Here is a 56,428-nt window from a genome sequence, read left to right on the forward strand (position 1 = left end):
AATACGCTAAAGACAGTGATCAAAGGAGGGAAATAGGCTGTGTCCGTGTTTCAAAGCTTAAACATCTCAGCGTCGGCGCTCACTGCCCAACGGCTGCGCATGGACGTCATTTCGTCCAACATCGCCAACGTTGATACGACAAGAGCCCGTTTTGTCAACGGGGAATGGGAGCCGTACCGCCGCAAAGTCGTCATCATCGAGCCGCGCGGTGAACAGTTTTCGAGTTATTTGCAGGCTGCCCTCGGCCGCGCTGAAGCTGTCGGCAGCGGCGTTCGGGTGCGTGAAATTGCTGACGATCCGGCTCCGTTTAAACTCGTCTATGACCCGGACCATCCGGATGCGGGCGCCGACGGCTACGTCCGTCTGCCGAATGTCGACCCGCTCAAAGAAATGGTCGACTTGATCGGTGCGACACGTTCCTATGAGGCGAACGTCACTGCGCTGAACGCCTCAAAAGGGATGTTGATGAAGGCGCTCGAAATTGGAAAATAGCCCATAAGGAGGATGTGTCATGATCGACGGAGCAAGCCGCGTTGGGCTGACACCGGCGGCCGCCGCCCCGGGCCCGGCGAAGCCGGCTGTAGTGCAAAAACAGTTTGCCGCTTTTTTAAAAGAGGCGCTCAACAACGTAAACGACGCGCAAATTCAGGCGGATGCGCTGACAGAAAAACTCGTCCGCGGGGAGAACGTTCAGTTGCATGACGTGATGATCGCAGCGCAAAAGGCAAGCATTGCGCTGCAGCTGACGCTTGAGATCCGCAACAAGGCGATTGAGGCGTATCAGGAAATGATGCGTATGCCGTTGTAGCGGCCATAAGCTGAAATACATATGGAGGCTGCTGCCGATGCGAGGCGATGGCAGCAAATGGCTGTATGGCTGGATGATCGGGGGAATTGTATGAACAGCAAATGGAAAGAGTGGTGGGGCCGCGCTCGTTTGTTTTGGCAAGAGCGGACAAAAAACCAAAAGCGGATGGCTATAGGCGGAACAGCGGTGGTGCTTTTTGCCGTCGGTATTGGAATTTTTTTCGCCACGAGGACGGAAATGGTGCCTTTATACAGCAATTTAACGCCGCAAGAAGCCGGGCAAATCAAGGCGACGCTGGATCAGCGCGGCGTTCCCGCCGAGGTGACGGATGGCGGCACGACAATTAAAGTGCCGAAAGAGCAAGTCGATGCGCTGAAGGTCGAGCTGGCCGCCGAGGGCATTCCGAACAGCGGGGTCATCGACTATTCATTTTTTGGCCAAAACGCGAGCTTCGGCATGACCGATAACGAATTTAATATGGTGAAACTGAAGGCGATGCAAACCGAGCTCGCCAACTTAATGAAAACGATCGACGGCGTCGAGGATGCGAAAGTGATGATCAACCTCCCGCAGCCGAGCGTATTTGTTTCGGATGAAAAAGGGGAAGCCTCGGCTTCGATTGTGCTGAGGACGAAGCCGGGCTATCAGTTCAGCGACGAGCAAATCCGGGCGCTGTATCATCTCGTCGCCAAAAGTGTTCCGAATCTCTCTACAGATAATATCGTCATTATGAATCAGTTTTTTGAGTATTTCGATTTAAAAAATGACGGCGAAAATTCGACAGGGACGACATTCGCCTCGCAGCAACAAATCAAAAAACAAATTGAACGCGATATTCAACGCGAAGTGCAGCGAATGCTCGGCACGATGATGGGGCAAGACAAAGTCGTCGTCTCCGTGACGGCTGACGTCGACTTTACGCAGGAAAGGCGGGAAGAAAACTTAGTCGTTCCTGTTGACGAAAAGGACAACGAAGGAATCGCCGTTAGCGTCCAACGCATTAAAGAAACGTATTCGGGAAGCGGAGCGCCGCCGGGCGGCACAGCCGGAACGGGAACGAACGAAGTGCCGGGCTACCAAGGAGCCAACGGCGGAACAACCGGGGACTATGAGCGGACCGAAGAAACGATCAACAATGAAGTCAACAAAATTAAAAAGCAAATTGTGGAAAGCCCATATAAAATTCGCGACTTAGGCATTCAAGTGGTGGTCGAGCCGCCGGATCCGGACGACCCGAACTCGCTGCCGCCAGAGGCGGTCAATGATATTCAAAAACTATTAGGAACGATCGTCCGGACGTCGATTGACAAAGGCGAATCACAACCATTGACTGACGAAGACGTCAACAGCCGCATCGTCGTCTCGGTGCAAAAGTTTAACGGCAAGCCGACATTCACTGAACCGGCGCCGGTTCGGCCGGCATGGTGGTGGTATGCGGCTGGAGCAGGGGCGTTGTTGCTGATCGCGCTTCTGTTATTCCTTTGGTTGCGCCGCCGTCGCGAAGATGAAGGAGAGGACGAAGAGTTCGTATTTACGCCGCCGCTCCCGGCAGAATCGGAGCTGCCGGAGCCGCCGGAGACGGAGGCGACGTTGCGCCGCCGGCAGCTTGAGCGGTTGGCAAAAGAAAAGCCGGATGAGTTTGCCAAACTATTAAAAACGTGGCTATCAGAAGAGTAGGGGGAACGACGTATGGCAAAGCGCGAACGGAAAGGCGGGTTGTCGGGCAGGCAAAAAGCGGCCATCCTGCTCATTTCCCTCGGCCCGGATGTGTCGGCCTCCGTCTACAAACATTTATCGGAAGAAGAAATAGAAAAGCTGACGCTTGAAATTTCCAACGTCCGCCAAGTAACGGTTGAACAAAAAGAAGAAGTGCTCGAAGAGTTTCGCCAGCTCGCTTTAGCACAAGACTACATCGCCCAAGGTGGTATCGCCTACGCAAAAGAAGTGCTTGAAAAGGCGCTCGGCCCGGACAAGGCAATGAACATTATTAACCGCTTGACATCGGCGCTCATGGTGAGACCGTTTGATTTCGCCCGCAAAGCGGATCCGATGCAGCTGCTAAACTTTATTCAAAACGAACATCCGCAAACGATCGCTCTTATTTTGTCATATTTGGAGCCGGCGCAAGCAGGGCAGATTTTATCGGCGCTGCCGCAGGAGATGCAGGCCGACGTCGCCCGGCGCATTGCGCTCATGGACAGCACGTCGCCGGAAATTATTAACGAAGTCGAGCAAATTCTCGAGCGGCGGCTATCGGCGACTGTGGTGCAAGATTACACGCAAGCCGGCGGCGTTGAGGCGGTCGTTGAAGTATTAAACCAAGTCGACCGCAGCACGGAGCGAACGATTTTAGACGCTTTGGAACTGCAAGACCCGGAACTGGCCGAAGAAATTAAAAAGCGGATGTTTGTCTTCGAGGATATCGTAACGCTTGATAACCGCGCGATTCAGCGGGTCATCCGCGAAGTGGACAACAGCGATCTCATGCTGGCGCTGAAAGTGGCGAGCGACGAAGTGAAAGACATCGTCTTCCGCAATATGTCAACGAGAATGGCGGAGACGTTCAAAGAAGAGATGGAATATATGGGCCCGGTCCGGCTGCGTGATGTGGAAGAGGCGCAATCGCGCATTGTAGCGGTGATCCGCCGTCTCGAGGAGACCGGGGAAATTGTCATCGCCCGCGGGGGAGGAGATGATATTATTGTCTAATGTCATTAAAGCGCCGATAGTGACGGCCCGCACCGGCAAAAAGACGATTGCTGTGCAGCGTTATGTTTTGGATGACCCGTCATGTGCAGACGACCGCCAACGGGAAATGGAAGCGATCGCCGCTGCCAAAGAGGAGGCAGCTGAGCTTCGCCGCCAAGCTGAGCAATATTACGAGACGGTGCGCGAACAGCTAGTCCGTGAACAAGAGCAATGGCGGCACGAGAAAGAACGGCTCATGCAGGAAGCGCGCACCCAAGGGTATGAAGATGGCTATGCCGCCGGGCGCGATGAGGCGCTAAGCGAGCGCCGCGAATGGATCGAACAAGCCCGCCGCCTAGCGGAACGGGCAAATGATGAGTTTTATGCCCAGCTTGAATCGGCGGCTGAAACGATGCTCGAAGTGGCGCTGAAAGCAGCCGAACGCATTATTGGCACCACACTTGAAAGCGACCGGACCGCGTTTTTGCCGCTCGTGCGCCAAGTGTTGCACGAGGTGCGCCGGCAAACAGAAGTGTCCGTTTACGTGCATCCGGATTGTTACGAAACGGTAGCCGGACAGCGGGAATTGCTAAAGTCCGTTTTCCCGCACCACGTCGAGTTGTTTATTTATCCGGACGATACATTGCCGGAATACGGTTGCCTCGTGGAAACGCCGTTCGGGCGCATCGATGCCGGCGTCGATATGCAGCTCGAGCGGTTGCGCGAGGCGCTTTCCAGGCGGTTGAAGGAGGGAATGTCCCCTGAATTGGCAGGCGCTTCTTGACGAAATCGCTGCCGCTGATTTATATAAACGATTCGGCAAAATATCGCGTGTCATCGGATTAATGACCGAGTCGAAAGGGCCGGAAAGCTCGATCGGCGACCTTTGCTACATTCATGAAACGGGCGGCGGCCGAAAAATTCCCGCCGAAGTTGTCGGCTTTCACGAGCAGTGCGTTTTGCTGATGCCCTTCTCTTCGATGGCCCATATCGCCCCTGGCTGCCTTGTTGAAGCGACTGGCAAGCCGCTTGAAGTATACGTTGGCGATGCGCTCATCGGCTCTGTTCTCGACCCGCTCGGCCGGCCGCTTGACGGAAGTGCGCCGCCGCCTGGGCTGAAGCCGGTGTCGGTTGACCGCGATCCGCCGAACCCGCTCACCCGGCCGCCGATTGTCGAACCGATCGAAGTCGGCGTGCGCGTCATCGACAGCTTGCTGGCGGTCGGCAAAGGCCAGCGCGTCGGCATTTTTGCCGGCTCCGGCGTCGGCAAGAGCACGCTCATGGGGATGATCGCCCGCCGCACATCGGCTGATGTGAACGTCATCGCTTTGATCGGCGAGCGCGGCCGCGAAGTGCGTGAATTTTTGGAGCGCGATCTCGGTCCGGAAGGTTTGGCCCGCTCTGTTGTCGTCGTCGCCACCTCGGATCAGCCGGCGCTCATGCGCGTCAAAGGGGCATACACCGCGACGGCGATTGCCGAATATTTCCGCGATCAAGGAGCGAATGTCATGCTGATGATGGATTCGGTCACCCGCGTCGCGATGGCGCAGCGGGAAATTGGATTGGCCGTCGGTGAACCGCCGACCACAAAGGGCTATACGCCGTCGGTGTTTGCCTTGCTGCCGAAGTTGCTTGAGCGGGCCGGGACGAGCGATTTGGGCACGATTACCGCTTTTTACACGGTGCTTGTGGACGGTGACGATATGAATGAGCCGATTGCCGATGCGGTGCGCGGCATTTTGGACGGCCATTTTGTGCTCGAGCGTCAGTTAGCCAATAAAGGCCAGTACCCAGCGATCAACGTGCTCAAAAGCGTCAGCCGCGTCATGCCCCATATTATTAGCGCGGAGCATCGCGAAGCGGCGAGCCGGCTCCGCCGCCTCCTTTCTACTTATATAGATTCGGAGGACTTAATTCAAATAGGGGCGTACAAGCGCGGATCTTCCTTAGAAATTGATGAGGCGATTCAATTTTATCCGCAAATTATGGCGTTTTGCCGTCAAGAGATCGACGAAAAAACGACGCGCGCCGAAAGCATTGATGCCCTTCTCCGCCTAATGTCATCGGGATGACGACATCGCAGGGCGGCTTTCGGGCGCTAAGGGAGGGGAGAAAGCGTGGCGCCAACGTTTCGACTGCAAAAAGTATTAACGATGAAAGAGAAAGAAAAGGAGAAGGCGCTTGGCGAGTACGAAGAGGCGGTTCGCCGGTTTGAACAAGCAGCCGAGGCGCTGTATAACCTCCTTAAGGAAAAAGAAAAATGCGATGCGGCAAGGGATGAACAGTTGCGGGCCGGACTGTCTGTCGGTGCGGTTCGCCATATGTTGCAATATATCGGGAACTTGCAGCGGACCATTGACCATTATCAGCTCATCGTCATGCAAGCGCGCGAACAAATGCAACACCGGCAGCAACGCCTCATTGAGCTCAATATTGAAGTGAAAAAGTATGAGAAAATGCAAGAGCGCGTGCGGCGGTGGATAGAGCAGCGCGAGAAAGAAGTGGAAAACCGCCTGCTTGATGAAATAGCTGTCCAGCGCTTTGCACGGCAAGGAGAGTTATAGATGGCAAGCAGCAAACTTCAGCAAGAAGAAACGACAAGCCGATGGCAATGGATTTTGTTCGTTGTTGTCATCCCGAGTCTTTTTGCGGCTTTCTTCCTCTTGCTGATTGCAAAGGCGGCCGGCATTGATATGGCGGCGAAGACGAAACAATGGGTGGACAGCGTCCCGTTCGTCGCCGATTGGCTTGACTGGAAGAAGAAAGAGAAGACGCTGACCAACACGATCGAGACGCAACAGCGGGCGATCAGGCAGCAAAAGCAAACGATCGCCAAACAGAAAAAACAAATCGAGCAGTTAAAAAGCGAACTGGCGGCAAAAGACGAGGAAATCGCCCGGCTGTCGACGCGTGAAGCGCAACGGATCGAACAGGAAAAGGGCGGCGAGCAGGCAGCTATGGCGGCAGATGTCGTCGGCATGTACGATGCCATGTCAGACAAACAGGCTGCGGCTATTTTAGCCAAGCTGCCGGACGCCGAGGCGCTCGATGTGCTGAGCCGGCTCGATGGCGACAAAGCGGCCGCCATTTTGGAACAAATGCCGGCCGAACAGGCGGCAAACTTGCTTTCGTCATTGCATAAATGGGCGATGAGAGAGGGGGCGGCTGAATGAAAGTGACGATCGCAGCGGCTGCGCCGCAGCCAACGGGCACGGAGGCAGAGCCGGCAGTGAAAAAAGAGACAGCGGTGCCTAGTGCATTTGCGGCATTATTGGCGCAAATGCAAACTGGAAAGCTGCCGGTTGAGGAGGGGATTGAGCAGCCATCCGAGCCGGAAGACAAGAAGCCGCGAAGGGCAGACGAACGGACAGAGCTGTTATGGACGGCTGTTTCAACTATGCACGTTGGCGCTACCGACCTTCTAAACGGTCCCCCGGCGGCTGTACACAACAGCGGTGAAGCTTTGGCGTTTGCCGGGGGAAACGAGGGGATGAGCGAAGGAGACGCAAAGGTCAAGACGTTGCCGGCCGTCCAGCATGTTTTTCAACAGATGGATGAACATAGCGGGGAAGCCGGTGCGGGTTGGCCAAGTAAACAAGCAGAAGGAGCCGGAAAAGGAATCTTTGGGCGTTCAAACGGTGAAAACCAATGGTTTGCGTCACACTCGCCGTCTCCGTTCGGGGACGCCGGACGAGAATCCGCCCGCCCTATACCGTTTTCCGCCGCCGGCCGCTCGCCTTTCGCTTCCACCGCTTATGGGTCAAGCGCTTTGCCGCACCGGGAAGACGCCCGCCAGCTGCTGCATGGCCATGCGCTTGTTTCGGCAAACCATGCCCCTTTTTCATTGACTTCATTCGTTCCCGTCGGCCATGAGATGGGTGGGATGGAAGCAAGGAATGAAAGTTCGTTTGTCGAGCAAGTGGCCCGTGCGCTGCAACTTGGCCGATGGATGAAGCTGCCAAGCGGTGCCATGCAGCTTGTCATTCGCCTTCACCCGGAACATCTTGGGACGGTGACGGTGAAAATGGCGCAAGAAAGCGGAAAATTGACTGCCAAGCTGCTTGTGGCGACCGATGCGGCGGAACAGCTAATCCGCACCCACTTGCCGCAGCTTGTTCAGCTGCTTGATGCCAGTCAAGTTACAGTGGAGAAATGGACGATTTGGTCCGATTATGACGGCGCAGCGCCGCCGTACTCCGAGCACCGCCGCGACGGGCGGCAGCAAAGCGGATCAAAGCAAGAACAAAAACGAGAACAATCGCCTCCCTCTTCCCCATTTGGACTTGACGGGGTAGAGGTGGATGGATAAGGGGGGACGATGATGGCAACGAACACGATCGATGCCAGTTTATGGCTGGCAAACGCGTCTCAGCCGGAACGCAAGACGGGCAACCAAATTCTTGGCAAAGACGATTTTTTGAAAATTTTGCTTGTCCAACTGCAAAACCAAGATCCGCTCAACCCGATGGAAGATAAAGAGTTCATTGCGCAAATGGCGAGTTTTTCATCGCTTGAGCAAATGATGAACATCGCTGGTCTCATGGAACAATGGGTGCAAACAAACGGGCGCGATGCGCTGTTGCGCTACAGCGGCTGGATCGGCAAAACGGTGCATTGGCAAGAAGGCGACGCAGCGATGAGCGCGGTTGTAAAATCGGTGACGCAAAAAGACGGGAACATTGTTCTCGGGCTCGATAGCGGGACGACGATTGCCGCTGATGCGGTGATAACAGTCGAACAAAACGAATAGAGGGGAGAGGGGACGAATGCTTCGTTCGATGTATTCCGGCATTGGCGCCATGCGCAATTTCCAAACGAAACTCGATGTCATCGGCAACAACATTGCCAACGTTAACACGTATGGTTTTAAAAAAGGAAGAACGGTTTTTCAAGATTTGATGAGTCAAACGATTTCCGGTGCGAGCGGGCCGAACGCCGGCCGCGGCGGCACGAATCCGAAGCAAGTCGGGCTCGGTTCGCAGTTGGCCGCCATCGACACGATCCATACGCAAGGAAGCCTGCAAACGACCGGGCGCGTGCTCGATTTGGCGATTTCGGGGGATGGGTTTTTCATTCTTGGCGAGTTGAACAATAATAGACAACTTGTGAATCCGTTATTTACGAGGGCGGGGAATTTTTATTTGGATAAAGAGGGGCATATTGTCAATGCCGATGGTCTGTATTTAGTCGGTGAAGGATATAGTAATGGGACATTTACGGGATTTCGAGCGCGCATTCAAGTGCCAACGGATGCACAAAGCATGAGCATTGGCGCCGACGGAGTCGTCAACTATGTTGATAGTGAAGGAAGATTGCAAGTGGCAGGCAGAATTCGGCTTGCTAAGTTTCCGAATAGTGATGGCCTGGAAAAAGTTGGAGGGAATTTATTTAGGGAAACCGCTAACTCAGGAACGATTATTGGTGAAGATGACGAATGGATTGCTTTCCCTCCTCAAGAAAACGGCACCGGAACAATCGTCTCCGGCGCGCTTGAGATGTCGAATGTCGATCTTGCTGAAGAGTTTACGGAAATGATCGTCGCTCAGCGCGGCTTTCAGGCAAATACGCGGATTATTACGACATCGGATGAAATTTTGCAAGAGCTTGTCAACTTGAAAAAGTAGAATAGGAGGTAGGGCGTCAGCCGTTGTCGGGCGCTGATGCCCGCTTGCCGATGATTCCGTTAACGAAGCTCAACGGCAAACGGTTTATGCTCAACGCGCTTTACATTGAACAAATCGAGGCGTTTCCCGATACAACTGTGACGCTGACGAACGGGAAAAAATTCGTCGTTCGCGAAACGGTCGAACAAGTCGCAGCGCTCGCAGGCGAATTTTACCGGCAAGTCGGTGTGTTTCGCTTACCAGAAGCAGGGGGATTGGACCGTGAAAGGGAATAAAGTAATCAAAACGATGGTCATCGTGCTCGCAGTCATTGCCTTAGCCGGCACGGCGGCGCTTGTCGCCGTCATGAATATGACCGGCAAGGAAAAACAAGGGGCGCCAAGTGCTGATGAATTGGCCGAAAGTTCAGTTGACATTCCGGAAATGACAACGAATTTAGCGGACGGGCGTTATATTAAAATATCATTTAAAATTCAGACCGACAGCGATAAAGGGAAAGAAGAGGCAGAAAAACGCGATTTTCAGATTAAGGATGCAATCATTGAGCAGCTCTCGGAAATGAAAGCGGCCGACTTTAAAGGGAAGGAAGGAATGGCGGCATTGAAAGAGCGGCTCAAGCAAGACATTAACGCATTGATGCAGGAAGGGAAAGTGGAGAACGTCTACATTACCTCCTTTATCCTCCAGTAGCCTGCCGTCGAAAGGGGGGAAGGTGACATGACAGCCGGTGAGGTATTATCGCAAAGCGAAATTGACGCACTGCTTGCCGCGCTTTCAGCCGGGGAAATGAGCGCGGAAGAACTAAAAAAGGAAGAGGAAGGGCGGCGCATCAAAACGTATGATTTCCGGCGGGCGCTTCGGTTTTCCAAAGATCAAATCCGGAGTTTAACGCGCATTCACGAAAACTTTGCCCGCTTGTTGACGACGTTTTTTTCCGCCCAGCTGCGCACATATGTGCAAATCTCGGTCGCTTCGACTGATCAAATTCCGTACGAAGAGTTCGTTCGTTCCATTCCAAAGATGACGATCATTAACGTTTTCGAAGTGCCGCCGTTGGATGGGCATGTGCTGCTGGAAGTCAACCCGAACATCGCCTATGCCATGCTTGATCGGGTGATGGGCGGGCGCGGCGCCAGCATGGACAAAGTGGACCATCTAACCGAAATTGAAACGCGCATCATGTCCGGCCTGTTTGACAAGGCGTTCGCACATTGGCGCGATGCATGGGAGTCGGTGGCGGAGATCGATCCGCTGTTCGTTGATTTTGAGGTCAATCCGCAGTTTTTACGTATGATTGCACCGAACGACACGGTCGTCGTCATTTCGCTCAACACGCAAATCGGTGAAGCGCGCGGCATGATGAATGTTTGCATCCCTCACGTCGTTTTAGAGCCGATTATGCCGCGGTTGTCGGTGCACTATTGGATGCAGGCGCAAAAAAAGGAGCGTTCCCCCGAGGAAGCAGGACGAATTGAACAGCGCATCCGTACGGCCCGCTTGCCGATTGTCGCCGAGCTTGGCACAGCGGTTGTCACCGTCGGTGAGTTTCTTCAGCTCGAGGTGGGCGACGTCATTCAGCTCGAGCAGTCGATTCATGAGCCGCTTGTTGTTAAAATCGGCCATATTCCGAAATTTATCGGCCAGCCGGGGAAGCGGAACAAAAAGCTGGCGGTGCAAATTTTAGCGACGATCGAGGGGGGAGAAGAAGGACATGATGAATGATGGAATGTTATCGCAAGATGAAATCGATGCCCTGTTGCGCGGAATGGACAATCGGGATCACGTTCCGGCGCTTCACGACATTTTGGCCCCGCTCGAGCAGGATGCCCTTGGAGAAATTGGCAACATTTCATTTGGCAGTTCGGCGACGGCGCTGTCAATGTTATTAAACCAAAAAGTGGAAATTACCACACCGAGCGTGTCTGTCATCGAGCGGACAAGTGTGGCTGATGAGTTTCCGCAGCCGTATGTCGCCATCCAAGTCAACTACACCGAAGGGTTTTTAGGGACGAATTTGCTTGTCATCAAGCAGCAAGATGCGGCCATTATCGCTGATTTAATGTTGGGCGGCGACGGGACGGCCGCCGACAGTTCGCTTGGGGAGATTCAGTTGAGCGCGGTTCAGGAGGCCATGAACCAGATGATGGGATCGGCCGCGACATCCATGTCCACCGTTTTTGGCAAGCGGGTGGACATTTCTCCGCCGGCGCTCCATCTTCTCGATTTAGCCGAAGGAAAAGGATTGGAATATTTGCCGGACGAGGACATTTTCATTAAAGTGTCGTTCCGGCTCAAAATCGGCGCTTTAATAGACTCGAGCATTATGCAGCTGTTGCCTGTTGATTTTGCCAAAGAACTTGTCGCCCATCTGCTCGGTTCGCCGGCGGAGGCGGCCGGAGAAGCAGAAAAGGAGGAAAACACGCTCGAACCATCGCCCGCGGACGCGATGCCGCTTGAAAAGCCGCAGCCGGCGCCTGCTTACGCTCATGTCGGCGGCATGCCTCCCTCTCCGGCGGCGGGCCGCTTCACAAATGAACCGGTCGGACGTTCTAAGGAAGAAACAAGGATGGCTGAGCGGCATATTCAAGCGGCGGATTTTGCTGAGCTCGACGCCCCGCCGCTTGCCGCAGCGGAGGCGCGCAATTTAGAGCTGTTGTTTGATGTGCCGCTGCAAGTGACGGTCGAACTTGGGCGGACGAAACGCTCGGTGCAAGAGATTTTGCAGCTGTCGGCCGGATCGATCATTGAACTTGATAAACTAGCCGGCGAGCCGGTCGATATTTTTGTCAACAACAAGCTGATCGCGAAAGGCGAGGTCGTGGTGATCGATGAAAACTTTGGTGTGCGCATCACCGATATTGCCAGCCAAAGCGATCGGTTAAAACGGCTAAAATAATAGGTATTGCAGGAGGTAGGCGGACATGGCAAAAATACTTGTAGTCGATGACGCGGCGTTTATGCGGATGATGATTAAAGACATTTTGACAAAAAACGGGCATGAAGTCGTTGCTGAAGCGGCCGACGGGCGGCAGGCGATTGAGAAATATAAAGAGACGCGCCCCGATATTGTGACGATGGACATTACGATGCCGGAGATGGACGGGATTACGGCGCTCAAGGAAATTAAAAAAATCGACAGCAACGCCAAAGTCATTATGTGCTCGGCGATGGGACAACAGGCGATGGTCATTGACGCCATCCAAGCCGGGGCGAAAGATTTCGTTGTCAAGCCGTTTCAGGCGGATCGCGTCATTGAAGCGATTAACAAAACGATCGGATAAGCGATAAGAGGTGGATAGTATTGATGGCAATATGGCGATGGGCGGCGGCTTTGTTCGTGGCAGCCATTATGTGTAGCGCGTCGCCGGCATCGGCCGCCCCAAACCCGACGGTCGCCGACTGCCTGCAGCACCCGGATACGTGCGGGCCGTCAGCGCCGGGCGGGCAACAGACACAATCGCCCGACAAGACGGTCGATGCCGTTTCTGCTTCTGATGTGCTCCGGCTCATCGGGGCAACCGCCTTTGTTCTCCTTCTTCTTTATATGCTGTTGAAATGGCTTTCCCGCCGCCAGCCATTCGTTTCCGGCCAAAAAGGTGTCATCGAGCACCTCGGCGGGACGAGCGTCGGAACAAACCGCTCCGTTCAGCTCATTAAAATTGGCAACCGGCTGCTTGTCATCGGCGTCGGCGATTCGATTCAACTATTGCGGGAAATTAGCGACGAAAACGAAATAAATGAGCTGTTGGCGCAACATCACGAACGGCTTGAACGGATGGCTGATTTCAGCCGATTCGGCTTCCGGCTGCGCGGACATTGGGCAGCCAAAACAAAGACGGAAGGCAGTCCGTCGCCCTCATTTTCGGCGCTGTTTGCCGAGGAAATGAAACAAATGGCCGAGAGGCGGAACGAGTGGCTAGAGCGGCTGAAAAAGAAAGGAACGGCCGGCGATGAATGAATTTATCCATATGTTTAATTCCATGGCTCCCGAGCACGTGTCGACATCGGTGAAACTGCTGCTGTTGCTTACCGTTTTGTCGGTTGCTCCCGGCATTTTAATTATGATGACGTGTTTCACGCGCATCGTCATCGTGTTGTCGTTCGTGCGCACGTCGCTCGGCACGCAGCAAATGCCGCCGAACCAAGTGTTGATCGGGCTGGCGTTGTTTTTGACGTTTTTCATTATGGCGCCGACATGGAAAGACATCCATGATCAGGCACTCGAGCCGCTATTTGCCGAGAAAATTGATTTGGATGAAGCGTACGAACGCGCCGCTGTTCCGCTCAAGCAGTTTATGAGCCAACATACAAGACAGCAAGATTTGGCGCTGTTTTTATCATACAGCGGCGCCGAACCGCCGAAAACGGTCAACGACATCCCGCTCACTGCGCTCGTGCCGGCGTTCGCGATTAGCGAGCTGAAGACGGCGTTTCAAATGGGGTTTATGATTTTTGTTCCGTTTCTCGTCATCGATATGATCGTCGCCAGTGTTTTAATGTCGATGGGAATGATGATGCTGCCGCCGGTGATGATTTCGCTGCCGTTTAAAATTTTATTGTTTGTTCTTGTTGACGGCTGGCACTTAGTCGTCAAATCACTGTTGCAAAGCTTCCAATAAAGATAGGTGGCGTCCATGAGTGCCGATTTCATCATTCGCCTTGCTGAGCAAGGTGTCTATATTGTGTTGATTGTCTGCGGTCCGCTCTTGTTGTTGTCGCTTGTTGTCGGACTTGTCGTCAGCATTTTTCAAGCGGCGACGCAAATTCAGGAGCAGACGCTCGCCTTTGTGCCGAAAATTGTGGCCGTCTTGCTTGGGCTCGTGTTGTTTGGGCCGTGGATGCTTTCGAAAATGGTGTCATACGCCCATGATATTTTCAACAATTTAGCTTCTTTCATAGGCTGATCGGTCATGGAACAATTATGGACTCACTTTCCGGCATTTTTGCTTATCTTCGCCCGCACCGCTTCGTTTTTTGCCGCGATGCCGCTTTTTTCGTATCGGACGGTGCCGGCTTCGTACAAAATCGGGTTGGCGTTTTTTTTCAGCTGGCTTTTGTTTTTGGCCGTGCCTAAACCGGCGCTGCCCTTGAATGATATGTATATGTTGCTTGTTTTCAAAGAGGTGCTCGTCGGGCTGGCGCTTGGGCTGCTTGCGGCGATCGTTATGGCAGCGGTGCAAATTGCCGGTGGGTTGATCGACTTTCAAATCGGGTTTGCTATCGCCAATGTCATTGATCCGCAAACCGGGACGCAAAGCCCGTTGTTAGGCCAGTACTTTCATTCGCTGGCACTTTTGCTTTTGCTCGCTCTTGATGGGCATCATTTGTTGCTTGACGGCATGTTTTACAGCTATCAGTGGCTGCCGCTCGACCGGTGGCCGCATATTGCTGACGGGCAGGCCATCGAGTATGCCGTTCGCGCGTTTGCCGCAATGTTTGCTGTCGCCGTGCAAATGGCCGCCCCGCTTGTCGGATCGCTTTTTTTAGTCGATGTGGCGCTTGGCATTATCACCCGCGCGGTGCCGCAAATGAATATTTTTGTCGTCGGGTTTTCGCTTAAGACGGCAGCGGCCTTTTTGCTTCTGTTTGCCGCGATCGGGGGAATCTTACTTTCCGCGCGCGAACTGTTTCAACTTATGTTTGCGTCGTTGCGCGAGTTTATGCGGTTGTTAGGAGGAGGGTAAGATGGGCGGTTGGCGGCTTGATTTGCAGTTTTTCGCCGGGGAAAAGACGGAAAAGGCGACGCCGCGCAAACGGCAAGAAGTGCGGGAAAAGGGGCAGGTGGCCAAAAGCAGCGACGCGGTTGCCGCCGCCGTTTTGTTGGCTACGTTTCTCGTTTTGCTGTTGGCGGGGGCATACGAACGCGATGGCTTGTTGCGCTTGTTCACCCGTGCGCTGTCCGATTATGCGTCCGTCCCGTTGACAATGGATTCGCTCCACCTCCTGTTTCTTGACTGGCTCCGCCATGCGGCGCTCCTTTTGGCTCCGTTTTTTGCCGCCGCCGTGCTTGCGGCCGGGCTGGCCAACTTTTTGCAAGTCGGCGCTCTTTTTACCGCTGAACCGCTGAAAATGGACTGGAACCGGCTCAACCCGGTGCAAGGAATGAAGCGGCTCTTTTCGCTGCGCGCCATTGTCGAACTGTTGAAATCAGTGTTAAAAGCCGGAATCATCGGTGCAGTGGTCTTTGCGCTGTTGCTTTCCGGCCGGAGCGAACTAATGGCGCTTGTTTCCAAACCACCAAGCGCCATGCTCGCTGTCGTTGGTGGCTTGACGGTGAAAATGGGGCTGTATGCCGCCGCCGCGCTCTTGTTTTTAGCGCTGTTTGACTATTTGTACCAGCGGTTTGAATTTGAAAAAAACATTCGGATGTCGAAGCAAGACATTAAAGACGAGTATAAAAAGACGGAAGGCGATCCGCTCATTAAGTCGCGCATCAAACAGAAACAGCGGGAGATGGCCATGAAACGGATGATGCAAGAAGTGCCGAACGCGGACGTCGTCATTACGAACCCGACCCATTATGCTGTCGCACTTAAGTACGAAGACGGAAAAATGGAAGCACCGGTCGTGGTGGCGAAAGGAGCCGACTATGTGGCATTGAAAATCAAGGAAATTGCCCGGGCGAACGGCGTCGTTACCGTTGAAAATCGTCCGTTGGCGCAGGCGCTTTACCGACAGACGGACATCGGCGACATGATCCCGGAGGCGTTTTTCAAGGCAGTGGCGGAAATTTTGGCGTACGTCTATCGGCTCAAACGAAAAGGGTAACAGCAAGGAGAGAGAAATATGCAAGCGCAGCTCAAAGATTTATCGGTGTTGTTTATGGTCGTGCTTATCGTCGCCATGCTCGTCATTCCGCTGCCGACATGGCTGCTCAGCATTTTGATCATCGTCAATATTTCGCTCGCCTTGCTCGTTTTGCTGACGGCGATGAACACGAAAGAACCGCTCGAATTTTCCATTTTTCCGTCATTGCTTTTAGTGCTTACGTTGTTTCGTCTTGGATTGAACGTCTCGACAACCCGTGCGATTTTGAGCAAAGGAGAAGCGGGCGGTGTCGTTGAGACGTTTGGGACGTTCGTTGTCGGCGGTGATGTTGTCGTCGGATTTGTCGTGTTTTTAATTTTAATCATTATTCAGTTCATCGTCATCACGAAAGGGGCGGAGCGCGTCTCCGAAGTGGCGGCCCGCTTTACGCTCGATGCGATGCCGGGAAAACAGATGAGCATTGATGCCGATTTGAATGCCGGCATGATCTCCGAGCAGGAAGCGCGGCAACGGCGGGAAAAAATCGCGCAAGAGGCTGACTTTTACGGCGCGATGGACGGGGCGAGCAAGTTTGTGAAAGGCGACGCTATCGCCGGGATTATTATTGTTATCATCAATATGTTGTTTGGCATGGTGATCGGCGTTGTCGAGCAGGGGATGGAGATGGCCGAGGCTGCGAAACGTTATACGTTGCTGACGGTCGGTGACGGGATTGTCAGTCAAATTCCGGCGTTACTGATTTCGACCGCAACCGGCATCATTGTCACCCGGGCAGCGTCTGACAGCAACTTAAGCGGCGATATTATGCGCCAGTTATTTGCGTTTCCGAAAATGTTGTACGTCACCGCCGGAACGATTTTTTTGCTCGGCTTGTTTACGCCGATTAATGATGCATTGACAATGCCGATCGCCGGTCTGTTGGCGCTTGGCGGCTACCGGTTTGCCGGGGGACAGCAGCATGAGGAAGCGGCCGGGCCGGAAGAGGAAATAGCGGCGGCGGACGAATTGAAAAGTCCGGAAAGCGTAATTCAACTGTTGCATGTCGACCCGATCGAGTTTGAGTTCGGTTACGCGCTTATTCCGCTTGCGGATGCCGCCCAAGGCGGCGACTTGCTTGACCGGATCGTGATGATCCGCCGCCAGCTCGCGCTTGAGCTTGGCATCGTCGTTCCGGTTGTACGCATCCGGGACAACATCCAGCTTCAGCCGAACGAATACCGGGTGAAAATGAAAGGCGAAGAGGTGGCGCGCGGCGAGCTGCTGCTTGACCATTACTTGGCGATGAGCCCCGGGATTGATGACGGATCGGTCGAAGGGATTGACACGGTTGAACCGGCGTTTGGTCTGCCGGCGAAATGGATTTCCGAGGCGATGAAAGACCGGGCGGAAATGCTCGGCTATACGGTGGTCGATCCGCCGTCGGTTGTCTCGACGCATTTGACGGAAGTGCTCAAGTCCTATGCCCATGAATTGCTCGGCCGTCAAGAAACGAAGCAGCTGATCGACCATTTGAAAGAGTCGTACCCTGTGCTTGTTGATGATGTAACGCCGAATCCGCTGTCGGTTGGCGATATTCAAAAAGTGCTTGCCAAGCTGCTAAAAGAGAAAGTGTCGATTCGCAATTTGCCGCTCATCTTTGAGGCGCTTGCGGATTTTGCCCGCCTGACTAGCGACACCGATTTGTTGACGGAATATGTCCGCCAAGCGCTGGCGCGGCAAATTACGAAGCAGTACGCCGTGCCGGGTGAACCGTTGCGCGTCATCACGTTCTCTGGCAAGGCGGAAAAAACGATTGCCGATGCGGTGCAGCAAACGGAGCATGGCCGCTATTTGGCGCTTGATCCGGAGCGGGCGCAGGCGCTTGTCGAGGCGGTGGCCGCGGCGCTCGACCGTTATCCGTTCGCTGGCCAAACGCCGATTTTGCTCTGTTCTCCGGCGGTGCGTATGTACGTCCGCCAACTGACCGAGCGCCATTTTCCGACGATTCCGGTGCTGTCATATAACGAGCTTGAGGCTGACGTCGAAGTCCAAAGCGTAGGGATGGTGGAAATCGAATGAAAGTGAAAAAGTTTATAGCCCCGTCCATGAACGAAGCAATGAAAATGATCCGGACTGAACTTGGCCGCGATGCCGTCATTTTGCACTCGAAGGAAATTCATACCGGCGGATTGTTCGGTTTGTTTGCCAAAAAAAGGATTGAGGTGCTGGCCGGCATCGATCCTGATCCGTTGCCCCTGCGCGCGTCAGAGTCCGCAGCTCCTTCGTTGCCGGAAGGGCGGGAGGGGGGAGACGGTTTGTTGGCCGCCGAGCTTCGGGAAGTGAAAGCGCTCGTGCGCCAAATGGCCGGCCGGCCGTCTTCCCTGTTGTATCCGCCGCCGCTTATGAATGCGGAGCGGCGGCTGACGCAGCAAGGGGTGGAAGATGTTTACATCCGGCAAGTGATGGACCGGTTGCTTGAACGGTGGTACGCCGATAAGGGAGGGCGCTCGCCGGCAGCCGTCGCCGGCTGGGTGAAAGAGGCGGTGCGCGACATGTTGATGCCGCTTCCGTTTCTTCCCGCAGCCACAGGGCAAAAAAAATATGTGGTTTTGCTCGGTCCAACCGGGGTTGGAAAAACGACGACGCTCGCTAAAATGGCGGGGCGCGCGGTGCTTGAGCATGGAAAAAAAGTCGGGTTTATCACAACGGATACGTACCGGATCGCGGCGATCGACCAGTTGAAAACGTATGCGCACATTTTGCAAGCCCCGCTCGAAGTGTGCTACCACGCCGATGACTTTCGGGCGGCGAAGCGGCGCTTGGCCGATTGCGACCTCGTGTTTGTCGATACGGCCGGCCGCAATTTCCGCAACCCACAATATGTCACCGAGCTGCAGCAAACGATTGAGTTTGACAGCGAAACAGAAACGTTTCTCGTGTTCGCCGCCACCGGCAAGCATGACGACATGAAAGCCATCTATGCCCGCTTTTCCCGCTTGCCGCTCAGCCGCCTGATCATCACCAAGCTCGATGAGACCGACTCGTACGGGGCCGTATTTAACTTGCTGCTCGACAGCCGGCTTGGTGCCGCCTATTTTACGAACGGGCAAAACGTGCCGGACGACATGATTGAAGCGTCGGCTGACCGGCTCGTTCACCTGTTGGTTGGAGCGGGGCCATGGTGAAAGATCAAGCAGAACAGCTTCGCCTCGAGCTAAGCGGCCTCCGGCAGCGGCCGGCGCCGCGGACAATCGCAGTGACGAGCGGAAAAGGCGGAGTCGGCAAGTCGAACTTTTCTTTAAATTTTTCGCTGTCGCTCTCTAAGCGAGGGTTTCGTGTCTTGCTGCTTGATATGGACATCGGCATGGGCAACATCGATATTTTGCTCGGCCAGTCATCGCCGTTGACGTTAACCGATTGGCTTTCGACCCGGCTGCCGATGTCAGAACTGGTCAAAAGCGGGCCGGAGCGTCTATCGTACATTGCCGGGGGAACGGGGGCTGCACAATGGCGGACGCTAGATACGTCCGGTATCGACTACTTTTTGACTGAACTGCAGGCTGTGGCGTCACGGTATGATTACCTCATCTTTGACATGGGGGCGGGGGCATCGGGGGAACGATTGTATTTTTTAAAGTCGGTTGACGACGTGTTTGTTGTGACAACTCCGGAGCCGACCGCCATGACCGACGCGTATGCGATGATAAAGTATATACACGCTGCCGGCGGCGAAGCGCCGTTTTCCGTCATTGTCAACCGCGCCGGCAACGATCGGGAAGGGTATGAGGTTTTTGGACGGCTGAAGCATGTCGCCGGCCGGTTTTTAAACAAAGAGATTGCGCTGCTTGGCATCATTCCGGAAGACCGGACGGTCGCCCGCGCGGTTGTCAGCCAGACGCCGTTTGTCCTGCTCGATCCTGTGGCGAAAGCGAGCCGGGCAGTGCGCCAAATAGCCTTCCGTTATGCGCCGGGGCGGGACGAAGAGCCGGGGCGGGCGAGCCGCTTTTTTGCCAGGTTGCGCCAACTTTTGCTAGAAAGGTAGAGGACGGAAATGAAGACGATCAAGGTGCTTGTCGTCGATGACTCAGCGTTTATGCGCAAGTGGATCAGCGACCTTTTGTCCGAACACCCGCGCCTTGAAGTCATCGGGACGGCCCGCAACGGTCAAGAGGCGCTTGAGAAAATGGCGGTCCTTCGCCCCGATGTTGTGACGCTTGACGTCGAAATGCCCGTTATGGACGGGCTGGAAACATTGCGGCATATCATGCACAAACAGCCGTTGCCGGTCGTCATGGTATCAAGCACGACGAAAGAAGGGGCGGAAAATACGATAGCGGCCATGCAATATGGAGCGGTTGATTTTGTCACGAAACCGTCCGGTTCGATTTCGCTTGATTTATACAAGGTGAAGGATGAACTAATCCGAAAAGTGTTGCACGCAAGCGAAGCGAACATAGGGGCGCTCGCCGTCCGGCGGCCGCAAGCCGCGCTTTGGCGTCCGCCCGTCAAACCGGCGCGCGCCGAAAAAGCGATCGTCGCAATCGGCACCTCAACGGGCGGCCCGCGCGCCTTAGAAACGGTGCTGACGCAGCTGCCGTCCGGTTTGGCCGCCCCGGTCGTCATCGTCCAACATATGCCGAAAGGGTTTACGAAATCGCTTGCCGATCGGCTCGATGCCCTATCCGCTATAACCGTTAAAGAGGCGGAAGACGGGGAGGTGCTGCGAAATGGCACCGCTTATATCGCCCCAGGCGGTGTTCATCTTGCCGTCAGTGAAGAAAACGGCGTGCTCAAGGCCCGTTTCGATGCATCGCCGCCGCGCGCCGGCCATCGCCCAGCCGTTGACGTGCTGTTCGAATCGCTTGCCGCCATTCGCCGCTGTCGGAAAGTGGCGGTGATCATGACCGGAATGGGATCAGACGGGACGGCAGGGCTGAAAAAGCTGAAAGAAAGCGGGGACACGAAGGCGATCGCCGAGGCGCGCGAAACGGCCGTTGTCTTCGGCATGCCAAAGGCGGCGATCGAGGCGGGCGTGATTGATGCCATCGCACCGCTTGATGCCATCGCTGTCGCCATCGTCCAATCTATCGGGGAGTGAGGGGGAAAAACGGCATGGATATGAGCCAGTATTTAGACTTATTTATTGACGAAAGCAAAGAGCATTTGCAGGCTATTAACGAACGGCTGCTTGAACTCGAGCAAACTCCCGACGATATGACGCTTGTTAATGAAATTTTCCGCTCGGCCCACACATTAAAAGGGATGTCGGCCACAATGGGATTTGAAGATTTGGCCAACTTGACGCATCAACTTGAGAATGTGCTTGATGGCATCCGCAACCGTCAGCTGGCCGTCAGCCCAGAGCTGCTTGATGTTGTGTTCCACGCGGTTGACCATTTGGAAGCGATGATTATGTCAGTCGCCTCGGGCGGCGATGGAAAGCGCGATGTGAGCGAGACGGTCGAGCAGCTTAAGCGGATTGAGCAAGGAGAGACGCCGCGCAAACAGGAAACGGACGAAAAACCGCCCCTTGAGCATGCCTACGGGGAGTTTGAATACCATGTGCTGCAACAGGCAAAAGAACAAGGATTTTCTGTCTATGAAATTCGCGTCCGCCTTCGTGAAGATTGCTTGTTGAAAGCCGCACGCGTGTACATGGTATTTGAGTTGCTCAATGAAGCAGGGGAAATTGTGAAATCGACACCGCCGGCTGATATGCTCGAAGAAGAACAGTTTGACCAAGAGTTTCTTGTTACCGTCGTATCGAAAATGACGGCTGATGAACTGCAGGGGCGGCTGATGGGCATTTCTGAAGTCGACGAGGTCGTGGTGACGACAGTCAACGAGCCGTCTGCCAAAAGCGGCGAACAGGCCGGGCTTGAACCGCCTGTGTCGTCCTCCTTTGCACAAACCGCAGCGGCACAGGCTGAAGCGGAGACGGCGGAAAAACAAGCGGTGAAACAGGCAGGAAAGACGATCCGCGTCAATATCGAACGGCTTGATATGTTAATGAACTTGTTTGAAGAACTTGTTGTCGATCGCGGGCGGCTCGAACAAATTTCCCGCGATTTGAGCCATGCCGAATTGACCGAAACGGTTGAGCGGATGTCCCGTATTTCAAGCGACTTACAAACGATTATTTTAAACATGCGCATGGTGCCGGTCGAAACGGTGTTCAACCGCTTTCCACGCATGGTGCGCCAACTTGCCCGCGAACTCGGCAAAAAAGTGCGCCTTGAGATTATTGGGGCGGAAACGGAGCTTGACCGGACGGTTATTGATGAAATCGGCGACCCGCTCGTTCATTTGATCCGCAACGCGCTCGATCATGGCATTGAAGCGCCAGACGTCCGGACGGCGTGCGGAAAGCCGGAGGAAGGGACCGTCAAATTGCGCGCCTACCATAGCGGCAACCACGTTTTTATTGAAATTGAGGACGATGGCGCCGGCATTTCCCGGGAGAAAGTGCTGCAAAAGGCGATCAGCCGCGGCATCGTTTCGCCGCAGGCGGCGGCCCATCTGAGCGACCAGCAAGTATATGGGCTTATTTTCGCTCCGGGTTTTTCCACCGCCGACCACATTTCCGATATTTCCGGGCGCGGCGTCGGCTTGGATGTGGTCAAAAGCACGATTGAATCGCTCGGCGGCGCCGTGTCTGTCGACTCGCAGCCGGGAACAGGGTCACTCTTTTCCATCCAGCTTCCATTGACATTGTCGATCATTTCTGTGCTGCTCGTTCAAATTGCTGCCGAGACGTATGCGATCCCGCTGTCCTCGATTATGGAGACAGCGTTGGTAAGGAAAGAAGAGATTTTCTCCGCACATAACCAGCCGGTCATCGATTTCCGCGGCAAAGTTGTGCCGCTCGTCCGGTTGAAAGACGTGTTTTCCGTGCCGGACGCAGCGAGCGAGGAAGAGACGGTGGCCGCCGTCATCGTCCGGAAAGGGGAAAAACTGGCAGCGTTAGCGGTCGATTCGTTTATCGGGCAGCAGGAAGTTGTGCTCAAATCGCTCGGAAACTATTTATCTTCTGTTTTTGCCATTTCTGGGGCGACGATTTTAGGCGACGGTCGGGTCGCGTTGATTATCGATTGCAATGCGCTCGTGAAATAAGGGCGGACAGCATGCCGATGAGAAAGCAAGTTTACCGTCAATCCAAAAGCTTCGTTGGCGGTGCCTCCTTGACGGGAAATCGGCGCACCGCCATTGGCTGGCGGGAAAACAGGCACAAAGGCCGTGCGCTTAATGAAATGATAGTTTGTTCTGTTTCCATCCCAACTAAAAAGGGGGAATGACCGGTGAATGACAGCGTTCAGACAGACTGGAAAGTGATTGCCTTTCGCTTGAAAGAAGAAGAGTACGCCTTGCCGGTGCAGCACGTCCGCTCGATTGAAAAAATGCAGCCGATTACGCGCGTGCCGGGAACAGCCCGTTATGTCAAAGGGGTGATCAATTTACGCGGTGTCGTCACGCCGATTATCGATTTGCGCGAGCGGTTTGGGTTTGCGCCTGAACCATATGGAGAACAGACGCGGATGATTATTGTCACCCTCGGGGATGTCGAAGTCGGACTGATCGTCGATGCAGCGAACGACGTTCTCGATATTCCGGGAGCGAGCATCGAGCCGCCGCCCGAGGCAATCGGAAGCATTGAAGCGGGCTATATTTATGGAGTGGCGAAAGTTGAGAAGCGGCTCCTCATTTTGCTCGATTTAGCGAAAGTGCTTGATCAATAAAGCGCAGAGGGGGCGTTGGCGATTGGATGACATTTGCAATTTGACGGGGGCGCATATTGACATTTTACGCGAAATCGGAAACATCGGGGCCGGCAACGCGGCGACCGCCTTGTCGACGCTGTTAAACAAAAAAATCGAAATGGCCGTCCCGCGCGTCCAAATCGCGACATTTGCCGAGATGATGGAACTGATCGGCGGACCGGAACAAGTTATGGCGTGTGTTTATTTGCGCATCGAGGGCGAAGCGCCGGGAAATATGTTTTTCGTGTTGCCGCCGGAGCAGGCTGAGCGGTTTGTGCACCGGATGACCGGGGATGACTCGTTTTCGTTCCAAGGGGAGGCTCATGAGCTCGGACAGTCGGCGCTTCAGGAGCTTGGCAATATTTTAGCTGGATCGTATTTGTCAGCATTAGCTGATTTTATACAAATAAACGTGCAACCGTCCGTGCCGGTGTTGGCGCTCGATATGATCGGGGCCGTGCTGTCGTTTGGCCTGCTTGAGCTGTCGCGCGCCGGCGATTACGCCATTTTGATTGATACGGCCATTTACGATGAGCGGCAGCCGAATGAAAGCATAAACGGCCATTTCTTTCTCCTCCCTGATCCGGAGTCGTTTTCCACCATCTTTCGGGCATTAGGTGCGGATGGCGGATGAACACGATTCAAACGGTTAAAATCGGCATCGCCGAAATGGAAGTCGTTGCAGCGCCGACGGTCATTCGCACGTGCGGACTCGGTTCGTGCGTAGGTGTCGTCATCTATGACAGCGGAAAAGCGGTCGCCGGCATGGCGCATGTCATGCTCCCGCATTCCTCGATGGCGCGCGGAGGGGTCATCAATGCGGCCAAATATGCCGACACAGCGGTTGAAGCACTTTGTAAGCTCGTCATCGCCGCCGGCGGGCGCAAAAGTATGCTCAAAGCGAAGCTAGCCGGGGGAGCGCAAATGTTTTCGTTTTCTTCAGCCGGAGGGGATATGATGCGCATTGGCGCCCGCAACGTCGAAGAAGTGAAAAGGCAGCTCGAGCGGTTGCATGTTCCGGTTGTTGCCGAAGATGTCGGGGGCCATAGCGGTCGGACGATCGAGTTTAATCCGCAAACGGGCGTGCTGTCAGTCCGGACCGCCTGTCAAGAAGTGAAGGAAATATAAAACGGATGAGTTGCGCCGTTTTAGCAAGGCAAGGGGGAGAACGATGGGGAGCGCGCTAAAAGGCGAAGAACGAAAATATTGGGATGACTGGGTCAACGGCCGCGACCGCCATGCGGCCGAAGAGCTCGTGCAGCGCTATATGCCGCTCGTTTCCTACCATGTGCAGCGGTTTTCCGCGACGCTGCCAAGTTCCGTGCCAAGGGAAGAGTTGGTCAGTTTCGGGCTCGTCGGCTTATACGATGCGCTTAAAAAGTTTGACCCATCGCGCGATTTGAAGTTTGACACGTATGCTTCGTTCCGCATCCGCGGCGCCATCCTCGACGGCTTGCGCCAAGAAGATTGGCTGCCGCGCAGCGTGCGCGACAAAGCCAAAAAAATTGAAGACGCAACTGAGCGGCTCGAACAGCGGTATATGCGGTCGGTGACGGCGAAAGAAGTCGCCGATGAGCTCGGAATGTCGGAAGAGGAAGTGCAGGCGGCGGTCAATGAAACGTTTTTTTCCAATTGGCTTCCGCTCGGGCAGGCTGCCGGTGAGGAGGACGACGAGCCGCTTGCGATCCGCGACGACCGCGCCGCACTCCCGGAAGAACAAGTCGTCAAGCAAGACATGATCGAAAAGCTGGCTGAAGGAATCGGACAGCTGAATGAAAAAGAGCAGCTTGTCATTAGTTTGTTTTACAAAGAGGAACTCACGTTTACGGAAATAGGGAACATCTTGCGGCTGTCCACGTCGAGAATCTCACAAATTCATGCCAAAGCGCTATGGAAACTGCGCCGTTTTTTTGCTAGGGAGCGTTAAAGGAAAAGAAAGGTGGAGATTCAGTTGTCAGCGCTGCCGAGCATCATGCCCAAAGTGCCTAAAGCCGTGAATCTATGCTTTGGCGCAGCACCTGCGCATTGGACAGGAGAAGCGGGCGGCCGCAAGCGAAAAATGGATGGGGTGGATGCGCCGCCAAGTGACGGAAAAACGGGCGGGAACGCCCCCGTTTTGAAAACCATCTTTTCTGATAAAGGAAAAACAATCGACATCAAAGGATCGTGAACACGATGGGGGCATTTTGGCTAACAGTCAGTTTGTTGCTTCATGCGTTTTCATTTTGGTTGATCATTTTGCTTTTTATGCGCCTGTCGCGGCTTAGCGAGGCGGAACAGCGGGCGGCAAAGCGGGCTGAGGAGCTTGAAGAGGCAATGACGGCCCATCTTGTCGCCTGGAAAGAAGAAAACGAGCGCTTTTTGGGCGAGTTTGACGCGCTGCTTCGGGCGAAAACAGCTGCCGAACCCTTCAAACGGCCGCCGGCGTCGAAACGAGCAGCACTTGCACTGCGCGCGGAGAGCGGCGGCAATGGAGCGACATCGCCCACGTCGTCTGCGGAAAGCGATGAGAGCGGGGCGGAGGGGAAAATGGAGGGAAACGTCAAACCAGAACAGGACGGCCACGATGCGGCTCCGGATTACTTTCCGGACATTGAGTCGATTGAAGATGTGCTTGATCTTTCGTCGTCCGTTAGCACGGCTGACGTCGCCCGGCACTTGTATGATGAAGGGGCGACGGTGGAGGAGATTGCCAAAAAGCTGCAAAGAGGAAAAACAGAGGTGGAACTGCTGCTGAAATTTGACCGAAAAGCAGGAAAAACAGGCGAATAACAGCTTGATTTACTGCCGGCGATTATGATATATTTTTACATGGTGTGAATACACACGCCTGATGATTTCAGCAACGGTGCTGGCTTGGCCAGTCTTGCTGAAAGATGAGACAGGCGGAGGTACAAAAACCACAAGGAAATAGGAGGAGCATACATGTCAGTGATTTCGATGAAACAACTGCTTGAAGCTGGCGTCCATTTCGGACATCAGACGCGCCGTTGGAATCCGAAAATGAAAAAATATATTTTCACGGAACGCAACGGCATTTATATCATCGACTTGCAAAAAACGGTGAAAAAAGTCGAGGAAGCATACAACTTTGTGCGCGACTTGGCGGCGAACGGCGGCAAAATTTTGTTCGTCGGTACGAAAAAGCAAGCGCAAGAATCAGTCAAAGAAGAAGCGGAACGCTGCGGCATGTTTTATGTGAACCAACGCTGGCTTGGCGGCACGCTGACGAACTTTGCGACGATCCAAAAACGGATCAAACGGTTGCGTGAAATTGAAAAAATGGAAGAAGACGGCGTATTTGACGTACTTCCGAAAAAAGAAGTCATCGGCTTGAAAAAAGAAAAAGAACGACTCGAGAAATTTTTAGGCGGCATTAAAGACATGAAAGAACTGCCGGATGCGTTGTTCGTCATCGACCCGCGCAAAGAGCGGATCGCGGTGGCGGAAGCGCGCAAATTGAACATCCCGATCATCGGCATCGTGGACACGAACTGCGATCCGGATGAAATTGACTATGTCATCCCGGCAAACGATGACGCCATCCGTGCCGTCAAACTGTTAACATCGAAAATCGCCGATGCGGTGCTTGAGGCAAAACAAGGCGAAGAGGCGGCCGTCGCAGCGGAGTAAAGCAGCTTAAGAAAGGTGATAAGAGGGGTGGAGCCTTTTATCACCTTTTTTTGAGACAGAAATCAGCAACTTTTGGCTATACTAACGAATAAGGGTAAAACAGGCATCCGTTGCCGGCATCGATACATATACGCGACAAAGAGAAGGAGGATGTTTTCATGGCGATTACAGCACAAATGGTAAAAGAGTTGCGCGAAAAAACGGGCGCGGGCATGATGGACTGCAAAAAAGCGCTCACCGAAACAAACGGTGACATGGAAAAAGCAATCGACTGGCTGCGTGAAAAAGGAATCGCGAAAGCCGCGAAAAAAGCGGACCGCATCGCGGCGGAAGGGATGACTTACATCGCTGTAGAAGGCAATGCGGCCGTCATTTTGGAAGTGAATTCGGAAACGGACTTCGTGGCCAAAAACGAAGCGTTTCAGGCGCTCGTCAAAGAACTGGCCGCTCACTTGTTGAAACAAAAACCGGCTTCGCTTGATGAAGCGCTCGGACAAACGATGGACAACGGTTCCGCTGTCCAAGATTACATTAACGAAGCCATCGCCAAAATCGGTGAAAAAATTACGCTCCGCCGCTTTGCGGTCGTCGACAAAGCGGACAGCGAAACGTTTGGGGCGTACTTGCACATGGGCGGGCGCATCGGCGTATTAACATTATTAGCCGGCAACGCCAGCGAAGAGGTGGCAAAAGATGTGGCCATGCATGTCGCCGCGCTTCATCCGAAATACGTTTCGCGCGATGAAGTGCCGCAGGAAGAGCTCGACCGTGAGCGCGAAGTATTGAAACAGCAAGCGTTAAACGAAGGCAAGCCGGAAAACATTGTCGAGAAAATGGTTGAAGGCCGTTTGAAAAAGTTTTACGAAGATGTTTGCCTGCTTGAGCAAGCATTCGTGAAAAATCCGGATGTGACGGTGCGCCAATACGTCGAATCGAACGGGGCCACTGTCAAGCAGTTCATTCGTTACGAAGTCGGTGAAGGGCTTGAAAAACGTCAAGATAATTTCGCTGAAGAAGTGATGAGCCAAGTAAGAAAGCAGTGACGAACCGCAACAGGGAACACGCGCGTGTTCCCTGTTTTTCAAAGCGATTCGCATCATGGAGGTTTGACATGGAACAGCCAAAATACAAACGCGTTGTTTTAAAGTTAAGCGGAGAAGCGCTCGCCGGAAAGCAAGGGTTTGGCATCCAGCCGGCGGTGATCCAATCGATCGCCAAACAAGTGAAAGAAGTGGCGGAACTTAGTGTCGAAATTGCCATCGTGGTCGGCGGCGGCAACATTTGGCGCGGAAAAACAGGAAGTGAAATGGGGATGGACCGGGCGACGGCCGACTACATGGGCATGCTGGCGACGGTGATGAACGCGCTCGCCTTACAGGACAGCCTCGAACAGCTCGGCGTTGAAACGCGGGTGCAGACGTCGATTGAAATGCGGCAAGTGGCTGAGCCGTACATTCGCCGGCGGGCGATTCGCCATCTCGAGAAAAAGCGGGTCGTCATTTTCGCTGCCGGAACGGGAAACCCATATTTTTCAACTGACACGACTGCCGCGCTAAGGGCGGCGGAAATCGAAGCGGACGTCATTTTAATGGCGAAAAACAACGTCGATGGCGTCTATAGCGCCGATCCGAACGTCGATGCCAATGCGGTTAAATACGATGAACTATCGTACTTGGACGTCATCAAGCAAGGGCTCGGCGTTATGGATTCGACCGCTTCTTCGCTTTGCATGGACAACGATATTCCGCTCATCGTCTTTTCGATTATGGAAGAGGGCAACATTAAGCGCGCCGTATTAGGCGAAAATATCGGAACGATCGTAAGGGGGAAATAACGATGGCAAAGCAAGTGATCCAACAGGCGAAAGAAAAAATGGACAAAGCTGTGCAAGCGTTCAGCCGCGAACTGGCGACTGTGCGCGCCGGACGGGCGAACGCCGGGCTGCTCGAGAAAGTAACCGTTGACTATTACGGCGTTCAAACACCGATCAACCAGCTCGCCACGATCAGTGTGCCGGAAGCGCGCATGCTTGTCATTCAGCCGTACGACAAATCGGTCATCAAAGAAATGGAAAAGGCGATTTTAACGTCAGACTTAGGATTGACGCCGTCCAATGACGGATCGGTCATTCGCCTTGTTATTCCGCCGCTCACCGAAGAACGGCGCCGCGAATTGGTGAAGCTCGTCAAAAAATATTCGGAAGAGGCGAAAGTAGCGGTGCGCAACATTCGTCGCGATGCGAACGACGAGCTGAAAAAACTCGAGAAAAACGGCGAGATTACCGAAGATGAGTTGCGCAGCTATACCGACGAAGTGCAAAAGCTGACCGACGGCCATATCGCCAAAATCGACGCCATCACGAAAGAGAAAGAAAAAGAAGTCATGGAAGTATAGGAAAAACGATGCAAACCCTCTATGTTGATGGAGGGTTTTTTTGCTATAATGGAAAGGCAAAACACGTTCGCGGAGGACACGTATGTTCAATAAAATGCGGAAAAACAAAGAGGAGGATGCTTCTCTGACAAAAGAGGATGTGCTTAGGCATCCGATTCCGAACCACGTCGCCATCATCATGGACGGGAATGGAAGATGGGCGAAAAAGCGGGCGTTGCCAAGGATGGCCGGCCATTATGAAGGGATGCAAGTCGTGCGCAAAATCACCCGTTTCGCCAACGAGCTCGGGGTGCGCGTTTTGTCGCTTTACGCGTTTTCAACAGAAAATTGGAAACGCCCGAAAACCGAAGTCGACTATCTAATGAAACTGCCGGAGCAGTTTTTGACAACATTTCTTCCCGAACTTGTCGCCGAGAATGTGAAAGTGCAAGTGACCGGCCATACGGATGGGCTTCCGGACCATACGCGTCGGGCGGTCGAGCAGGCGATTCGCGAAACGGGCGGCAACACCGGTCTTATTTTAAACTTTGCGCTCAATTACGGAAGCCGGGCGGAAATTGTCGCTGCCGTCCAACAAATCGTCAAAGACGTCCAACGCGGGACGCTCTTGCCGGAGGACATTACTGAATCGCTCCTTTCCTCCTATTTGATGACGGGCGGGCTTGGGGATCCGGATTTGCTCATTCGCACGAGCGGAGAGATCCGTCTGAGCAATTTCATGCTTTGGCAGCTGGCGTATACAGAACTTTGGTTTACCGATGTATTATGGCCGGATTTTACTGAACAACATTTCTTGCAGGCGATTGCCGCTTATCAGCGGCGGGACCGCCGATTTGGAGGAGTGTCAGCACGATGAAGCAGCGAATCATTACCGGAGTCATAGCGGCGGCGCTCTTTTTGCCGATTGTTATTTTTGGCGGATTTCCGTTTATAATAGTAACATATATATTGGCCACGGTCGGATTGTTTGAACTGTTGCGGATGAAAGGAATGCGCCCGCTGTCGTTCGTCGGGGCCGCCGGGTTCGCGGCCCTTTGGCTCTTGCTTGTTCCCGCTGTTTACGGCCAAGAATGGCTGGCGTCCGGGACGACGAAGTTTGGCGTGTTGGCCGCACTCGCCTTTTTGCTGCTTGTCGGCACCGTCGTGACGAAAAATGCGCTGACGTTCGATGAGGCGGCGTTTGTCGTGCTGGCGGTCCTTTATGTCGGCGTTGGCTTTTTCTGCTTCAGTGCGATCCGCTTGGCCGGCTTGACATACTTAGTCTACGCGCTGTTCGTCATTTGGGCGACCGACATTGGGGCGTATTTTTTCGGCCGCGCGTTCGGCCGGCGCAAGCTATGGCCGGAAATCAGCCCGAAGAAAACGGTCGAGGGCGCCGTCGGCGGCATCGCTTCCGCTGTTGTCGTCGCCGCCGTTTACGAGTGGGCGGCCGGTCCGTTCGGCAATCTCGGCGCAGCGGTCGGGATTGCGCTTTTGCTTTCGCTGTTCGGCCAGCTCGGCGATTTGGTCGAGTCGGCTTTCAAGCGCCATTATGGCGTGAAAGATTCGGGAGCGATTTTGCCGGGACATGGCGGTATTTTGGATCGGTTTGACAGCCTGTTGTTTGTGTTGCCGCTGCTATACATATTTATTGAGGCGGTACGATAAGTGGGTGAGGAGTGAAAGTGTTGAAATATATTAGTATATTAGGGGCGAGCGGATCAATCGGCACGCAAACGCTCGATGTCATCCGCGCCCATCCGGACAAGTTCCGCCTAGCTGCGGCATCGGTCGGGCGAAATGTCGAAGCGGCCAAACGCCTTATCGATGAATTTTCTCCGCGCCTCGTCGCCGCCGCTGATCGCGATGCCTACGAGGCGCTTCGCCGCGAGTACAACGGGCGGACTGCGATCGTGTACGGGGAGGAAGGGCTGATCGAGGCGGCCGTTTGCCCGGAAGCCGACGTTGTCGTCACTGCTGTTGTCGGCAGCATCGGCCTTGTGCCGACGCTGAAAGCGATTGAGGCCGGAAAAACGATCGCCCTCGCGAATAAAGAGACGCTTGTTGTTGCCGGACATCTCGTCACGGCAGCAGCAAAAAAGCGCGGTGTGCCGCTGCTTCCGGTTGATAGCGAACACTCCGCTATTTTTCAATGTTTACAAGGAGAAAAACCCGAACACGTGCAGAAGCTCATTCTTACCGCGTCAGGCGGGAGCTTTCGCGATCGGACGCGCGAAGAGCTTGCTCATGTGACGGTCGAGGAGGCGCTTCGCCATCCAAACTGGTCAATGGGAGCGAAAATTACAATTGATTCAGCGACGATGATGAACAAAGGATTTGAAGTGATTGAAGCGCATTGGCTGTTTAGGCTGCCGTATGAGCGGATCGATGTCGTCCTCCACCGCGAGAGCGTCATCCATTCGCTCGTCGAGTTTTGCGACACGAGCGTCTTAGCTCAGCTCGGTACGCCGGATATGCGCGTTCCGATCCAATATGCGTTGGCGTATCCGGAGCGGCTGCCGCTTTCTGTGGCGAAACCGCTGAATTTGGCGACGCTTGGGGCGCTTCATTTCGCTCCGGTCGATTTTGAGCGCTACCGCTGCCTGCGGCTTGCCTATGAAGCTGGAAAACGCGGCGGCTCGCTGCCGGTGGTCTTAAATGCGGCCAATGAGGAGGCGGTGGCGGCGTTTTTAGCCGGCCGCATCCCGTTTTTGGCCATCGAGGAGTGGATCGAGCGCGCTCTTGAGCGGCATCAGCCGGTGAGCGATCCGCAGCTTGAGGAGATTCGCGAAATCGACGCGGAGGCGCGCGCCTATGTTCGCTCACTACTATCGTAAAGGTGGTTGAAACGTTGGAATCGATCATTTCGTTTATTGTCGTCTTTGGCGCCCTCGTTTTTTTTCACGAGCTCGGCCATTTGCTGTTGGCGAAGCGGGCCGGCATTCTTTGCCGTGAGTTTGCCATCGGATTTGGACCGAAGGTGTTTTCGTTCAAGAAAAACGAAACGGTGTATACGATTCGGCTTCTTCCGCTTGGCGGCTTCGTGCGCATGGCCGGCGAAGATCCGGAAATGATTGAACTGAAACGAGGCCAAGTCGTCGGCCTGTTGCTTGATGATGAAGGACGGGTCGAAAAAATCGTCATCAATCATAAAGATGATTACCCGACCGCCCGGGTTATTGAAGTGGAAGACGCCGATTTGGAACACGGCATGTATGTGACGGGCTATACTGACGAAGAGCGGCTTGAACGTTTTTCCGTTAAAGAGCCGGCGTTTTTCATCGCCGACCGCCAAGAAATTCAGATTGCGCCGTACCACCGCCAGTTTGCTTCGAAAACGCTTGGGCAACGGACGATGGCGATTTTGGCCGGGCCGCTCGCCAATTTTATCTTGGCCCTTGTCGTCTTTATTTTGATCGGTCTCCTGCAAGGCTACCCGGTTGACAAGCCGGTCATCGGCGAGCTGACGCCCGATGGGGCGGCGCGAGCGGCCGGTTTGAAGCAAGGGGACGAAGTGATCGCAATCAACGATGAACGGATGGAAACATGGACGGAAATTGTTGATATGATCCGCGCCCATCCGGATGAGCCGCTCCAGTTTCAAATTGAGCGGAATGGCGAAGAAATGAATGTCACGGTCACTCCCGAAAGGAAAACGATTCAAGGAGAGACGATTGGCTTAATCGGCGTCTATCAGCCGATGGAAAAATCGGTGTTCGGTTCAGTGAAACAAGGGCTCGTTGAGACGTACTATTGGACACGGCAAATTTTAGTCGGGCTTGGCCAATTGATTACCGGGCAGTTTCAGCTTGACATGCTGTCCGGCCCGGTCGGCATCGCCGTATCGACCGGCAAAGTCGCTGAATCCGGCATTTACTACTTAATGAAATGGGGCGCGATTTTAAGCATCAACCTCGGGATTATCAACTTGTTGCCATTGCCGGCGTTAGACGGCGGACGGCTCCTCTTTTTCGCCATTGAGGCCGTGCGCGGCAAGCCGGTCGACCGGCAAAAAGAGGGGATGGTCCATTTCATCGGCTTCGCCTTGCTCATGTTGCTGATGCTTGTCGTCACATGGAACGACATTCAAAAATTTTTCCTATAAAGAGAGAGAATGAGGTGGCTATGGATGAGACAAAGTCAAGCGTTTATTCCAACGTTGCGTGAAGTGCCGGCGGACGCGGAAGTGAAAAGCCATCAGCTTCTGCTGCGGGCCGGTTTTATCCGCCAAAGCGCGAGCGGCGTCTACACGTTTTTGCCGCTCGGGCAGCGCGTGTTGCAAAAAGTAGAAGCGATTATCCGCGAGGAGATGAACCGCGCCGGAGCGCTAGAGCTTCTCATGCCTGCCTTGCAGCCGGCTGAGCTTTGGCAGCAGTCCGGGCGCTGGTATTCGTACGGGCCGGAACTGATGCGTCTAAAAGACCGGCATGAGCGCGATTTCGCTCTCGGGCCGACGCATGAGGAAATGATCACTTCGATCGTCCGCGACGAGGTGAAAACGTACAAGCGGCTGCCGCTTGTGTTGTACCAAATCCAAACGAAATTCCGCGATGAAAAGCGTCCGCGCTTCGGGTTGCTGCGCGGCCGCGAATTCATTATGAAAGACGCCTATTCGTTCCATACGACAAAAGAAAGTTTGGATGAAACATACCGCGACATGTATAACGCCTATTCGAACATTTTCCGCCGTTGCGGTTTAAACTTCCGCGCCGTCATCGCCGACTCCGGGGCGATCGGCGGCAAAGACACGCACGAGTTTATGGTGCTCTCGGATATCGGTGAAGATACGATTGCCTATTCCGATGCGTCCGACTATGCGGCCAACATTGAAATGGCGCCGGTCGTGGCTACGTATGAAAAAAGCAGCGAGCCGCCGGCGGAACTGAAAAAAGTGGCGACCCCGGGACAAAAAACGATCGCTGAAGTCGCTTCGTACTTGCAAGTGGCGCCGGAGCGCTGCATTAAATCGCTTTTGTTCAACGTCGATGGCCGTTATGTGCTCGTTCTTGTCCGCGGCGACCACGAAGCGAATGAGGTGAAAGTAAAAAATGTGTTGGACGCCACTGTCGTAGAGTTGGCAGCTCCGGAAGAAACAGAACGGGTGATGGGCGCGCCGGTCGGTTCGCTCGGCCCGATCGGCGTCAATGAAAAGGTGACGATTATCGCCGATCATGCCGTTGGTGCGATCGTAAACGGCGTTTGCGGCGCGAATGAGGAAGGCTACCATTACACGGGCGTCAATCCTGGCCGCGATTTTGCCGTCAGTGAATATGCGGATTTGCGCTTCGTCCAAGAAGGCGACCCGTCCCCGGACGGCAACGGGACGATCCGTTTTGCCCGCGGCATTGAAGTCGGGCACGTGTTCAAGCTCGGCACAAAATACAGCGAAGCCATGAACGCTGTCTATTTGGATGAAAACGGACAAACGAGGACGATGATTATGGGCTGCTATGGCATCGGCGTCTCCAGGCTGGTGGCGGCGATCGCCGAGCAGTTTGCCGATGAAAACGGGCTCGTCTGGCCGGCTTCGGTCGCGCCGTTTCATGTCCATTTGCTGACGGCGAACGCGAAAAGCGATGAACAGCGGGTGTTGGCCGAGGAATGGTACGAAAAATTGGGACAGGCCGGGTTTGACGTGTTGTATGATGACCGCCCGGAGCGGGCCGGGGTCAAGTTTGCCGACAGCGATTTGATCGGCATTCCAGTTCGCATCACCGTCGGCAAACGGGCAAGTGAAGGCATCGTCGAAGTGAAAGTGCGAAAAACGGGCGAGACGTTTGACGTGCCGGTTGGTGAACTAACCGATACGGTGCACCGCCTCTTGCAAGGGTAAACGAAACGGCGTCGGCGAAAAGAATGCATGTCTTTTTCGCCGGCGCTGTTGCTGTTTATATGGTATGATGAGGAGAGAAACGATTTCGTTGAGAGGGGAAATCATGGCTACGAAAGAACAAAAAGAGCGGTTTCTCGTTTTGCTTGAACAGCTGAAGATGACGTCGGATGAATGGATGCCGCACTTTCATGAGGCGTCCATTCGCAAAGTCGTGATTGATAAAGAAGAAAAAAGCTGGCATTTCTATTTTCAGTTCGCCAGCGTGTTGCCGATTGAGGTATACAAACCGTTTACGGACCGCTTGGCAGCGGCCTTTCGCCATATCGCCGCCGTCCGTCATACAATTTTGGTGGAGACGCCGCACGTGACGGAAACGGATGTGCAGGCGTACTGGCCGCTTTGCCTCGAACAGCTGCAAGAAGGTGTGTCGCCGCTCATCGATTGGCTGAGCCGGCAGACGCCGACGGTGAAAGGAAACAAGCTCGTTGTCACCGCCCGCCACGAGGCGGAAGCGTTAGCGGTCAAGCGGCGGTTCGCCAAAAAAATCGCTGCGATTTACGCGTCGTTTGGCTTTCCGCCGCTTCAGCTCGAAGTCGACATCCGACCGGCCGAGCAGGAAATGGAGCAGTTTTTGGCGCAAAAACAGCAAGAAGATGAAGAGCGGGCGTTGGCGGTGTTGACCGACATGGCGAAAGAGGAAGAAAAGGCGGCAGCGTCTTCTCCGTCCGGCCCGCTCGTCATCGGCTACCCGATCCGCGGCGAGGAGCCGGTGCGTCCGCTTGAGACGATCGCCGAAGAAGAGCGGCGCGTTGTCGTGCAAGGGTATGTGTTTGACGCTGAAGTGAGCGAGCTCAAAAGCGGCCGCACGCTATTGACGATGAAAATCACCGATTATACGAACTCGATTTTAGTGAAAATGTTCTCGCGCGACAAAGAAGATGCCGAGCTGATGGGCAGCGTGAAAAAAGGCATGTGGGTGAAAGTGCGCGGCAGCGTGCAAAACGATACATTCGTCCGCGATTTGGTCATCATCGCCAACGATTTGAATGAGGTAGCGGCGAACGAGCGGCGCGACACCGCGCCGGAAGGAGAGAAGCGCGTCGAACTTCATGTGCATACGCCGATGAGCCAAATGGACGCCGTCACTTCGGCGGCCAAGCTCATTGAACAAGCGAAAAAATGGGGTCATCCGGCGATCGCCGTCACCGACCATGCCGTTGTCCAATCGTTCCCGGAAGCGTACAGCGCGGCGAAAAAACACGGCATCAAAGTCATTTACGGCCTTGAGGCGAACATCGTCGACGACGGGGTGCCGATCGCCTACAACGAAACACACCGCCGGCTTGCCGACGAGACGTATGTCGTCTTTGACGTCGAAACGACCGGGCTGTCGGCTGTGTACAACACGATCATTGAACTGGCGGCCGTCAAAATCAAAGACGGCGAGATCATTGACCGGTTTATGTCGTTTGCCAATCCGGGACATCCGCTGTCCGTGACGACGATGGAATTGACCGGGATCACCGACGAGATGGTGAAAGACGCTCCGCAGCCGGACGAGGTGCTCGCCCGTTTTGTCGACTGGGTCGGCGATGCGACGCTTGTGGCCCATAACGCCAGCTTTGACATCGGGTTTTTAAACGCAGGCCTCGCCCGCATGGGGCGCGCCAAGCTCGCCAATCCCGTCATTGACACGCTTGAACTCGCCCGCTTTTTGTACCCGGATTTGAAAAACCACCGGCTGAACACGCTTTGCAAAAAGTTCGATATTGAATTGACCCAGCACCACCGCGCCATTTACGATGCTGAGGCGACCGGGCATTTGCTTATGCGCCTGTTGAAAGAAGCAGAGGATCGGGGCATTTTGCACCATGATGAGCTGAACAGCCGCACGCATAGTGATGCGTCGTACCGCCTGGCGCGCCCGTTCCATGTGACGCTGTTGGCGCAAAACGACATCGGGCTGAAAAATTTGTTCAAGCTTGTCTCGCTGTCACATATCGACTATTTTCACCGCGTGCCGCGCATCCCGCGCTCCGTGTTGGTCAAGCATCGCGAAGGGCTGCTTGTCGGCTCGGGCTGCGACAAAGGCGAGCTGTTTGACAACTTAATTCAAAAGGCGCCGGAGGAAGTCGAAGACATCGCCCGCTTTTACGATTTTCTCGAGGTGCATCCGCCCGAAGTGTACAAGCCGCTCATTGAAATGGATTACGTCAAAGATGAAGAGATGATCAAAAACATCATCCGCAGCATCGTCGACCTTGGCGAGAAATTGAACATTCCGGTCGTCGCCACCGGCAACGTGCATTACTTGCATCCGGAAGACAAAATTTACCGAAAAATTTTAATCCATTCGCAAGGCGGGGCGAATCCGCTCAACCGGCATGCGCTGCCGGATGTGTATTTCCGCACGACGAATGAAATGCTTGACTGTTTTTCGTTTTTAGGGCCGGAAAAAGCGAAAGAAATCGTCGTTGATAACACGCAAAAAATCGCGTCGTTAATCGGTGAGGTGAAGCCGATCAAAGACGAGCTGTACACGCCGCGCATCGAAGGGGCGGACGAGGAAATCCGCGAAATGAGCTACCGGCGGGCGAAAGCCATTTACGGCGACCCGCTGCCGAAACTCGTTGAGGAGCGGCTTGAAAAAGAGCTGAAAAGCATTATCGGCCACGGCTTTGCCGTCATTTACTTAATTTCGCACAAGCTCGTCAAAAAATCGCTCGATGACGGCTACCTTGTCGGGTCGCGCGGCTCGGTCGGCTCATCGTTTGTCGCGACGATGACGGAAATTACCGAGGTGAATCCGCTGCCGCCGCATTACGTTTGCCCGAACTGCAAACATTCCGAGTTTTTTAATGACGGCTCGGTCGGCTCAGGATTTGATTTGCCGGATCAAAACTGCCCACAATGCGGGACGAAATACAAAAAAGACGGGCATGACATCCCGTTTGAGACGTTCCTCGGCTTTAAAGGCGATAAAGTGCCGGATATTGACTTAAACTTCTCCGGCGAATACCAGCCGCGCGCTCACAACTATACGAAAGTGCTGTTCGGCGAAGACAACGTGTACCGCGCCGGAACGATCGGCACGGTCGCCGACAAAACGGCGTACGGGTTTGTGAAAGGCTATGCGAGCGACCATAACTTGCAGCTGCGCGGCGCGGAAATCGACCGGCTTGCGGCCGGCTGCACCGGAGTGAAGCGGACGACTGGGCAGCACCCGGGAGGCATTATCGTCGTTCCCGATTATATGGAAATTTACGACTTTACGCCGATCCAATATCCGGCCGATGATACGTCATCGGAATGGCGGACGACCCATTTTGACTTCCATTCGATCCACGATAACTTATTGAAGCTCGATATTCTCGGGCACGACGATCCGACGGTCATCCGCATGCTTCAAGATTTAAGCGGCATCGACCCGAAAACGATCCCGACCGATGACCCGGACGTGATGGGCATTTTCAGCAGCACCGAGCCGCTTGGGGTCACGCCGGAACAAATTATGTGCAACGTCGGCACGATCGGCATTCCGGAATTCGGCACGCGCTTTGTCCGGCAAATGCTCGAGGAAACGAAGCCGAAAACATTTTCCGAGCTCGTGCAAATTTCCGGCTTGTCGCACGGCACCGACGTATGGCTTGGCAACGCGCAAGAGCTGATCCAAAGCGGCACGTGCACGCTCTCTGAGGTGATCGGCTGCCGCGACGACATTATGGTCTATCTCATTTACCGCGGGCTTGAGCCGTCGCTGGCGTTTAAAATTATGGAGTCGGTGCGCAAAGGGAAAGGATTGACGCCGGAATTTGAAGCGGAAATGCGCAACCATAACGTGCCGGAATGGTATATTGATTCGTGCAAAAAAATTAAATATATGTTCCCGAAAGCGCATGCCACTGCCTACGTGTTAATGGCGGTGCGCATCGCCTACTTTAAAGTGCACCATCCGCTCTTGTATTACGCCTCGTACTTTACGGTGCGGGCGGAAGATTTTGATTTGGATGCTATGGTGAAAGGCTCGGCTGCCATTCGCAAACGAATCGAAGAGATCAACGCCAAAGGCATCCAAGCGACGGCGAAAGAAAAAAGCTTGCTCACCGTGCTCGAGGTGGCGCTAGAAATGTGCGAGCGCGGCTTTTCCTTTAAAAATATTGACTTGTATCGCTCGCAGGCGACAGAATTTGTCATTGACGGCAACTCGCTCATTCCGCCGTTTAACGCCATCCCGGGGCTCGGGACGAACGTGGCGCAAAACATTGTGCGCGCCCGCGAAGAAGGGGAGTTTTTGTCAAAAGAAGATTTGCAGCAGCGCGGCAAAGTATCGAAAACGCTGCTTGAGTATTTGGAAAGCCGCGGCTGCCTCGACTCGCTGCCGGACCATAACCAGCTGTCCTTGTTCTGACGGGCGGTTTTTCGTTGCAATATATTTCCCAATGTGTTATAGTTTTAATGGAATTGGCAAAGATAATGGCAAGCAAAGAGTGGGGAAACCCACTCTTTCGTCTTGAATTGGCATCTGTCTTTCGTTCATTCCCCGCCCCGTGCAGGGGATTTTCTCATTATGCAGCATGCAGCCTTGCTCAGTAAGGAGGAACACGATGAGCAAAAAAGTGACAGAAACGGTTGAACAGCTTGTCGCGCCGATTTTGGACGAAATGGGGCTCGAGCTGGTGGACATCGAGTATGTGAAAGAAGGGAAAAACTGGTTTTTACGCGTCTTTATTGATTCAGACACCGGCGTGGACATTGAACAGTGCGGCGTGGTCAGTGAAAAACTAAGCGAAAAGCTCGACGAGGTCGACCCGATTCCTCACAACTATTTTTTGGAAGTGTCATCGCCGGGAGCGGAGCGGCCGTTAAAAAATGAAAAAGATTTTGTAAAAGCAATTGGGAAAAATGTATATATCAAAACATACGAGCCGATTGCAGGAGAAAAGCAGTTTGAAGGGGAACTGACCGCTTTTGACGGGACGACCGTGACGCTGTCGGTCAAAGACCGCGGGCGGCAAAAAACGGTCGCCATTCCGTATGAAAAAGTGGCGAGCGCTAGATTAGCCGTCATTTTCTCTTAATGATAAAAGGGGGATTCTCGTTTCATGAACACGCAGTTGCTTGAGGCGTTAGCCGATCTGATGCGGGAAAAAGGCATCAGCAAAGAGGTTATTATGGAAGCCATTGAAGCGGCGCTCGTTTCCGCGTACAAGCGCAATTTCGGCCAGGCACAAAACGTGCGCGTTGATTTAAATATGGACACGGGAACGATCCGGGTGTTGGCCCGCAAGGACGTCGTCGAAGAGGTGACCGATCCGCGTCTCGAAATTTCGCTTGAGGAGGCGCAGCGGCTCAATCCGAACTACCAAATCGGTGATGTCGTCGAACTGGAAGTGACGCCGCGCGATTTCGGGCGCATCGCTGCCCAGACGGCGAAACAAGTCGTGACTCAGCGCGTGCGCGAAGCGGAGCGGAGCATTATTTATTCGGAATTTGTCGACCGCGAAGACGATATTATGACCGGCATCGTTCAGCGCATTGATCCGCGTTTTGTCTATGTCAGCCTCGGCAAGGCGGAGGCGCTCTTGCCCGCGAACGAACAGATGCCGAACGAAACGTACAAACCGCATGATCGGCTGAAAGTGTACATTACGAAAGTGGAAAAGACGACGAAAGGGCCGCAAATTTTCGTCTCCCGCACCCATCCGGGCTTGCTGAAGCGGCTGTTTGAGCTCGAAGTGCCGGAAATTTACGACGGCACAGTCGAAATCAAATCGATCGCCCGTGAAGCCGGCGATCGTTCCAAAATTTCCGTCCATTCCGACAATCCGGAAGTCGATCCGGTTGGCGCCTGCGTCGGGCCAAAAGGGCAGCGCGTCCAGGCGATCGTCGACGAGCTGAACGGGGAAAAAATCGATATCGTCCGTTGGTCGGCCGACCCGGTGGAGTTTGTCGCCAATGCGTTAAGCCCGGCGAAAGTGCTGCGCGTCATCGTCAACGAAGAGCAAAGGGCGACGACCGTCATCGTTCCGGACTACCAGCTGTCGCTCGCCATCGGCAAACGCGGGCAAAACGCCCGGCTGGCGGCAAAATTGACCGGCTGGAAAATCGATATTAAAAGCGAGTCCGAGGCGCGGGAAATGGGCATTGATCCGTATGCGCCATCCACTTCGCTTGATTTCAACGGCGCGGCGGCCGATAATGAAAATAGTGATGAGAACGTCCAATCATTCGATGCACCGGCGGAAATCGAGTGAGGGGGAATGAAAATGGCAGCGCAAAAGAAAATTCCGTTGCGCAAATGCGTCGTCACTGGAGAAATGAAGCCAAAACGGGAAATGGTGCGCATCGTCCGCTCCAAAGAAGGAGAGGTGTCGATCGACCCGACCGGCAAAAAAGCGGGGCGGGGCGCGTATATTACCCTTGACCCGGATTGCATTTTGCAGGCGAAAAAGAAAAACATTTTGGCCCGCCATTTAAAAGCCGACATCGCCGACTCGCTCTATGACGAGCTGCTTGCTTTGGCGGAAAAGGAGAAACAGGCAGGACAATGAAACATAACCGCTGGGCATCGCTGTTAGGGTTGGCGCAGCGGGCCGGAAAAGTCGTTTCCGGAGAGGGGCTTGTCGTCAAGGAAGTGCAACGGGGCAAGGCGCGGCTTGTCTTGCTTTCGGAAGACGCGTCGGCCAATACGGAAAAAAAAGTGACCGATAAATGTGCGTTTTATGGCGTCCCGCTTTGCAAAGTGCCGGACCGGTATATGCTGGGCGGCGCGATCGGCAAAGACGCCCGCGTTGTCGTCGCCGTCACCGACGAAGGGTTCGCGCGCCAATTGCAAACGATGCTCGACCGATCTTTATGGGGGTGACTGTATGTCGAAAATGCGTGTGTACGAATATGCGAAAAAACAGAACGTGCCAAGCAAGGACGTTATTCATAAATTGAAAGAAATGAACATTGAAGTAAACAATCATATGGCCATGCTCGAGGCCGATGTCGTCGAAAAGCTTGACCATCAATACCGCCCAAAGGCCGAAAAGAAAACCGAAACGAAACATGAAAAGAAAGCAGAAAAGAAAACCGACAAGCCGAAGCGGCCGACGCCGGCGAAGGCGGCCGATTTCTCGGATGAGGAAATTTTTGACGATGCAAAAGAAGCGGCCAAGCCGGCAAAGAAAAAAGGGGCGGCGAAAGGGAAAGAAACAAAACGAACGGAAGCGCAGCAGCAAGAAAAGAAAGCGTTCCAAGCGGCGAAGAAGAAAGGAAAAGGGCCGGCGAAAGGGAAAAAACAAGCGGCCCCGGCCGCAAAGCAGGCGCCGCAGCCGGCGAAAAAAGAAAAAGAGCTGCCGAAGAAAATTACGTTCGAAGGTTCGCTCACCGTGGCCGAGCTGGCGAAAAAATTGGGCCGCGAGCCGTCGGAAATTATTAAAAAGCTGTTTATGCTCGGCGTGATGGCGACGATCAACCAAGACTTGGACAAAGATGCGATTGAGCTCATCTGCTCCGACTACGGCGTTGAAGTGGAAGAAAAGGTGACCATTGACGAAACGAACTTTGAAGCGATTGAAATTGCCGACGCCCCGGAAGACCTGGTTGAACGGCCGCCGGTTGTCACGATCATGGGGCACGTCGACCATGGGAAAACGACGCTTCTTGATGCGATCCGCCATTCGAAAGTGACCGAGCAAGAAGCGGGCGGCATTACGCAGCACATCGGCGCTTACCAAGTCACCGTCAATGACAAAAAAATTACGTTCCTCGATACGCCGGGCCATGAAGCGTTCACTACCATGCGGGCGCGCGGCGCGCAAGTGACCGATATCGTCATCCTTGTCGTCGCGGCCGATGACGGGGTCATGCCGCAGACGGTCGAGGCGATCAACCATGCCAAGGCGGCGAACGTGCCGATCATCGTCGCCATTAACAAAATGGATAAACCGGAAGCGAACCCGGACCGCGTTATGCAGGAGTTGATGGAGTACAACCTCGTTCCGGAAGAATGGGGCGGCGATACGATTTTCTGCAAGCTGTCGGCGAAAACGAAAGACGGCATTGACCATCTGTTGGAAATGGTTTTGCTTGTGAGTGAAATGGAAGAACTAAAAGCGAACCCGAACCGGCGCGCGCTTGGCACGGTGGTCGAAGCGAAGCTCGATAAAGGACGCGGTCCGGTAGCGACGCTGCTCGTCCAAGCCGGCACGCTGAAAATCGGCGATCCGATTGTCGTCGGCACGACATACGGGCGCGTGCGGGCGATGGTCAATGACAGCGGTCGGCGCGTCAAAGAAGCGGGCCCGTCGACGCCGGTCGAAATTACCGGGCTGCACGATGTGCCGCAAGCCGGCGACCGTTTCATGGTGTTTGAGGATGAGAAGAAAGCGCGGCAAATCGGGGAAGCGCGGGCGCAGCGGCAGCTGCAGGAGCAGCGGAGCGTGAAAACGCGCGTCAGCTTAGATGATTTGTTTGAACAAATTAAGCAAGGCGAAATGAAAGAGCTGAACTTAATCGTCAAAGCCGATGTTCAAGGATCGGTTGAAGCGCTTGTCGCCGCCTTGCAAAAAATCGATATCGAAGGTGTGCGGGTGAAAATTATTCATGCCGCGGTCGGCGCGATTACCGAGTCGGATATTTCCTTAGCGACGGCATCGAACGCCATCGTCATCGGTTTTAACGTCCGTCCGGACGCCAATGCGAAGCGCGCCGCCGAATCGGAAAACGTCGACATCCGCCTCCACCGCATCATTTACAATGTCATCGAAGAAATTGAAGCGGCGATGAAAGGGATGCTCGATCCGGAATACGAGGAGAAAGTGATCGGACAGGCGGAAGTGCGGCAAACGTTCAAAGTGTCGAAAGTCGGCACGATCGCCGGCTGTTACGTCACCGACGGCAAAATCACCCGCGACAGCAAAGTGCGCCTTATTCGTCAAGGTATCGTTGTGTACGAAGGCGAAATCGACTCCCTCAAACGCTTCAAAGACGATGTGCGTGAAGTGGCACAAGGGTATGAGTGCGGCGTGACGATCAAAAACTTTAACGATATTAAAGAAGGGGATGTCATCGAGGCGTACGTCATGCAGGAAGTGGCCCGCGCATGATTGGCTTCGCCTCATGCGAATGCATCATTTATAACGCCCGATCGCTAAAGGACAAACGGGCTGTCCTGCAGCGGGTGCTGACAAGAATCCGGCAAAAATACAACGTCTCTGTGGCCGAAATCGATCATCAGGACGCATGGCAGCGGGCGAAAATCGGGCTTGTCGCCATTGCGTCAAGCCGGCTCGCGGCCGAGCGCGAACTCGGGCGGGCGCTCGCTTTGATCGACTCGTTCCCGGAACTGGAGCGGGCGGCTACATCATTTGAGTGGTTGTAATCGAGGTGATGGGTGATGAACATACGGGCAACTCGCGTTGGCGAGCAAATGAAAAAAGAGTTAAGCGACATTATCGGCCGCAAACTGAAAGATCCGCGCATCGGCTTTGTCACCGTCACCGATGTGCGCGTCACCGGCGACTTGCAACAGGCAAAAGTGTATATTAGTGTCTTTGGTGACGATGAGCAGCGGGAAAACACCTTGAAGGCGCTCGAGAAAGCGAAAGGGTTTATCCGTTCCGAGATCGGTCAGCGCATCCGTCTGCGCAAAACGCCGGAAATTTTGTTCGAAATCGACGAAACAATCGAATATGGGAGTCGCATCGAACAGCTGATCCGGAAAATTTCCGATGAGGATGGCCGTGGATCGGAAGAAACGAACGATGAACCGAAAAATGGATAGACGAATCGTCTATCCATTTCCATTCACGAGTATGATACGGAAAGGGTGCGCCGATGGACGGGGTATTGCTGCTTAATAAACCGAAAGGGATGACGTCGCACGATTGTGTGGCGAGAGTGCGCCGCCTTTTGGGCGTAAAAAAAGTCGGTCATACCGGTACACTCGATCCGAACGTGTCCGGCGTGTTGCCGATTTGTCTCGGCAAAGCGACACGCATCGCTGAATTTCTTACCGGAGCGACGAAAACGTATGAAGGGGAAGTGACGCTCGGTGCGGCGACGACGACCGAGGACGCCGATGGTGATATGATCGCCGTCCGGCCGGTTGACCGGACGATTGCGCGCACGGAGATCGAAGCAGCATTTCGCGGCTTAACCGGGGAAATCGAACAAACGCCGCCGATGTATTCGGCGGTGAAAGTAAACGGCAAAAAACTGTATGAGTATGCGCGCGCTGGCATCGAAGTCGAACGCCCGACGCGGCGCGTGACCATTTACGAGCTCGAGCTGCTCGATGACCGCGAGCAATTTGCCGGGGAGACGGTGTCATTTCGCTTCCGCGTCACGTGCAGCAAAGGCACGTACGTCCGCACGCTTGCCGTCACCATCGGCGAGCGGCTCGGCTACCCGGCTCATATGTCCGACCTTATCCGCACGGCGTCTGGACCGTTTGTGCTCGCCGACTGCGTAACGCTTGAAGAGGTCGAGCGCCGGGCAGCTGATGGAACGGCTGCTGCCTTGCTCATTCCGATCGAGCGAGCGCTTTTTCAATTGCCGAAATACGAAATCAGTGATAAAGTAGCAGAGAAAGTAAAAAACGGGGCGCTGCTCCGTCTCCCCGCCTTTTTGCAGGAGCTTGACGGGCCGTTTGTGCTCGTGACGCCCGAGCGGGGGGCGCTGGCCCTGTACGTGAAGCATCCGGCGCGCCCCGGTGTGATGAAGCCGCTGAAAGTGTTTCGGTGACGCCGGGCGAAATGCGGAAATGAAGAAGGTGGATCATGGACATGGAAACAGTATTTATTTCGCATCCGCACCACTTCGAGCGTCAAGCGCTTCCCCCGACGGTGATGGCGCTCGGCTATTTTGACGGCATTCATCTCGGCCATCAAAAAGTGATCCGGACGGCGGTCGAGATTGCGAACGAGCGCGGATACGAAAGCGCGGTGATGACGTTTCATCCTCATCCGTCTGTTGTGCTTGGCAAACAGCCGGAACTTCGTTTGATCACCCCGCTTGGTAAAAAAGAGCAGCTGATTGCGGCGCTTGGAGTGAACCGGCTATATATCGTCGAATTTACGCCCGCGTTTGCCGGGCTGCTGCCGGAACAGTTTGTCGACCAATATTTGGACGGATTTCATGTGAAACATATCGTCGCCGGCTTTGATTTCACCTACGGGCGGTTTGGAAAAGGAACGATGGAGACGATGCCGCTTCATGCGCGCGGCCGCTTCGGACAAACGGTCATCCCGAAGCTGACCGTCGACGGAGAGAAAGTCAGCTCAACAAGAGTGCGGAAACTGCTCGAAGAGGGGGCTGTTGATCAGCTTCCCCGCCTGCTCGGCCGTTTTTATGACATTGAAGGGACGGTCGTCGCCGGAGAACGGCGCGGGCGGACGATCGGGTTTCCGACGGCGAACATTGCTTTAAACGGTGATTATTTATTGCCGGCAATCGGCGTTTATGCCGTCAAGGCCACGATTGGTGGGCAAGCATATGAAGGGGTGGCCAACATCGGTTACAAACCGACGTTCCGTGAGACGCGTGAAGGGCTGCCGGGCATCGAAGTGCATCTTTTCGGGTTTGCGCGCGACATTTACGGGGAAACGGTAGTTATTGAGTGGCACCGCCGTCTGCGGGGCGAGCAGAAGTTTGCCAGCGTCGCCGAGCTGACGGCACAAATTGCTCGCGACAAAGAAGAAGCCGAGCAGTATTTCCGCCGCTTAGGCGAAAAGACTTGCATTTTGCCGGAAAAAGAGGTATTCTAATCAATGTATGCGAACCGTTGCTTGGCCAGGCGAGTCACCGACGCCCGCTCGGCAACTGGGGATGTAAAGTTAGGGAGGTGAACAAAGATGGCATTAACGCAAGAGCGCAAACGCGAAATTATCGAGCAATTTAAAGTCCATGAGAACGACACCGGTTCTCCGGAAGTGCAAATTGCGATTTTGACGGAGCAAATCAACAACTTGAACGAGCATTTGCGCGTCCATAAAAAAGACCATCATTCACGGCGCGGCCTGCTGAAAATGGTCGGGAAACGCCGCAACTTACTGGCCTACCTGCGCAATAAAGACGTGGCGCGCTACCGTGAATTGATTCAGAAACTTGGATTACGTCGATAAAAAAGCGGGAGCATTCCCGCTTTTTTGCTAGTTTATAGGCGCAGTTTGCGCCGCAAATGATACAATGGCGCCAATTCGTCTATACTAATCATCAGCGGCATCCATATTTTTGTACATAGAGAGGAGTACTCGTCTGTATGGAACAAGAGAAACGCGTGTTTTCCATCGATGTAGCCGGACGTCCGCTCGTCATTGAAACCGGCGAACTGGCGAAACAGGCGAACGGCGCGGCGCTCGTCCGCTACGGTGATACCGTTGTGCTGAGCACCGCTACCGCATCGCGGGAAGCGAAAAACGTCGACTTTTTCCCGCTCACCGTCAACTACGAAGAACGGTTGTACGCCGTGGGGAAAATTCCGGGCGGATTTATTAAGCGCGAAGGCCGTCCGAGCGAGAAAGCGATTTTGGCGAGCCGGCTCATCGATCGCCCGATCCGCCCGCTGTTTGCCGAAGGGTTCCGCAATGAAGTGCAAGTCGTATCGATGGTCATGAGCGTCGACCAAGACTGCTCTCCGGAAGTGGCAGCGTTGATTGGTTCGTCGGTGGCGCTAACTATTTCCAACATCCCGTTTGAAGGGCCGATCGCCGGTGTCATCGTCGGTCGTGTCGACGGCCAGTTTGTCATCAACCCGACGGTCGAACAAATGGAAAAAAGCGATATGCATCTCGTCGTTGCCGGCACGAAAGACGCGATCAACATGGTTGAGGCCGGCGCGGATGAAGTGCCGGAAGAAGTGATGTTGGAAGCGATCATGTTCGGCCATGAAGAAGTGAAACGGCTCATCGCTTTTCAGGAGGAAATCGCCGCCCAAGTCGGCAAAGAAAAGATGGAAATCGTCCTGTATGAGCCGGATCCTGAATTGGAGGCGGAAATCCGCCAGCTCGCGGAAGCGGATATTAAGCGAGCGGTGCAAGTGCCGGAGAAACTGGCGCGCGATGCCGCCATTGAAGACGTGAAAGCCGGTGTCATCGCCAAATATGAAGCGGAAGAAGCGGATGAAGAGAAGCTGAAGCAAGTGCAAGAAATTTTGCATAAGCTCGTCAAAGAAGAAGTCCGCCGCTTAATCACGGTTGAGAAAATACGTCCGGACGGACGCAAAGTAGATGAAATCCGCCCGTTGTCCTCAACGGTCGGCGTCTTGCCGCGCACGCACGGCTCCGGTTTGTTTACGCGCGGGCAAACGCAAGTGCTGAGTGTTTGTACGCTCGGGGCGCTTGGGGATGTACAAATTTTGGACGGGCTTGATTTGGAAGAATCGAAACGGTTTATGCACCATTATAATTTCCCGCCGTTTTCCGTCGGCGAAACGGGGCCGATGCGCGGACCGGGACGGCGCGAAATCGGGCACGGAGCGCTCGGGGAGCGGGCGTTGGAGCCGGTCGTGCCGTCAGAGCGCGAGTTTCCGTACACGATTCGCCTCGTTTCGGAAGTGCTTGAGTCAAACGGCTCGACGTCGCAAGCGAGCATTTGTGCGAGCACATTGGCGATGATGGACGCCGGGGTGCCGATTAAAGCGCCGGTTGCCGGGATTGCCATGGGGCTGGTGAAAAACGAAGATCATTATACGATTTTGACCGACATTCAAGGCATTGAAGACCATCTTGGCGATATGGACTTTAAAGTCGCCGGTACAAGAAAAGGCGTCACAGCGCTGCAAATGGACATTAAAATTAAAGGGCTGACGCGCGACATTTTGGAAGAGGCGCTGCAGCAGGCGCGCAAAGGGCGGTTGGAAATTTTGGACCATATGATGCAGACGCTCAGCGAACCGCGCAAAGAGCTGTCCAAATATGCGCCGAAAATTTTGATCATGCACATCAATCCGGATAAGATCCGCGAAGTCATCGGGCCGAGCGGCAAACAAATCAACAAAATCATCGATGAAACCGGCGTGAAAATCGACATCGAGCAGGACGGCACGATTTTCATCTCGTCTGTCGATGAGGCAGCCAACCAGAAAGCGAAACAAATCATCGAAGACATCGTCCGCGAAGTCGAAGTCGGACAAGTGTATTTGGGCAAAGTGAAACGGATAGAAAAGTTCGGCGCGTTCGTCGAGCTGTTTAACGGCAAAGACGGGCTCGTCCACATTTCCGAGCTCGCTGAGGAGCGGGTCGGCAAAGTCGAGGACGTTGTCTCGATCGGCGATGAAATTTTAGTGAAAGTAACGGAAATCGATAAGCAAGGGCGCGTCAATTTGTCGCGCAAAGCGGTGTTGCGCGAGCAGCGCGGCGCCGGGGAGCCGCCGAAAGAGACGCGGGAAAAACGGGGAAGACGGCCGGAGCGCCAACGCATGAAGCCTTAGGAATTTGTTTCTTAAGGCTCTTTTGTTATGTTCTAACCTGTCCCTTTGCCACATATTTGTAGTAGTAAAAAGGAGGGGACAGGGGTGAACAATGGTTATGCTCGTTACATGGCGTTAGCGATCATGTTCCTCATCGCCTGGGTGGCCGTTCAGTGGCCGCCGGTCGGTGACTACATCGAAAGCTGGCGTCCCGCAGAAATGGCGTCTGTGAAGGAACGTGACAAGTTGTATGAAACGATCGCCAAGCAAGCAAAGCAATACGAAATTCCCGCCCAAGATGCGGTTATCGATAAAGTATGGAAGGCCACGCCCGGTTACAATGGGCTCGCTGTCGATATTGACGCTTCTTATAAAAATATGAAAGAAACGGGGACGTTCGATGAGCGAAAACTCGTGTTCCGCCAGGTGCCGCCGCGCATCCATTTGGACGACTTGCCGCCGGCGCCGATTTACCGCGGCCATCCCGACAAGCCGATGGTCTCGTTTTTAATCAATGTAGCCTGGGGAGAAGAATATATCCCTGATATGCTTGAGACGTTGAAAAGGCACAATGTCAAGGCGACGTTCTTTTTGGAAGGGCGATGGGTAAAAAACCACCCGGAGATGGCAAAAATGATAGCAGATGCCGGCCATGAAATCGGCAACCATTCCTACAGCCATCCGGACATGAAAATGCTCAGCGGCGAAGCGGTCCGCCGCGAACTGGAAAAGACGAATGAAGTCATTGAAGCGGCGACTTCGGTCAAATGCAAATGGTTTGCCCCGCCGAGCGGCAGCTATCGCGATGAGGTGGTTGAAATTGCCGCCGGGCTTGGCATGAAGACGATTCTATGGAGTGTCGATACAATTGATTGGCAAAAACCGTCGCCATCTGTTATAGTGAAACGGGTAACGTCCAAAATCCATCCCGGCGCCATGATTTTGATGCATCCGACGATGCCGACAACGTCCGCGCTTGATGAGATGATCGTTTCGATTAAGCGCCAGGGCTACGCCATCGGCAGTTTGACGGCCTTATTCGACGAGAAAAGATTGGCAAAAAAACAGGAGGAACATGGAGTTGATTAACAAATATACGTGCAAAAACGGCGTGCGAATCGTGCTAGAGCAAATTCCGACTGTAAGGTCGGTGGCTATCGGCGTATGGATCGGCACAGGTTCGCGCAACGAGACGGAACAAAACAACGGCATTTCCCATTTTTTGGAGCACATGTTTTTTAAAGGGACGGCGACACGCACGGCCCGGGACATTGCGGAAGCGTTCGACAGCATCGGCGGGCAAGTGAACGCCTTTACATCCAAGGAGTATACGTGCTATTACGCTAAAGTGCTGGATGAACATGCACCGCTGGCGCTGGAAATGCTCGCGGATATGTTTTTCCACTCAACGTTCGTGGAGGATGAGCTGCAAAAAGAGCGCAATGTCGTGCTCGAGGAAATCAAAATGTACGAAGATACGCCGGATGACATCGTCCATGACCTGCTCGGCAAGGCGTGCTACGCGAGCCATCCGCTCGGCTACCCGATTTTAGGCACGGAGGAGACGTTGCGCACGTTTACGGGAGACACGCTGCGCCAATATATGGCCGACTATTATACGCCGGATCGCGTCGTTGTTTCGGTTGCCGGCAATGTCGATGAGCGGTTTATTCAGGAGATTGAACGCTATTTCGGTTCGTTCACAGCCGCCAATAAGCCCGCCTCCTCCAGCACGCCGTCGTTCGTACCGCAAAAGCTTGCGCGCAAAAAAGACACCGAGCAAGCGCACGTATGCATCGGATTTAACGGGCTGCCGATCGGCCATCCGGACGCGTATCCGCTCCTTATTTTAAATAATATTTTAGGCGGCAGCATGAGCAGCCGGCTGTTCCAGGAGGTGCGTGAACAGCGCGGGTTGGCGTATTCGGTCTTCTCGTACCATTCCGCCTACCGAGACAGCGGCTTGCTCGCCATTTACGCCGGAACGGGAAGCGGCCAACTCGACGTTTTGTTTGAAACGATCCAACGGACGCTGCGCCAGTTGAAAGAAGACGGCATTACGGAGAAAGAGCTGCATAACAGCAAAGAGCAAATGAAAGGAAGTTTGATGCTCGGTCTTGAGAGCACAAACAGCCGCATGAGCCGCAACGGCAAAAACGAGCTCCTTCTTGGCCGCCATCGGTCGCTTGATGAAATTATCGAAGAGATCGAAAGCGTTACGGTTGAAAAAGTGAATGAGTTGGCGCGCACAGTTTTTCATGAAGATTATGCGCTCGCCTTAATCAGTCCGGATGGTGAATTGCCGCGCCGGCTTCGTTCGTAGTCATCTGCCGGGCATAAAAAAGCTAACGACCTCATCAAAGGTTGTTAGCTTTTTTTCGTTTGGCGCGTCCGTCACTCTTGTTCCGGAACGTCGATCATCACCATATCGGCACCGATTTTACGGATATATTTCCACGGCACGCGAATTTCTTGTCCGTCTTTGCGAAACCCGAACCATTTTCCGGTCGGGATGAGCAACGCCTCGACTTGCCCGGTTTGTTCGTTGATTTCCAAATCGGTTTGCCCGAGCACCCCGAGCCGCTCCGCCCGCCTCACATCGACGATTTCTTTGCCGCTTAACTCGCTCAGCCTCACACTTGTTTCCTCCTCTTCGTGTCTTTATTTCTATTCTAAGGAACAAAACCGAAAAAAATGACTGCCGCCGTCCGCGAACGGAAGATATGACCCATTTTTCCCGCCAAGGATATTCACCTATATTTTCCCCCCGACATAAGATGGGAAAAGAAACGGAGCAGTTTGCCAATAAAGAAGGTGAGCATACAACATGATGCTGACAGGAATGCATGTTGCCATCATCGGCGGTGATGCACGGCAGCTTGAAGTCATTCGTAAACTCGTCGAGCTCGATGCAAAGTTGTCGCTCGTCGGTTTTGACCAGCTTGCCCATCATTTTACTGGGGCGGTGAAGCTGCCGATTGAGGAGGTCGATTTGGCTGACTTGGATGCGATCATTTTGCCGGTTCACGGTACGACGTTGGACGGAAAGGTCAACAGCGTCTTTTCCCATGAGCCGATCCCGTTTACGGAAGAGCTGGTGAAAAAGACGGCGAAACGGTGCACGATTTACTCCGGCATCAGCAACTCGTATTTAGACGAATTGATGAAAAAAACCGGGCGCAAATATATTCAACTGTTTGAGCGCGACGATGTCGCCATTTACAACTCCATTCCGACCGCCGAAGGAGCGATTATGATAGTCATTCAGCATACCGATTTTACGATCCACGGCTCACACGTCGCGGTTCTGGGGCTAGGGCGCGTCGGCATGACCGTTGCCCGGACGTTTGCCGCCTTGGGGGCGAAAGTGAAAGTCGGAGCGCGCCGGTCGGAGCATCTTGCGCGCATTACAGAAATGGGGCTCGTGCCGTTTCATTTGAATGATTTGGAAAAAGAAGTGCGCGATATTGATGTTTGCATTAACACCGTTCCTCATTTGATCGTGACCGCAAGCGTCATTGCCAAAATGCCGGCCCATACGCTGATCGTCGATTTGGCGTCAAAGCCGGGCGGCACCGACTTCCGCTATGCCGAAAAGCGCGGAGTCAAAGCCATTCTGGCACCCGGACTGCCGGGCGTGGTAGCGCCAAAAACGGCCGGGCAAATTATCGCCAACGTCCTTGCGCAGCTGTTATATCAAGATTTACAAAAACGGGAGGAGAATAAGCCATGAGCGAAACGAGTTTAAAAGGGAAACGGATCGGCTTTGGCCTCACCGGGTCGCACTGCACGTATGACGCGGTGATGCCGGAAATTGAAAAACTCGTCAATGAAGGAGCAGAGGTGCTGCCGATCGTCACGTATACAGTGAAGACGACCAACACCCGCTTTGGCGACGGGGAAGAATGGGTGAAAAAACTCGAGCAATTAACCGGGAATGAGGTGATTGACACGATTGTTAAGGCCGAACCGCTCGGGCCGAAAATTCCGCTCGATTGCATGGTCATCGCTCCGCTCACCGGCAATTCGATGAGCAAGCTGGCAAACGCCATGACCGATTCCCCGGTGCTCATGGCCGCTAAGGCGACAATGCGCAATCACCGTCCGGTCGTGCTCGGCATCTCGACGAACGATGCGCTCGGGTTAAACGGTGTCAACTTGATGCGGCTTATGGCGGCGAAAAATATTTATTTTATTCCGTTCGGGCAGGACGCTCCGCACGCGAAACCAAACTCGATGGTGGCACACATGCCGCTCCTTCGCGATACGGTGCTCGCCGCCCTCGGAGGAAAACAGCTGCAGCCGGTTGTGATCGAGCGATTTCGTTATAACGATTAAAAGCCATCGCGGAAAATCAGCGCCGCGCAGAAAAATTTTCTCTCGTCCGCAGCGGAATGTGATAAAATAAAAATTATGAATTCACTTCTTAGAGTGACGATGTGGAAGGAGAATGGTTGATGGCTCAAAAACAATATCATGTCGCTGTCGTCGGAGCAACGGGGGCAGTCGGTCAACAAATGGTGCGGACGCTTGAAGACCGGAACTTTCCGGTCGGAAAATTAACGTTGTTATCATCGGAACGTTCGGCAGGCAAAAAAATGCGTTTCCGCGGCGGAGAAATTGAGGTGCAAGCGGCAGCGCCCGAGCGTTTCGACGGAGTGGACATCGCCTTATTCAGCGCCGGCGGCGCGGTGTCGAAAGCATTGGCGCCGGAAGCTGTCCGGCGCGGGGCGGTCGTCATCGACAATACGAGCGCATTTCGGATGGACGAAAATGTGCCGCTTGTCGTTCCAGAAGTGAATGAAAGCGACTTGACGTGGCATAGCGGCATTATCGCCAATCCGAACTGCTCGACGATTCAAATGGTTGTAGCGCTTGAGCCGATTCGGAAGGCATTTGGCTTATCCCGCGTCATCGTTTCAACGTACCAGGCTGTTTCCGGGGCCGGGGCGCAAGCCATCGAAGAGCTGTATGCGCAGACGAAAGCCGTACTCGAAAACAAGCCGGTCGAGGCGAACATTTTGCCGGTGAAATCGGATCGGAAACATTATCAAATGGCATTCAACGCCATTCCGCAAATCGATAAGTTTCAAGACAATGGCTTTACATTTGAAGAGATGAAAATGATTAATGAAACGAAAAAAATTATGCATATGCCTGAGCTGAGTGTCGCCGCGACGTGCGTACGCATTCCGGTGGCGAGCGGCCACTCGGAGTCGGTGTACATCGAAATCGAACAAGATGGCGTTACCGCTGCCGATCTACAGGCGGTGCTTCGCGAAGCGCCGGGCGTCGTCTTGCAAGATGATCCGAACGAGCAGTTGTATCCGATGCCGGCGGATTGCGTCGGAAAGTATGACGTTTTTGTCGGCCGCATCCGGCGCGACTTGGACAATCGCCGCGCCTTCCATCTGTGGGTCGTTGCCGACAACTTGCTAAAAGGAGCAGCCTCAAACTCGGTGCAAATTGCGGAAAGTTTATTGAAGCTCGGGCTGATTTGAATAAGCATCGAGGTGTTAGCATGAAAATCATCGTCCAAAAGTTCGGCGGCACGTCCGTCCGCGATGAGCGCGGGCGGAACATGGCGCGCCGCCATATTGAAAAGGCGCTTGGAGACGGCTACAAAGTCGTCGTGGTCGTGTCGGCCATGGGTCGCCATGGCGATCCGTACGCAACCGATACGCTTCTTGGCTTGATCGGTGGCGCCGGCCATCATGTGACGAAGCGCGAACAAGATATGTTAATGGCGTGCGGGGAAATCATTTCGAGCGTCGTATTTAGCAATTTGCTCAACGAGCACGGCATTAAGGCGGCGGCGTTCACCGGCGCACAAGCCGGATTTCGCACGAACGGCGATCATACGAACGCGAAAATTCTTGAAATGCGCTGCGACCGCCTTCTTGAGGCACTTGAGCAGTACGATGTCGTCGTCGTCGCCGGCTTTCAAGGCATGGCGGAAAATGGCGACATCACGACGCTTGGGCGCGGCGGAAGCGACACATCGGCGGCAGCGCTTGGCGCCGCTTTAAACGCCGAGCGGGTCGACATTTTTACCGATGTCGACGGTGTCATGACCGCCGATCCGCGCATTGTCGAAAGCGCCCGGCCGCTTGAAGTCGTGACGTATACGGAAATTTGCAACATGGCATATCAAGGGGCGAAAGTGATTCACCCGCGTGCGGTGGAAATCGCCATGCAGGCGAAAGTGCCGCTGCGTGTCCGCTCGACGTATTCCGATGCTCCTGGGACGCTCGTCACTTCATCGGTCCGCGGCCAAAAAGGAAGCGATGTGAAAGAGCGGCTTGTCACTGGCATTACGTACGTCGCCAACGTCACGCAAATCAAAGTGCTGGCGAAAGAGGGACATTATGAACTGCAGTCCGATGTGTTCCAGACGATGGCTCACGAAGGGATCAGCGTCGACTTTATTAACATTTCGCCATACGGCGTCGTTTACACGGTGAGCGGCGATATGACGGAAAAAGCGATTGCCGCTTTGCGCCGTGTCGGTTACGAGCCGGCCGTGACACCTCATTGCGCCAAAGTATCGGTCGTTGGTGCCGGCAT

61 protein-coding genes (2 of these 61 only partly in view) are annotated in these 56,428 nt (G+C 54.1%); 60 read left to right on the forward strand and 1 reads right to left on the reverse strand.

Going from position 1 to position 56,428, the window contains the following annotated elements; all coding sequences use genetic code 11:
* The 56 genes from flgB to ACTVDO_RS07610 form a co-directional block, all read left to right on the forward strand.
* Positions 1–36 carry the 3' portion of a flagellar basal body rod protein FlgB gene (gene flgB / locus ACTVDO_RS07335; RefSeq protein ID WP_020959342.1) on the forward strand. 354 nt of this gene lie to the left of the window's left edge, so only the last 36 of its 390 coding nucleotides appear in the window; its start codon lies off the left edge, out of view; it ends in the stop codon at positions 34–36.
* A gap of 3 nt (positions 37–39) precedes the next feature.
* Complete coding sequence (gene flgC / locus ACTVDO_RS07340; RefSeq protein WP_020959343.1) at positions 40–492, forward strand: flagellar basal body rod protein FlgC; 453 nt, start codon at positions 40–42, stop codon at positions 490–492.
* Between the two features lie 19 nt (positions 493–511).
* Positions 512–808, forward strand: a complete 297-nt coding sequence (fliE, locus tag ACTVDO_RS07345; protein WP_020959344.1) for a flagellar hook-basal body complex protein FliE — start codon at positions 512–514, stop codon at positions 806–808.
* A gap of 90 nt (positions 809–898) precedes the next feature.
* Positions 899–2,485, forward strand: coding sequence for a flagellar basal-body MS-ring/collar protein FliF (fliF, locus tag ACTVDO_RS07350; RefSeq protein ID WP_020959345.1), 1,587 nt, complete (start codon positions 899–901; stop codon positions 2,483–2,485).
* A gap of 12 nt (positions 2,486–2,497) precedes the next feature.
* Entirely contained in the window at positions 2,498–3,517 is a 1,020-nt protein-coding gene (gene fliG, locus ACTVDO_RS07355) for a flagellar motor switch protein FliG (RefSeq protein WP_020959346.1), read from the forward strand.
* Complete coding sequence (fliH, locus tag ACTVDO_RS07360; RefSeq protein WP_041267741.1) at positions 3,501–4,280, forward strand: flagellar assembly protein FliH; 780 nt, start codon at positions 3,501–3,503, stop codon at positions 4,278–4,280. Before fliG ends, fliH begins: the two co-directional genes overlap by 17 nt.
* On the forward strand, positions 4,258–5,568 hold the full coding sequence (gene fliI / locus ACTVDO_RS07365) for a flagellar protein export ATPase FliI (protein WP_442901327.1): 1,311 nt from the start codon (positions 4,258–4,260) through the stop codon (positions 5,566–5,568). The genes fliH and fliI overlap by 23 nt, the downstream gene beginning before the upstream one ends.
* A 45-nt stretch (positions 5,569–5,613) precedes the next feature.
* Complete coding sequence (gene fliJ / locus ACTVDO_RS07370; protein WP_020959348.1) at positions 5,614–6,060, forward strand: flagellar export protein FliJ; 447 nt, start codon at positions 5,614–5,616, stop codon at positions 6,058–6,060.
* Positions 6,061–6,669: a MotE family protein gene (locus tag ACTVDO_RS07375; protein ID WP_020959349.1), complete on the forward strand. Its 609-nt coding sequence runs from the start codon at positions 6,061–6,063 to the stop codon at positions 6,667–6,669.
* Complete coding sequence (locus tag ACTVDO_RS07380) at positions 6,666–7,805, forward strand: flagellar hook-length control protein FliK (RefSeq protein ID WP_020959350.1); 1,140 nt, start codon at positions 6,666–6,668, stop codon at positions 7,803–7,805. Before ACTVDO_RS07375 ends, ACTVDO_RS07380 begins: the two co-directional genes overlap by 4 nt.
* Positions 7,806–7,817: 12 nt before the next feature.
* On the forward strand, positions 7,818–8,246 hold the full coding sequence (gene flgD, locus ACTVDO_RS07385; protein ID WP_020959351.1) for a flagellar hook assembly protein FlgD: 429 nt from the start codon (positions 7,818–7,820) through the stop codon (positions 8,244–8,246).
* A gap of 16 nt (positions 8,247–8,262) precedes the next feature.
* The gene (gene flgG / locus ACTVDO_RS07390) at positions 8,263–9,120 is read left to right on the forward strand and encodes a flagellar basal body rod protein FlgG (RefSeq protein WP_020959352.1); all 858 of its coding nucleotides are present in this window, start codon (positions 8,263–8,265) and stop codon (positions 9,118–9,120) included.
* Between the two features lie 50 nt (positions 9,121–9,170).
* On the forward strand, positions 9,171–9,395 hold the full coding sequence (locus ACTVDO_RS07395; RefSeq protein WP_041267877.1) for a flagellar FlbD family protein: 225 nt from the start codon (positions 9,171–9,173) through the stop codon (positions 9,393–9,395).
* On the forward strand, positions 9,382–9,810 hold the full coding sequence (gene fliL / locus ACTVDO_RS07400; protein WP_020959354.1) for a flagellar basal body-associated protein FliL: 429 nt from the start codon (positions 9,382–9,384) through the stop codon (positions 9,808–9,810). The genes ACTVDO_RS07395 and fliL overlap by 14 nt, the downstream gene beginning before the upstream one ends.
* A gap of 27 nt (positions 9,811–9,837) precedes the next feature.
* Positions 9,838–10,842 carry a flagellar motor switch protein FliM gene (fliM, locus tag ACTVDO_RS07405; protein WP_020959355.1) on the forward strand — a complete coding sequence of 335 codons (1,005 nt, stop codon included), beginning with the start codon at positions 9,838–9,840 and terminating at the stop codon, positions 10,840–10,842.
* Entirely contained in the window at positions 10,832–12,016 is a 1,185-nt protein-coding gene (fliY, locus tag ACTVDO_RS07410; RefSeq protein ID WP_020959356.1) for a flagellar motor switch phosphatase FliY, read from the forward strand. Before fliM ends, fliY begins: the two co-directional genes overlap by 11 nt.
* Positions 12,017–12,041: 25 nt before the next feature.
* On the forward strand, positions 12,042–12,401 hold the full coding sequence (locus tag ACTVDO_RS07415; protein WP_020959357.1) for a response regulator: 360 nt from the start codon (positions 12,042–12,044) through the stop codon (positions 12,399–12,401).
* A 23-nt stretch (positions 12,402–12,424) separates the two neighbouring features.
* Positions 12,425–13,078: a flagella biosynthesis regulatory protein FliZ gene (gene fliZ / locus ACTVDO_RS07420; RefSeq protein WP_020959358.1), complete on the forward strand. Its 654-nt coding sequence runs from the start codon at positions 12,425–12,427 to the stop codon at positions 13,076–13,078.
* Positions 13,071–13,739: a flagellar type III secretion system pore protein FliP gene (fliP, locus tag ACTVDO_RS07425; protein WP_020959359.1), complete on the forward strand. Its 669-nt coding sequence runs from the start codon at positions 13,071–13,073 to the stop codon at positions 13,737–13,739. The genes fliZ and fliP overlap by 8 nt, the downstream gene beginning before the upstream one ends.
* 15 nt (positions 13,740–13,754) lie before the next feature.
* Complete coding sequence (fliQ, locus tag ACTVDO_RS07430; protein WP_020959360.1) at positions 13,755–14,024, forward strand: flagellar biosynthesis protein FliQ; 270 nt, start codon at positions 13,755–13,757, stop codon at positions 14,022–14,024.
* A 6-nt stretch (positions 14,025–14,030) separates the two neighbouring features.
* Positions 14,031–14,804 (forward strand): flagellar biosynthetic protein FliR, encoded by a 774-nt coding sequence (fliR, locus tag ACTVDO_RS07435; RefSeq protein ID WP_020959361.1) that lies wholly within the window; start codon positions 14,031–14,033, stop codon positions 14,802–14,804.
* Position 14,805: 1 nt separating this feature from the next.
* Positions 14,806–15,888: a flagellar biosynthesis protein FlhB gene (gene flhB, locus ACTVDO_RS07440; protein ID WP_020959362.1), complete on the forward strand. Its 1,083-nt coding sequence runs from the start codon at positions 14,806–14,808 to the stop codon at positions 15,886–15,888.
* 18 nt (positions 15,889–15,906) lie between these two features.
* Complete coding sequence (gene flhA, locus ACTVDO_RS07445; protein WP_020959363.1) at positions 15,907–17,946, forward strand: flagellar biosynthesis protein FlhA; 2,040 nt, start codon at positions 15,907–15,909, stop codon at positions 17,944–17,946.
* Entirely contained in the window at positions 17,943–19,052 is a 1,110-nt protein-coding gene (locus ACTVDO_RS07450; RefSeq protein WP_020959364.1) for a flagellar biosynthesis protein FlhF, read from the forward strand. The genes flhA and ACTVDO_RS07450 overlap by 4 nt, the downstream gene beginning before the upstream one ends.
* The gene (locus ACTVDO_RS07455) at positions 19,046–19,909 is read left to right on the forward strand and encodes a MinD/ParA family protein (RefSeq protein WP_020959365.1); all 864 of its coding nucleotides are present in this window, start codon (positions 19,046–19,048) and stop codon (positions 19,907–19,909) included. The genes ACTVDO_RS07450 and ACTVDO_RS07455 overlap by 7 nt, the downstream gene beginning before the upstream one ends.
* A gap of 9 nt (positions 19,910–19,918) precedes the next feature.
* Complete coding sequence (locus tag ACTVDO_RS07460; RefSeq protein ID WP_020959366.1) at positions 19,919–20,965, forward strand: protein-glutamate methylesterase/protein-glutamine glutaminase; 1,047 nt, start codon at positions 19,919–19,921, stop codon at positions 20,963–20,965.
* A 14-nt stretch (positions 20,966–20,979) separates the two neighbouring features.
* Positions 20,980–22,980, forward strand: coding sequence for a chemotaxis protein CheA (locus tag ACTVDO_RS07465; RefSeq protein ID WP_020959367.1), 2,001 nt, complete (start codon positions 20,980–20,982; stop codon positions 22,978–22,980).
* A 185-nt stretch (positions 22,981–23,165) separates the two neighbouring features.
* Positions 23,166–23,603, forward strand: a complete 438-nt coding sequence (locus ACTVDO_RS07470) for a chemotaxis protein CheW (RefSeq protein ID WP_020959368.1) — start codon at positions 23,166–23,168, stop codon at positions 23,601–23,603.
* 22 nt (positions 23,604–23,625) lie between these two features.
* Positions 23,626–24,258, forward strand: coding sequence for a chemotaxis protein CheC (locus ACTVDO_RS07475; RefSeq protein ID WP_020959369.1), 633 nt, complete (start codon positions 23,626–23,628; stop codon positions 24,256–24,258).
* The gene (locus ACTVDO_RS07480; RefSeq protein ID WP_020959370.1) at positions 24,255–24,752 is read left to right on the forward strand and encodes a chemotaxis protein CheD; all 498 of its coding nucleotides are present in this window, start codon (positions 24,255–24,257) and stop codon (positions 24,750–24,752) included. Before ACTVDO_RS07475 ends, ACTVDO_RS07480 begins: the two co-directional genes overlap by 4 nt.
* Positions 24,753–24,795: 43 nt before the next feature.
* A complete protein-coding gene (locus ACTVDO_RS07485) occupies positions 24,796–25,551 on the forward strand; it encodes a FliA/WhiG family RNA polymerase sigma factor (RefSeq protein ID WP_020959371.1) in 756 nt (251 codons plus the stop codon).
* Between the two features lie 12 nt (positions 25,552–25,563).
* Positions 25,564–25,794, forward strand: a complete 231-nt coding sequence (locus tag ACTVDO_RS07490; RefSeq protein WP_020959372.1) for a hypothetical protein — start codon at positions 25,564–25,566, stop codon at positions 25,792–25,794.
* 5 nt (positions 25,795–25,799) lie between these two features.
* Positions 25,800–26,396, forward strand: a complete 597-nt coding sequence (locus ACTVDO_RS07495; protein ID WP_020959373.1) for a hypothetical protein — start codon at positions 25,800–25,802, stop codon at positions 26,394–26,396.
* Between the two features lie 153 nt (positions 26,397–26,549).
* A complete protein-coding gene (gene rpsB, locus ACTVDO_RS07500; protein WP_020959374.1) occupies positions 26,550–27,257 on the forward strand; it encodes a 30S ribosomal protein S2 in 708 nt (235 codons plus the stop codon).
* A 158-nt stretch (positions 27,258–27,415) separates the two neighbouring features.
* A complete protein-coding gene (gene tsf / locus ACTVDO_RS07505; RefSeq protein ID WP_020959375.1) occupies positions 27,416–28,300 on the forward strand; it encodes a translation elongation factor Ts in 885 nt (294 codons plus the stop codon).
* A 68-nt stretch (positions 28,301–28,368) separates the two neighbouring features.
* A complete protein-coding gene (gene pyrH / locus ACTVDO_RS07510) occupies positions 28,369–29,091 on the forward strand; it encodes a UMP kinase (protein ID WP_020959376.1) in 723 nt (240 codons plus the stop codon).
* A gap of 2 nt (positions 29,092–29,093) precedes the next feature.
* Positions 29,094–29,651, forward strand: coding sequence for a ribosome recycling factor (frr, locus tag ACTVDO_RS07515; protein WP_020959377.1), 558 nt, complete (start codon positions 29,094–29,096; stop codon positions 29,649–29,651).
* A gap of 82 nt (positions 29,652–29,733) precedes the next feature.
* A complete protein-coding gene (locus ACTVDO_RS07520) occupies positions 29,734–30,507 on the forward strand; it encodes an isoprenyl transferase (protein ID WP_442901276.1) in 774 nt (257 codons plus the stop codon).
* Positions 30,504–31,298 carry a phosphatidate cytidylyltransferase gene (locus tag ACTVDO_RS07525; RefSeq protein ID WP_020959379.1) on the forward strand — a complete coding sequence of 265 codons (795 nt, stop codon included), beginning with the start codon at positions 30,504–30,506 and terminating at the stop codon, positions 31,296–31,298. Before ACTVDO_RS07520 ends, ACTVDO_RS07525 begins: the two co-directional genes overlap by 4 nt.
* Positions 31,299–31,318: 20 nt before the next feature.
* Entirely contained in the window at positions 31,319–32,467 is a 1,149-nt protein-coding gene (gene dxr / locus ACTVDO_RS07530; RefSeq protein WP_020959380.1) for a 1-deoxy-D-xylulose-5-phosphate reductoisomerase, read from the forward strand.
* 2 nt (positions 32,468–32,469) lie between these two features.
* Positions 32,470–33,735 carry an RIP metalloprotease RseP gene (rseP, locus tag ACTVDO_RS07535; RefSeq protein ID WP_200865275.1) on the forward strand — a complete coding sequence of 422 codons (1,266 nt, stop codon included), beginning with the start codon at positions 32,470–32,472 and terminating at the stop codon, positions 33,733–33,735.
* Positions 33,736–33,759: 24 nt separating this feature from the next.
* Positions 33,760–35,463, forward strand: coding sequence for a proline--tRNA ligase (locus ACTVDO_RS07540; protein ID WP_020959382.1), 1,704 nt, complete (start codon positions 33,760–33,762; stop codon positions 35,461–35,463).
* A 103-nt stretch (positions 35,464–35,566) separates the two neighbouring features.
* Entirely contained in the window at positions 35,567–39,871 is a 4,305-nt protein-coding gene (locus tag ACTVDO_RS07545) for a PolC-type DNA polymerase III (protein ID WP_442901277.1), read from the forward strand.
* Positions 39,872–40,067: 196 nt separating this feature from the next.
* A complete protein-coding gene (gene rimP, locus ACTVDO_RS07550) occupies positions 40,068–40,541 on the forward strand; it encodes a ribosome maturation factor RimP (protein WP_442901278.1) in 474 nt (157 codons plus the stop codon).
* 24 nt (positions 40,542–40,565) lie between these two features.
* Entirely contained in the window at positions 40,566–41,717 is a 1,152-nt protein-coding gene (nusA, locus tag ACTVDO_RS07555; RefSeq protein WP_020959385.1) for a transcription termination factor NusA, read from the forward strand.
* 12 nt (positions 41,718–41,729) lie between these two features.
* A complete protein-coding gene (gene rnpM / locus ACTVDO_RS07560; RefSeq protein ID WP_020959386.1) occupies positions 41,730–42,014 on the forward strand; it encodes an RNase P modulator RnpM in 285 nt (94 codons plus the stop codon).
* Complete coding sequence (locus ACTVDO_RS07565) at positions 42,011–42,328, forward strand: YlxQ family RNA-binding protein (RefSeq protein ID WP_442901279.1); 318 nt, start codon at positions 42,011–42,013, stop codon at positions 42,326–42,328. The genes rnpM and ACTVDO_RS07565 overlap by 4 nt, the downstream gene beginning before the upstream one ends.
* A gap of 4 nt (positions 42,329–42,332) precedes the next feature.
* On the forward strand, positions 42,333–44,558 hold the full coding sequence (infB, locus tag ACTVDO_RS07570) for a translation initiation factor IF-2 (RefSeq protein ID WP_442901280.1): 2,226 nt from the start codon (positions 42,333–42,335) through the stop codon (positions 44,556–44,558).
* Positions 44,555–44,833 carry a DUF503 domain-containing protein gene (locus ACTVDO_RS07575; RefSeq protein ID WP_020959389.1) on the forward strand — a complete coding sequence of 93 codons (279 nt, stop codon included), beginning with the start codon at positions 44,555–44,557 and terminating at the stop codon, positions 44,831–44,833. Before infB ends, ACTVDO_RS07575 begins: the two co-directional genes overlap by 4 nt.
* 15 nt (positions 44,834–44,848) lie before the next feature.
* Entirely contained in the window at positions 44,849–45,235 is a 387-nt protein-coding gene (rbfA, locus tag ACTVDO_RS07580; RefSeq protein ID WP_020959390.1) for a 30S ribosome-binding factor RbfA, read from the forward strand.
* Between the two features lie 53 nt (positions 45,236–45,288).
* Positions 45,289–46,197 (forward strand): tRNA pseudouridine(55) synthase TruB, encoded by a 909-nt coding sequence (truB, locus tag ACTVDO_RS07585; protein ID WP_442901281.1) that lies wholly within the window; start codon positions 45,289–45,291, stop codon positions 46,195–46,197.
* 41 nt (positions 46,198–46,238) lie between these two features.
* Positions 46,239–47,219 carry a bifunctional riboflavin kinase/FAD synthetase gene (ribF, locus tag ACTVDO_RS07590; RefSeq protein WP_442901282.1) on the forward strand — a complete coding sequence of 327 codons (981 nt, stop codon included), beginning with the start codon at positions 46,239–46,241 and terminating at the stop codon, positions 47,217–47,219.
* A gap of 87 nt (positions 47,220–47,306) precedes the next feature.
* Positions 47,307–47,576, forward strand: a complete 270-nt coding sequence (rpsO, locus tag ACTVDO_RS07595; RefSeq protein WP_442901283.1) for a 30S ribosomal protein S15 — start codon at positions 47,307–47,309, stop codon at positions 47,574–47,576.
* 137 nt (positions 47,577–47,713) lie between these two features.
* Entirely contained in the window at positions 47,714–49,882 is a 2,169-nt protein-coding gene (pnp, locus tag ACTVDO_RS07600; RefSeq protein WP_442901284.1) for a polyribonucleotide nucleotidyltransferase, read from the forward strand.
* 84 nt (positions 49,883–49,966) lie between these two features.
* On the forward strand, positions 49,967–50,950 hold the full coding sequence (locus tag ACTVDO_RS07605; protein WP_442901285.1) for a polysaccharide deacetylase family protein: 984 nt from the start codon (positions 49,967–49,969) through the stop codon (positions 50,948–50,950).
* Positions 50,937–52,184, forward strand: coding sequence for a M16 family metallopeptidase (locus ACTVDO_RS07610; RefSeq protein WP_442901286.1), 1,248 nt, complete (start codon positions 50,937–50,939; stop codon positions 52,182–52,184). The genes ACTVDO_RS07605 and ACTVDO_RS07610 overlap by 14 nt, the downstream gene beginning before the upstream one ends.
* Positions 52,185–52,255: 71 nt before the next feature.
* Here the strand turns inward: ACTVDO_RS07610 and ACTVDO_RS07615 are convergent, their stop codons facing one another.
* The gene (locus tag ACTVDO_RS07615; protein ID WP_442901287.1) at positions 52,256–52,498 is read right to left on the reverse strand and encodes a YlmC/YmxH family sporulation protein; all 243 of its coding nucleotides are present in this window, start codon (positions 52,496–52,498) and stop codon (positions 52,256–52,258) included.
* A gap of 190 nt (positions 52,499–52,688) precedes the next feature.
* On the opposite strand from ACTVDO_RS07615, the gene dpaA reads away from it, so the two are divergent.
* From dpaA to dapG, 4 genes are all read left to right on the forward strand, one after another.
* Complete coding sequence (gene dpaA / locus ACTVDO_RS07620; RefSeq protein WP_442901288.1) at positions 52,689–53,594, forward strand: dipicolinic acid synthetase subunit A; 906 nt, start codon at positions 52,689–52,691, stop codon at positions 53,592–53,594.
* Positions 53,591–54,199 (forward strand): dipicolinate synthase subunit B, encoded by a 609-nt coding sequence (locus ACTVDO_RS07625; RefSeq protein WP_442901289.1) that lies wholly within the window; start codon positions 53,591–53,593, stop codon positions 54,197–54,199. Before dpaA ends, ACTVDO_RS07625 begins: the two co-directional genes overlap by 4 nt.
* Before the next feature lie 119 nt (positions 54,200–54,318).
* Complete coding sequence (gene asd, locus ACTVDO_RS07630; RefSeq protein WP_442901290.1) at positions 54,319–55,362, forward strand: aspartate-semialdehyde dehydrogenase; 1,044 nt, start codon at positions 54,319–54,321, stop codon at positions 55,360–55,362.
* 20 nt (positions 55,363–55,382) lie between these two features.
* Positions 55,383–56,428, forward strand: the 5' portion of a protein-coding gene (gene dapG / locus ACTVDO_RS07635; RefSeq protein WP_442901291.1) for an aspartate kinase. The gene runs 208 nt beyond the window's last position; the window shows 1,046 of its 1,254 coding nt (coding positions 1–1,046); the start codon lies at positions 55,383–55,385; the stop codon falls past the right edge of the window.

The sequence above is a fragment of the Geobacillus sp. BK01 genome (assembly GCF_052220245.1).
GTDB lineage: Bacteria > Bacillota > Bacilli > Bacillales > Anoxybacillaceae > Geobacillus.

What these genes read in the sequence shown, in the direction of transcription:
- fliE (WP_020959344.1), top strand. Translation starts at nt 512, where the DNA reads ATGATCGACGGAGCAAGCCGCGTTGGGCTGACACCGGCGGCCGCCGCC.
- fliF (WP_020959345.1), top strand. Translation starts at nt 899, where the DNA reads ATGAACAGCAAATGGAAAGAGTGGTGGGGCCGCGCTCGTTTGTTTTGG.
- fliG (WP_020959346.1), top strand. Translation starts at nt 2,498, where the DNA reads ATGGCAAAGCGCGAACGGAAAGGCGGGTTGTCGGGCAGGCAAAAAGCG.
- fliH (WP_041267741.1), top strand. Translation starts at nt 3,501, where the DNA reads ATGATATTATTGTCTAATGTCATTAAAGCGCCGATAGTGACGGCCCGC.
- ACTVDO_RS07375 (WP_020959349.1), top strand. Translation starts at nt 6,061, where the DNA reads ATGGCAAGCAGCAAACTTCAGCAAGAAGAAACGACAAGCCGATGGCAA.
- ACTVDO_RS07380 (WP_020959350.1), top strand. Translation starts at nt 6,666, where the DNA reads ATGAAAGTGACGATCGCAGCGGCTGCGCCGCAGCCAACGGGCACGGAG.
- flgD (WP_020959351.1), top strand. Translation starts at nt 7,818, where the DNA reads ATGGCAACGAACACGATCGATGCCAGTTTATGGCTGGCAAACGCGTCT.
- flgG (WP_020959352.1), top strand. Translation starts at nt 8,263, where the DNA reads ATGCTTCGTTCGATGTATTCCGGCATTGGCGCCATGCGCAATTTCCAA.
- ACTVDO_RS07395 (WP_041267877.1), top strand. Translation starts at nt 9,171, where the DNA reads ATGATTCCGTTAACGAAGCTCAACGGCAAACGGTTTATGCTCAACGCG.
- fliM (WP_020959355.1), top strand. Translation starts at nt 9,838, where the DNA reads ATGACAGCCGGTGAGGTATTATCGCAAAGCGAAATTGACGCACTGCTT.
- fliY (WP_020959356.1), top strand. Translation starts at nt 10,832, where the DNA reads ATGATGAATGATGGAATGTTATCGCAAGATGAAATCGATGCCCTGTTG.
- ACTVDO_RS07415 (WP_020959357.1), top strand. Translation starts at nt 12,042, where the DNA reads ATGGCAAAAATACTTGTAGTCGATGACGCGGCGTTTATGCGGATGATG.
- fliZ (WP_020959358.1), top strand. Translation starts at nt 12,425, where the DNA reads ATGGCAATATGGCGATGGGCGGCGGCTTTGTTCGTGGCAGCCATTATG.
- fliP (WP_020959359.1), top strand. Translation starts at nt 13,071, where the DNA reads ATGAATGAATTTATCCATATGTTTAATTCCATGGCTCCCGAGCACGTG.
- fliQ (WP_020959360.1), top strand. Translation starts at nt 13,755, where the DNA reads ATGAGTGCCGATTTCATCATTCGCCTTGCTGAGCAAGGTGTCTATATT.
- fliR (WP_020959361.1), top strand. Translation starts at nt 14,031, where the DNA reads ATGGAACAATTATGGACTCACTTTCCGGCATTTTTGCTTATCTTCGCC.
- flhB (WP_020959362.1), top strand. Translation starts at nt 14,806, where the DNA reads ATGGGCGGTTGGCGGCTTGATTTGCAGTTTTTCGCCGGGGAAAAGACG.
- flhA (WP_020959363.1), top strand. Translation starts at nt 15,907, where the DNA reads ATGCAAGCGCAGCTCAAAGATTTATCGGTGTTGTTTATGGTCGTGCTT.
- ACTVDO_RS07450 (WP_020959364.1), top strand. Translation starts at nt 17,943, where the DNA reads ATGAAAGTGAAAAAGTTTATAGCCCCGTCCATGAACGAAGCAATGAAA.
- ACTVDO_RS07455 (WP_020959365.1), top strand. Translation starts at nt 19,046, where the DNA reads ATGGTGAAAGATCAAGCAGAACAGCTTCGCCTCGAGCTAAGCGGCCTC.
- ACTVDO_RS07460 (WP_020959366.1), top strand. Translation starts at nt 19,919, where the DNA reads ATGAAGACGATCAAGGTGCTTGTCGTCGATGACTCAGCGTTTATGCGC.
- ACTVDO_RS07465 (WP_020959367.1), top strand. Translation starts at nt 20,980, where the DNA reads ATGGATATGAGCCAGTATTTAGACTTATTTATTGACGAAAGCAAAGAG.
- ACTVDO_RS07480 (WP_020959370.1), top strand. Translation starts at nt 24,255, where the DNA reads ATGAACACGATTCAAACGGTTAAAATCGGCATCGCCGAAATGGAAGTC.
- ACTVDO_RS07485 (WP_020959371.1), top strand. Translation starts at nt 24,796, where the DNA reads ATGGGGAGCGCGCTAAAAGGCGAAGAACGAAAATATTGGGATGACTGG.
- ACTVDO_RS07495 (WP_020959373.1), top strand. Translation starts at nt 25,800, where the DNA reads ATGGGGGCATTTTGGCTAACAGTCAGTTTGTTGCTTCATGCGTTTTCA.
- rpsB (WP_020959374.1), top strand. Translation starts at nt 26,550, where the DNA reads ATGTCAGTGATTTCGATGAAACAACTGCTTGAAGCTGGCGTCCATTTC.
- tsf (WP_020959375.1), top strand. Translation starts at nt 27,416, where the DNA reads ATGGCGATTACAGCACAAATGGTAAAAGAGTTGCGCGAAAAAACGGGC.
- pyrH (WP_020959376.1), top strand. Translation starts at nt 28,369, where the DNA reads ATGGAACAGCCAAAATACAAACGCGTTGTTTTAAAGTTAAGCGGAGAA.
- frr (WP_020959377.1), top strand. Translation starts at nt 29,094, where the DNA reads ATGGCAAAGCAAGTGATCCAACAGGCGAAAGAAAAAATGGACAAAGCT.
- ACTVDO_RS07520 (WP_442901276.1), top strand. Translation starts at nt 29,734, where the DNA reads ATGTTCAATAAAATGCGGAAAAACAAAGAGGAGGATGCTTCTCTGACA.
- ACTVDO_RS07525 (WP_020959379.1), top strand. Translation starts at nt 30,504, where the DNA reads ATGAAGCAGCGAATCATTACCGGAGTCATAGCGGCGGCGCTCTTTTTG.
- ACTVDO_RS07540 (WP_020959382.1), top strand. Translation starts at nt 33,760, where the DNA reads ATGAGACAAAGTCAAGCGTTTATTCCAACGTTGCGTGAAGTGCCGGCG.
- ACTVDO_RS07545 (WP_442901277.1), top strand. Translation starts at nt 35,567, where the DNA reads ATGGCTACGAAAGAACAAAAAGAGCGGTTTCTCGTTTTGCTTGAACAG.
- rimP (WP_442901278.1), top strand. Translation starts at nt 40,068, where the DNA reads ATGAGCAAAAAAGTGACAGAAACGGTTGAACAGCTTGTCGCGCCGATT.
- nusA (WP_020959385.1), top strand. Translation starts at nt 40,566, where the DNA reads ATGAACACGCAGTTGCTTGAGGCGTTAGCCGATCTGATGCGGGAAAAA.
- rnpM (WP_020959386.1), top strand. Translation starts at nt 41,730, where the DNA reads ATGGCAGCGCAAAAGAAAATTCCGTTGCGCAAATGCGTCGTCACTGGA.
- ACTVDO_RS07565 (WP_442901279.1), top strand. Translation starts at nt 42,011, where the DNA reads ATGAAACATAACCGCTGGGCATCGCTGTTAGGGTTGGCGCAGCGGGCC.
- infB (WP_442901280.1), top strand. Translation starts at nt 42,333, where the DNA reads ATGTCGAAAATGCGTGTGTACGAATATGCGAAAAAACAGAACGTGCCA.
- ACTVDO_RS07575 (WP_020959389.1), top strand. Translation starts at nt 44,555, where the DNA reads ATGATTGGCTTCGCCTCATGCGAATGCATCATTTATAACGCCCGATCG.
- rbfA (WP_020959390.1), top strand. Translation starts at nt 44,849, where the DNA reads ATGAACATACGGGCAACTCGCGTTGGCGAGCAAATGAAAAAAGAGTTA.
- truB (WP_442901281.1), top strand. Translation starts at nt 45,289, where the DNA reads ATGGACGGGGTATTGCTGCTTAATAAACCGAAAGGGATGACGTCGCAC.
- ribF (WP_442901282.1), top strand. Translation starts at nt 46,239, where the DNA reads ATGGAAACAGTATTTATTTCGCATCCGCACCACTTCGAGCGTCAAGCG.
- rpsO (WP_442901283.1), top strand. Translation starts at nt 47,307, where the DNA reads ATGGCATTAACGCAAGAGCGCAAACGCGAAATTATCGAGCAATTTAAA.
- pnp (WP_442901284.1), top strand. Translation starts at nt 47,714, where the DNA reads ATGGAACAAGAGAAACGCGTGTTTTCCATCGATGTAGCCGGACGTCCG.
- ACTVDO_RS07610 (WP_442901286.1), top strand. Translation starts at nt 50,937, where the DNA reads ATGGAGTTGATTAACAAATATACGTGCAAAAACGGCGTGCGAATCGTG.
- dpaA (WP_442901288.1), top strand. Translation starts at nt 52,689, where the DNA reads ATGATGCTGACAGGAATGCATGTTGCCATCATCGGCGGTGATGCACGG.
- ACTVDO_RS07625 (WP_442901289.1), top strand. Translation starts at nt 53,591, where the DNA reads ATGAGCGAAACGAGTTTAAAAGGGAAACGGATCGGCTTTGGCCTCACC.
- asd (WP_442901290.1), top strand. Translation starts at nt 54,319, where the DNA reads ATGGCTCAAAAACAATATCATGTCGCTGTCGTCGGAGCAACGGGGGCA.